We start from the raw sequence: 55,905 nt of genomic DNA on the forward strand, positions 1-55,905 counted from the left end.
GGTCCGCCAAGACCATCCTGTACTCGGGCGGCGTCCGCACGGCGTGCGGCGCGGCGGACTCGTCGGTCGGCCCCTTCTACTGCCCCGGCGACCAGCGGGTCTACCTCGACCTGAGCTTCTTCGACGACCTGCACAGCCGGTTCGGCGCCAAGGGCGGCCCGTTCGCCCAGGCGTACGTGATCGCCCACGAGTACGGGCACCACGTGCAGAACCTGACCGGCGCGCTGGAGGGCGGCGGCTCGGTGGCCACGGAGTTGCAGGCCGACTGCTACGCGGGCGTGTGGGCCAAGAACGCCATCGACACCGGCTTCTACGACAAGCCGTTCACCGACACGGACATCGCCGAGGCGCTGGACGCGGCGGCCGCGGTGGGCGACGATCGGATCCAGCAGCGCACGCAGGGCCGGGTCGATCCCGACTCGTTCACGCACGGCTCCTCGGAGCAGCGCGTCAACGCCTTCAAGCAGGGGTACGGCACGGGTCAGCCGAAGTCGTGCGCCGCTGGTCAGCTCGGCTGAGCGGAGGTCCCGGCCCGGGTCGTCGCGGGCCCGCCGGCACCGATAATTCTCGCAAACAGCACAACGAGGCTGAATCTCTCCTAAAATCGGGGGGGTGATCTTCAAGCTGGTCGGCGACGGACGCCCCTATCCCGAACATGGTCTGACCCACCGAGAGTGGGCCCAGATCCCGCCGCGCCAGGTCCGGCTCGACTCCCTGATCACCACGAAGGCGATGCTGGACCTGCACTCCCTGCTCGCCGCCGACTCCACTTTCTACGGCGACCTGTTCCCGCACGTGGTGCAGTGGCAGGGCGAGCTCTACCTGGAGGACGGCCTGCACCGGGCGCTGCGGGCCGCGCTGCACCAGCGCTCCATCCTGCACGCCAGAGTGCTGGACCTGCCCGCCTGACCTCCGAAGCCGGAAAAACGCGTCGGGCCCCTGAACTGGTCAGGGGCCCGATCGGCGGCGGTGGTGGTGGGATTTGAACCCACGGATGAGTTGCCCCATCACACGCTTTCGAGGCGTGCGCCCTCGGCCACTAGGCGACACCACCGCGGACGAGCTTACCGGATCCGCCGAGTGGCGAAGAACTCGGAAAGGACGGCGGCGCACTCCTCGGCCATCACACCCATGACGACCTCCGGCCGGTGGTTGAGACGGCGGTCCCGGACGACGTCCCAGAGGGAGCCCACGGCGCCGCCCTTCTCGTCCACCGCGCCGTAGACGATCCGGTCGACCCGGGCGAGCACCGCGGCGCCCGCGCACATCGTGCAGGGCTCCAGGGTGACCACGAGGGTGCAGCCGTCCAGCCGCCACCCGCCGCGGACCCGCGCGGCCTCGCGCAGCGCGAGGATCTCCGCGTGCGCGGTGGGGTCGGCCCCGGACTCGCGGTCGTTCCCGGCGGCGGCCAGCACCGCGCCACCCGGCCCGCCCAAGCCGCCCGACGCGCCCAAGTCACCCGGCCCGCCCGAGCCACCCGGCCCGGCTGAGCCGCCAGGGACTTCGCGACCGGCGGGACCGAGGACGACCGCGCCCACGGGGACCTCGCCGCGCGCGCCGGCGCTCGCGGCCTCGGCCAGCGCCAGCCGCATCGCCCCGTCGTACCCGGACGTCACCGCGCCCCGCGCGGGGTCACCGCAGCCGGTCGAGCTCGTCGGCGAACGACAGCCGCTCGGCGATCACGGACAGGATGTCGGCCGGCAGCACGCCCTCCTCCATGCTGAGCTCCAGCAGCTCCTCCGAGCTCAGGCCGAGGTCTCTCAGCAGCTCGAGGTCGCCCGCCGGCCGTACGCCCAGCGCGTTGCTCTCCTTGTCGACGCTCACGCCCGCGAACTCGGCGAACAGCTCGCCGAGGCTGCCCGGCGCGATCGCGTGGGCGTCGGAGAGGAACACCCGCGGCTCCTCGTCGCCGAGGTAGCGCACGATGGCGAACCACTCGTCCTCGACCTCGACGCAGAGCAGCGCCATCTCGTCACCGGACAGGCTGAGCGCCTCGGTCACGGCGTCGCCGAAGTCGTCGACGATCTCGGCCTCGCTCAGGTCGACCTCGGCCCCGCTCCAGCCGTCCGGGGTCCTGACGAAAGCCGCGGCGAACGTGTTGGCCATGTGTGCAAGCTCCAGGGGTCAGCCGAAGACGGATTCGATGGCGCGCTCGAACGGCTCGGAGAAGCCGAGCCGCGCGGCGATGCTCGACAGCACGTCCTCGGGCAGCAGGTCAATGTCACCCGACAGGATGCCCAGCTCCATCTCGTCCAGACCCAGATCGGCGAAGATCGACAAATCTCCCGCGGGGAGCGCGACCTCCTCGTCCTGGAGGATCTCGTCCAGCTCGTCCTCGTCGGGGACCGGCACGTCGAGGTACTCCAGCACCTGGCGGGCCAGGGGGAAGTCCCAGGAGGCGGCGATGTCGGAGAGGAACACGTCGACACGCTCCCCCAGCACCCGCAACGCCACGAAGAACTCGTCACCCACCGCGACCAGGCCGATGGTGCCGCTCTCGCTCGGCTGCTGGCGAATGGCCTTGATCAGACCGTGCAGGTCCGACGTGAGCGCCACCGGCAGCATCTCGGCGTCCCAGCATTCGTCCTCGCGATAGACCACGATGGCGAAGTCGAACGCGTCCTCGTCTGTCATCGTCCACCCCACCCGATGCGGCCCGTACGGGCTCCCAATCGTTCCAGACGCCACCGGCACCCGTGTGCCGCTCCGACCAAATCGTGGTCAAACCGAGGCACGACGTGCCGGTACGTCCCACACAAGATAGCGTTATCCGTTATGGAAACCCTCGTCGTCGACCATCCGCTCGTGGCCCACAAGCTCACCACGTTGCGCGATGTCCGCACTGACTCTCCCACGTTCCGCAGGCTCGCGGACGAGTTGGTCACACTTCTGGCGTACGAGGCGACCCGCGACGTCCGCGTGGCGGACGTGACGGTGCGGACTCCCGTGGCCGAGGCCCACGGCGTCCGGATGGCGAAGCCCTACCCCCTGGTGGTCCCGATCCTGCGGGCCGGGCTGGGCATGCTCGACGGCATGACGCGGCTGCTGCCCACGGCCGAGGTGGGCTTCCTCGGCATGATCCGCAACGAGTCGACTCTGCAGGCCGAGACGTACGCCACGAGGCTGCCCGACGACCTGTCCGGCCGGCAGTGCTACGTGGTGGACCCGATGCTGGCCACCGGCGGCACGCTGGCGGCGGCCGTGCAGTTCCTGTTCGACCGCGGCGCGGAGGACGTCACGGCGATCTGCCTGCTGGCGGCGCCGGAGGGGCTGGCGCACATGGACAAGGTGTTCGCCGGCTCGGGCAAGCCGATCCGGGTGGTCACCGCGGCGCTGGACGAGCGGCTCAACGAGAACGGCTACATCGTGCCGGGCCTGGGCGACGCGGGCGACCGGCTGTACGGCGTCGTCTGACCTGATCACTCCGGGACCGGCCGAGTCACTCGGGCCGGACCGAGAAATCACCCTTCCGTCACGCGGAGTGGTCTCTTCGTTACATACTGTGGTTGCATGGGTACGTAGCGAGAAGAAGGCAACTTCCGCATGGGCGCGAGGGGGCGCGATGAACGAGTTGGCAGGGGTGCTCTCGTGAGCGAGCACACCGAGGCGGATCCGAGTCCGTACGCGGACGTCCCGACTCCGTACGCGGATGTCGAGATCACGCTGCGTGACGAATTCGCCGGCGTCCACTCGGCGACCACCGTAACGCGTTGCGTGGAAGCGGCGCACTACGGCGCGCTGGAAGTCACCGGCTACGCGCATCCGAGCCTCGTGGAGCGGATCGCGCGCAAGCATCTTCACGTCCTCGCGCTCGTGGCGAGCGAGCGCGGCTAAGCAAGATCTCAGCTAAGCCGTGAACCTACCTTTACCCGGGCTGCCGGGTGGGTAATGTATACGGCGGGTGCAGTGGGTAAGGGTACGGAGGCCACAGTGCAGGTCAAAAAAGTCCTCTCATACGGCGGGATAGGTTTTGCGGCGTACTACCTGTTGGCACGACCGACCGACGCGGCGACGGCGGTCAAAGGTGCCTTCGACTCGGTGGTCAACGCGGCTGACTCCCTGGCGCAATTCGTGAACAACCTGGCATGAGACTTGTGACCCACGGGGACTCGGCCCCGTCGTCGGTCAACCGTTACCTGCTCCCCGACGAACAACAGGTCATCATGGTGCGGCGTCACCCGGCCGTGCTGCTCCGCCCCGTCGCCGAGGTCTTCGGCGGCCTGATCATCGCCGGACTGCTCAGCAAGTTCTTCGGCGACTCGGGGGGCGGCACGGCTCTCGTGGTCGTCTGGTGGCTCTGGCTGTTGCTACTGATCCGTTTTGTATGGAAAGTCGCGGAGTGGTCAGTCGATTACTTTGTGGTGACTTCCAAGCGGATGTTGTCGACCACCGGCCTGGTCACGCGCAAGGTCGCGATGATGCCCCTGTCCAAGGTCACCGACATGAGCTTCAAGCGATCACTGCTGGGGCGCATGCTCGGCTACGGCGAGTTCATCCTTGAGTCGGCCGGCCAGGATCAGGCACTGTCCACCGTCGAGTACATTCCTTACCCCGAGACGCTGTACCTCGAGGTGTGCCAGATGCTTTTCCCGAGCAAGGACGGCGGGGACGATTAAATCCCGGGGCAGGGATTTCTTCACCTGGGGATACCAGATTCGGCTACTTCATGCAATCATTGCGTGTTGTTGACCCTTCCCCGCCTTGAGAGATGAGATGCCGAGTCAGGGAACCATCGGTGACCGCGTCCGTGGACTGCGGCTGAACAGGCGGATGTCCCAGGCCCAGCTGGCCGGGCCCGACCTGTCTGACAGTTATGTCTCCCTCATCGAGTCGGGTAAGCGCACTCCGACTCCGGTGGTGGCCCGGCTCCTGGCGGAGCGGCTGGGATGTACCACCGAGTTCTTGTTGCACGGCATCGAGCCCCGTCAGCGCATCGACACCGAGCTTGGGCTGCGCCACGCCGAGCTGGAGTTGCAGCACGGCGACGCGGCCCTCGCGGCGGAGCGCTTCACGGAGATCGTGAAGGCCGCCGACGAGGAGAACGCCATGCTCACGGCGCACGCCCGCTTCGGCCGGGCGCGTGCGCTGGAGGCGCAGGGCCGGCTGGGTCAGGCCGTCGAGGCGTTCGAGCGGCTGCGCAGGGAGGCCTCGGCCCACCCGGAGCGGCTGGCCGACCTGCCGCTGGCCGTGGCGCTGAGCCGCTGCTACCAGCACGCCGGTGACCGGCTGCGGGCCCGCGATCTCGCCGCCCACGCGCTGCAGCAGGCGGAGCGGCTGGAGATCACACAGGGTGAGATCGCCATCGACCTCGCCGCGGCGATCGTCGAGGCGCGCGAGGAGATGGAGAGCGGCTCCGCCGAGCTCGCCTACGTGCGCCGGGTGCTCGACGTCAACGGCGTTCCTGACGTGGTGGACCGTTCCGCTGAGATCGACGCTCTGTGGCAGGCGAGTGTCTCCGCCGCGGCGGGCGACGACTCGGCGCTGGCGGTGCGGCTGGCCGACGACGCCATCACGGCGGGCCGTTCGGCGCGGCTCGCGCTCCAGCTCGCCCGGGTGGCCGTGCACTGGTCCCGGCTCGCCGGTACGCCGGTCGCCGAGGCCGAGCGGCTGGTGGAGGCCGCGGCCAAGGCGTTCGCGGCGGCACCGGGCACCGGCCGGGAGCGCGGCGAGGCGCTGATCGCGCACGCCCGGGTCCGGCTGCGCGCCGGCGACCTGGCACGTGCCGGTGAGCTGGCGACCGCTGCGCTGGAGGCGGCGCCCGACGCGTCGCGCACCACTCCGGCCGAGGCGCGGCTGGTGCTCGCGACCGTGGCGCTCGACCTGGACGGCGACGCCATGGGGCACCTCGGCACGGCTCGGGACCTGCTGCAGTCGCTCAGCGGGCCCATGTTCGGCTCCGACCGTCAGGCGGCCCGTTGCTGGCGCGAGCTGGGCGACCTGTACGGCCGGGCCGGTGGCCGGGCGCAGCAGACCGCCGCGTATCGTAAGGCGCTGGAAGCAGCCGGGGTTCGCTCCGCGCTGGCGGGTCTGCCGGTTAACGCCGCGGTCTCCGGCTGATCGGAAAACGCCTCCCGGGAGTTCCAGATTTGTGTTCTTGGGTCTGGAATAATTAGGGTCTACCAGTCATTGACTCATAGGATGATTGGTTTCCCCGGAGGAGGCGGACTGTGAGTCTGCGTACGGCGCAGCGGGCTTCGCTCGTGGACCAGGTGATCGATCAGCTCAAGGAGCAGATCACATCAGGGTCGTGGCGGATGAACGGCAAGATCCCGACCGAGACGGTGCTCGCCGAGCAACTCGGGGTAGGACGCAACACCGTTCGCGAGGCCGTACGCGCGCTGACTCACGCGGGACTCCTGGAGTGCCGTCAGGGGGACGGCACCTACGTCCGCGCGACGAGCGAGCTCTCCGGCGCCATGCTCCGCCGCCTCCGGCAGGCGGAGCAGCTGGAGATCCTGGAGGTGCGGCGCGCCCTGGAGGTCGAGTCGGCGCGGTTGGCCGCCACCAGGCGCACCGACGAGGACATCCTGCGCATCGAGGCCGCTCTGGCCGAGCGGGAGCGGGCCTGGGACCTCGACGACCCCGACTTCTTCGTGGAGGCCGACCTGGCCTTCCACATGGCCGTCGCGCACGCCACGCACAACCTCGTGCTGATCGACCTGTTCGAGGACTTCTCGGCCGCGCTGCGGGCCAGCATCACCGCCGCGGGCACGTCGCTCAACAAGAGCTACATCCCGCACGACGCGATCGCCCGCGCCATCGCGGCCGGCGACGCGACCGCCGCCGAGCGCGCCAGCCACGCCTGCATGGAGCACATCCTCATCGCCCTGACGGACGCGTAACCCCTTTTTTTCCTGCTGTTACGGCACAGCCTGGCAGGCCCCAGTCGCCGTACGGGGCTGGGGGCCTCCAGGGATACGCCCGCTGACCCCGCACGGGGCCGGTCGCCGACACGCGCGTCATGTGGGCCATGGCTTCCGTCCACGCCTTGCCCGTTGCTCCTCCGGTGTCATTCCTGGCCGGACAGAAGCCGGTCCGCGTGAGCCCTGGCGAAGTCCGTGAAGGTGTGGGCGTCCTTGCCCGTCACCTCGCGGTAGTCCGGGGTCGTGTAGTCGCCCCACCCGCCCGCGTAGGCGCGCATGTACTCGGTGTTGACCGCGGCGTTCCAGGCGGGCAGCCCCGCTTCCAGCATGGCGGCGTGGGCCTGCTCCGGCGCCACCGGCTGGTAGGCGATCGGACGGCCGTACACCTCGCCGAGCGCCTCCGCCGCCTCGGCCAGGGAGATGCTGGCCGGGCCGGTGAGGGTGTAGACCTTGCCTGTGTGCGGTCGGGGGTCGGTCAGCAGGGTGGCGGCGAACTCGCCGATGTCCCGCACGTCGATGAGGCCGAACCGGCCGTGCCCGGTGGCGCCGTACAGAGTGTCCCCGGTGACGGAGCCGAACAGGTTCTGCATGAAGAAGGCCGGGCGGATGATGGTCCAGCCGAGGCCGGATGCCTGGAGCTCGACGTCGGACAGGACGTGCAGGCGGCCGTTGCGTGTGGGCGCGTCGTGCGCGGCGCCGATCGCCGACATGCGGACCACGTGCCGCACCCCCGCCCGGCGGGCCGCCCAGAGCGCGTTCATGCTGGCGTGCGGCGCCTGCGGGCCCATCGCGGTGAGCAGCCAGAGCGTCTCCACGCCGTCGAACGCGTCGCCGAGCGTCGCCGGGTCGTCGAGGTCGCCGACGGCCACCTCGTACCCGGCCGGCGCCTTGGCCGGGTCTCGCACCAGCACCCGCACCCCGTCCTTGCCGGGCAGCGCGTCGAGCACGGCGCCGGAGACGGTGCCGGTGGCTCCGGTGATGAGGATCGTCATGGTCAGCCCTCGCTTCCTTCCGTGGTGCCGTCTTCGGCGGACACCAGCTCGTCGATCAACTCGAAGAAGGCCCGGATGCCGGGCAGGTTGCCGCCCTTGGCGGCGGAGGCGGCCCGGTCCTCGGGCGAGCGCCACTCGACGATGTCGAGCCACTCGTCACGGGGCAGGCGCACCAGGCGTGCGCCGAGGAAGCCCGCGCGGTCGGCGCGGAAGTCCGCGAGCATTCTGGGACGGGCGGCGAGGAGCCGCTCGGCATTGTCCGGAGCCACGCGGAACCGGGTGAGTTCCATCGTTGTGGTCATGAGGACGACCATATAGTAAAATTAAGTGACTATCAAGATTAGTGACCAAATGGAGGCGTGGCGGTGCGTAGGAGCCAGCGCAAGCAGGACAACCCGGACCTCGGCGTCCTGGCCGGGCGGACGCTGTTCTCGGTGCAGCGGGAGCTGTTCGGGGCGGTGGCCGAGCAGGGACATCGGGAGCTCCGGCCGCGTCACGGCGCGGTGCTGGCCTACCTCGACGAGGAGGGCAGCCGGGCCACCGACCTGGCCACGCAGTCGGGGCAGCACAAGCAGGTCATCGGCACGCTGGTGGACGAACTGGTCGAGCTGGGTTACGTCGAGCGGCAGCCGGACCCGGCCGACCGCCGGGCCAAGCTGATCGTGCCCACGGCCAAGGGGCTGGACGAGATGGCCAAGTCGGACGCCGCCATGGCCGCCATCGAGGCCGAGCTGGCCTCGACCGTGGGCGAGGAGGCGTACGCGGAGTTCAAGCGCGTCTTCAAGCTGGTCGCCGACCGGCAGTCGGCCCGCAGGCCGCAGTGACGCCCCGCTCCCCGGCGGAGCCGGGGAGCGGGATCAGGCGCCGAGGCGCAGGGACATCACGAGGTAGCGGAAGGCGGGGTCGGCGTCTCCGGGCACGTCCTGGATCAGCGCCGGCCGCGTCGGGGACTCCATGTTGAGGCGGGCCAGCTCCGTCTCGATGCCGGTCAGGCCGTCGAGGAGGAACTGCGACTGGAAGGCGATCTCGATGTCGTCGCCCCGCAGCTCGCACTCCAGCACCTCGATGCCGCGCCCGATGTCGCCGCCGCCCGCCTGGAGCGTCACCTGCCCCTGGGTGAACGACAGCCGGATCGCGGTGTTGCGCTCGGCCACCAGGGCGACCCGCTTGATGGCGTCGACGAACGGGCCCACCCGCACGTCGGCCCGGATCGACCAGTCGGAGGCGAGCCGGGTGCGGTAGTCGATGAACTGCTCGTCGAGCAGCCGCACCGTGGTGCTGCGCCCGACGCTCTCGAAGCCGGCCACCCCGTCGCCCATCGCGATCTGCACCTCGCCGCCGCGCAGCGACCTGGCCACCTCGACCAGCACCCGCGCGGGCACCATGGCTGAGACGGCGATGTCGGGCCGCACGGGCCGCCAGCCGAACTCGCGGGCCGCGATCCGGTAGCGGTCGGTGGCGGCCATCGTGACCGTCTCGCCGTCGATGTCGACCCGGATGCCGGTGAGCATCGGCAGGGTGTCGTCACGGCTGGAGGCGGGCGCGGCCTGGCCGACGGCCGAGGCGAACACCCCGCCGCCGACGGCCCCGATGGCGGGCGGCATCGTCGGCATGGTCGGGAAGTCCTCGACCGGCATCGTGATCAGGCCGAACTCGGCACTGCCGCAGGTCAGAACCGCCTCGGCGCCCTCGGTGACGATCTGCACCTCGTCGCCGGGCAGGCTGCGAGTGATCTCGGCCAGCAGACGGCCGGGAATGAGCACGCCGCCAGCCTCGGCCACATCGGCGTCGATCCGCGCCTGTGCGGAGACGTCGTAGTCGAACGCGGACAGGCTCAGCTCCTCGCCGGCCACCAGCAGCAAGCCGGAGAGCACGGGCATCACGGGCCGGTTGGGGAGGACCCGGGCGGCCCATGCCACGGCATCCGCCAGAAGATCGCGGTTAACCCGGATTTTCACCTGATTCGGCCCTTTCGCTCGCCTGCCTCCTATGAAGGTAGCCGGTCCCACCGACAATCCCGTGCAGCTTGTCGACCAGGCGGGAGTCAGCGGCTGTTGAGGTGGGCGAGCACTGCGAGCACCCTGCGATTGTCGTCGTCGGACGGGGCCAGACCCAGCTTGGCGAAGATGCTCGCGGTGTGTTTGGCCACCGCGCTCTCGCTCAGGTAGAGCCGCTGCGAGATGGCGGCGTTGGAGCGGCCCTCGGCCATGGCCTCCAGCACCTGCCGCTCGCGCGGCGTCAGCGCGGCCAGCGGCTCGTTCCGGGCGTTGCTGGCCAGCAGCTTGGCGATGACCTCGGGGTCCATGGCCGTGCCACCACCGGCCACCCGGCGCACGGCGTCGACGAACTGCCCGGCGTTCAGCACCCGGTCCTTCAGCAGGTAGCCGATCGCGCCGGAGCCGTCGGCCAGCAGCTCGCGGGCGTAGAGCTGCTCGACATGCTGCGACAGCACGAGGATCGGCAGGCCGGGCACCTGCCGGCGGGCCTCCAGCGCCGCCTGGAGCCCCTCGTCCGTGAACGTCGGCGGCAGCCGCACGTCCACGACCGACACGTCGGGCCGCAGCTCGACCAGCCCCTTCAGCAGCTCGGGACCGCTCTCCACGGCGGCCACGACGGTGAACCCGTGGGCCTGGAGCAGGTGGACCAGCCCGTCCCTGAGCAGGTAGAGGTCCTCGGCGATCAGCACCCGGTCGCCCATCAGCACATCCCCAGCCGGCGCGGCGCCTCGGCCATCCAGCGGTCCCGGTTGTGCTTGGCGGGGATCGCGATGGCGGTCGCGTACATGCCGAGGCCCAGAGCGATCATGAAGAGGATGACCGGCCACTGGAGGGGTTCGGGGGCGTACAGGGCGAGGAACCACGACTTCTCGGGGAACGCGAAGGTCTTGAACACGGCGGCGACCATCCCCTGCGGGAACAGCGGGCACCAGGCCAGCGACCAGCACAGCGCCACCACGGCGGTCTTCCAGCGCGGCAGCTTGTTGCCCTCCGCCCAGTGGACCGGGAGCACCTTGGGCAGCACCATCATGACGCCCGTCGGGCCGCCCGGCGGGCTGTTGATCGCCATCACGCCGTCGAAGGCGGCCAGCCGCCGCTCGATCCCGCGCAGGCCGCTGCCCTTGGCCGGGTCCGCGCCGCCCAGGCCGTCGTCCGTGACCGTGATGCGCAGGGCCGACCCGTCGGAGCTGATGTCCACGCTCGCCGAGCGGGCGTCGCCGTGCCGGGCGGCGTTGGCCAGCAGCTCGCTGACCGCGAAGTAGGCCGCGGCCTCCACCGGAGGCTCCGGCCGGTGCGGCAGGTCCACCTCGACCTCCACCCGCAGCGCGGTGTCCATCGCGAGGGCGCGCACGGCGTCGGCGAGCCCCCGCTCCGCCAGCACCGGGGGGTGGATGCCGCGGATGAGCCGCCGCAGCTCGGTCAGCGTGTCGGCGGAGGCGTCGCGGGCCTTGGTCATCAGCGCCTTCGCCGCGGCCGGGTCCGAGTCCATCAGCTCCTCGGCCGCGCCCAGGGTCATGCCGATCGCGATGAGCCTGGCCTGGGTGCCGTCGTGCAGGTCGCGCTCGATGCGCCGCATCTCGGCCGCCTGGGAGTCCGCGGCGATGCTGCGTGACTGGTGGAGGTGGGTGAGCTGGCCGCGCAGCAGGCTCGTGCGGGTGGGGGACAGCAGCAGGGCGCACCACTGGCCGTACACCCGCAGGCCCCTGGCGGGCGCCACGAGCAGCATCGGCAGCAGGGCGATCTTGATCAGCGGGTCCAGGCCCAGCCACAGCAGGTCGCGCCAGCTCGCCGGGTCGGTGGTCAGCCACTTCCACCGGGCGTTCCAGGCGGGGACGCGGGGCGACTTGTACAGCGTCCGCTCGTGGCGGTACATCCCGTCCGTCAGAGGCTGCGGCGGCGGCGGTTCCGGGAGGTACGGCGAGGCGATCCGGACCCCGGACCAGGCGCCGATCCGGCGCCGGGTCTCCTCCGCCGTCCCCCGCACCATGCGCACGGCCGGCGGGTAGAGGAAGACCAGCCCCAGCGTGAACGTCAGGATCACCGCCGGCAACGCGAACAGCAGGATGCCGATCTGGACGATGATCATTCCGAGCAGCGCGGACACCCGGGCCGTCCCGGTCAGTCGTCGGAGCATGTCACCAGTGTGCGCGAACAACGACAGCACTCGCACTGTACCTAGGTACACCGTTACCGGGCACCCAACCCGATTCCCGCCACCGGCCCTGATTCCTACCGTCGAGACCATGAAGGTCATCGAGGTGAGAAACCTCCGCAAGAGCTACCCCCGTCACGTGGCGGTGGAGGACGTGTCGTTCGAGGTGGCCGAGGGAGAGATCTTCGGCATCCTCGGACCCAACGGCGCCGGCAAGACGACCACCGTCGAGTGCGTCGCCGGTCTGCGGGTGCCCGACTCCGGCACCGTACGGGTGGCCGGGCTCGACCCGCACCACGACCGCGACGAGCTGCGCCGCGTGCTGGGAGTGCAGCTCCAGAGCGCCGCGCTGCCGGAGAAGATCAAGGTCTGGGAGGCCCTGGACCTGTACGCCTCCTTCTACCCGCACCCCGCCGACTGGGAGGAGCTGATGCGGCGGGTCGGGCTCCACGACAAGCGCGACACCACGTTCGGCAAGCTCTCCGGCGGCCAGCGCCAGCGGCTGTCGGTCGCCCTGGCCCTGGTCGGCCGGCCGCGCGTGGCCGTGCTCGACGAGCTCACCACCGGTCTCGACCCGCAGGCCCGCCGCGACACGTGGGAGCTGGTGGAGCAGGTGCGCGACTCGGGCGTCACGATCGTGCTGGTCACCCACTTCATGGAAGAGGCCGAACGGCTCTGCGACCGGCTCACCCTCATCGACCGGGGCCGCGTCGTGGCCACCGGCACCCCGGCCGCGCTCGTCGCCCAGGCGGGCGGGGAGCAGCGGCTCAGGTTCCGGCCGTCGGCGCCCGTGGACCACGCGCTGCTGCTGGCGCTGCCCGAGGTGCGTTCGGTCACCGGCAGCGGCGATCACCTGGAGGTCACCGGCGTCGGCGACCTGGCGCCCGCTGTCACGCTCGCGCTCGCCGAGCACCGGATCGTGCCCACCGACCTGCGCATCGAGCAGTCCACGCTCGACGACGCGTTCCTCGCCCTCACCGGAAGGACACTGTCATGAGGAAGATCCTCGCCGTCGAGACGAAGCTCTACCTGCGCGAGTGGCCGGCCATGCTGTTCTCCATCGGGCTGCCGGTCGGGCTGCTGCTGGTGCTGGGCAGCATCCCCGACATGGGCAAGGCCGACCCCGCGCTCGGCGGGCAGCGGATCACCGACACCCACTTGCCGGCCATGATGACGCTGCTGGCGATGCTCACGCTGGCGTTCACGGTGCTGCCCACCGTGCTGACCACGTATCGCGAGCGGGGCGTGCTGCGGCGGATGTCGACCACGCCCGTCCACCCCGCGCGGATGCTGGCCGGCCAGCTCCTCATCAACGTGGCCGTCGGCGCCGTGTCCACCGCCCTGGTCGTCGTGCTCGGCCGGCTCGTGCTGGGGACGGCCATGCCCCGGCAGCCGGTCGGGTTCGTGCTGGTCTTCCTGCTGGGCACGGCCGCGCTGATGGCCATGGGGCTGGTGATCGCCGCGCTGGCGCGCACCGGGAAGGCCGCTTCCGGGATCGGGTCGGTGGTGATGTTCCCGCTGATGTTCGTGGCGGGCATGTGGATCCCGCGCGAGTTCATGCCGGGCGCGCTGCGCGTCTTCAGCGACTTCTCGGTGGCCGGCCCGTTCGCCCAGGCCATGCGCGCCACCTGGGCGGGCGACTGGCCGCAGCCGCTGCACCTGGCGGTGATGGCGGCCGGCGTGCTGGTCTTCGGCTGGCTGGCCGTGCGCCTGTTCCGCTGGGAGTGAGCGCCCGGCCGGTCGTGGTGCTGGAGACCTTCTTCGAGCGGCCGAGCGATCCTGAACTATAGTCCAGGTATGACCAAGGCCCCGTGGAACACCAAGGAGCTGACCGTCGGGCAGCTCGCCGAGCGCAGCGGAGTCGCCGTGTCGGCACTGCACTTCTACGAGACCAAGGGGCTCATCACCAGCCGCCGCACCGCCGGCAACCAGCGCCGCTACACCCGCGACACGCTCCGCCGGGTGGCCTTCATCCGGCTGGCCCAGCGCATCGGCATCCCGCTCAAGACGATCAGGGACGCGCTCGGCGAGCTGCCGGAGGAGCGCACCCCCACGCGCGGCGACTGGGCCCGGCTGTCGGCCGCCTGGCGCGGCGAGCTGGAGGACCGCATCGAGCAGCTCCAGCGGCTGCGCGACGACCTGACCGACTGCATCGGCTGCGGCTGCCTGTCGCTCGACCGGTGCGCCCTGGCCAACCCGCACGACCGGCTGGGTGAGGAGGGCCCGGGCGCCAGGCGCATCGACACCCACCTGATCCATGCCGGGCCCGCCGCGGCCAAGACGTCCCCCGCGGGAGAGTGCTGTATCTGACCGTCCTCCCGCGGGAGGCGGGACGCCTTCGTGCTGCCCGATCGAGCATCGAGACTATCCTCAGTCAGTGATCGAATGCCCTGAGTATCGAGACGGGATGGGTATCAGCGGCCGGACCGGTCGTCCGGCCAGGCTTGCGTGACAGGCCGACTAGCGGGCGCCGTCCTTCGCGGGCGGCGGGACGATCAGCGTCGGCCGGCGCGCGTGGTGCAGCACGTGGTTGGAGACGCTGCCCAGCAGCACCGACCGGGTCTCCGACAGGCCGCGCGAGCCGGTGACGATCAGCGAGGCGTCCAGCTCGTCGGCCACGTCCACGATCGTCTTCCAGATCGACTCCCGATCGGCCACGGCCCGGTGCGTCACCTCGGTGATCCCGGAGGCCCGCGCCAGGTCGGCGCCCTCCTCGGCGTGCCGCTCGGCCAGCTCGCGCCACTCGTCGGTGCCGTCCGTGACCGCCGCGAGGTCCGCCAGCGGATACCTCCTGAGCTGCACCAGCAACGGCTCCCATACGGTCACGACGACGACGGGCTCGGGGGCCAGATGCTTGGCCGCGAACTCGATCGCGGAACGCGAGTCGGCCGAACCGTCATAGGCGATCAGAATGGACATGGCCTGCTCCCTTCGAACTGCTCTCCTCCTGTGCAGCACCGCGTTGATCAGCCAGGATTCCTGTCCGGCCTGTCTGGTGCGTCACAGCGGTCAGGACAGGTCGAGGCCGGCGAGCTGGGCGCGGCTGGCCACGTTGAGCTTGGGGAAGGCCCGGTAGAGGTGGTAGCTGACCGTCTTGGGGCTGAGGAAGAGCTGCGCCCCGATCTCCCGGTTCGTCAGCCCGGCCGCCGCCAGCCGGACGATCTGCAGCTCCTGCGGTGACAGCGCCGAGACGGCCTCGTCATGCCCGGCCGGAGCGCTGGTGTCTCCCGCGGCCCGCAGCTCCGTCCGGGCGCGCTCGGCCCACGGCCGGGCTCCCAGCCGTTCGAACGTCTCCAGCGCCGCACGCAGGTGCGGCCGGGCGCTGCCCTTGTGCCGCTCCCTGCGCAGCCGCTCCCCGAAGGCCAGGCGGGTCCGCGCGGCCTCCCACGGGCGGCCGCTGTCGGCGTGCAGCCGTACCGCGGCGCGGAAGTGCTCGTGCGCCGTGCCCCAGTCGGGTTCGAGCAGGGCGCGGCAGCGGTGGAGCACGCCGCCGGCCCAGTCATGGCCCGCGGCGTCCGCCCACTCCTCGAACCGCCGCAACGGCTCGCCCGCCGGGACGCCCAGCCGTACGGCCGCCTCGATCTGGTCGGGCGCGAAGTACACCGCCTGGATCTGATGGCGCACCGGCCCCTCCAGGGCGGCGTCGAGCCGGTCCAGCGCCTCGGCGAAACGGCCCCGGCCGAGCTCCAGCACGGCCAGCGCCCATTCGGCCCAGGCGGGCCCGTTGGCGATCCGGTTGGCCTCGAACCGGTCGAGGCACCGGGTCGCCAGCCTGGAGCACTCGGCGTCCTCGCCCCGTACGGCGGCGATCCAGGCGAGCATGCCTTCGAGGTAGCCGGCCCGGTTCGGCTGGCCGGTGTCGGCCGCCAGCCGCAGCCCTTCGGCAGCGCCGGCCACGGCGTCGTTGAACCGGCCGAGGTAGAGGTCGCAGGCCGTGAGCGTCAGGAGGGCCAGCGGGAGCTTGCCGATGTCGCCGCGCGCCCGGCACTCGGCGGCGACGGCCGCGGAGATGTCACGGCCTGCCTGGAAGTCGCCGACCAGGCCGGCGACGAAGGCGGCGTTGACGCGCAACGCGTGCGCTCCCTCACGGATCCGGCCGCCGTCGGCGACCAGGCCGCGCATGGTGGCCAGGGCCCCGGCCGGTCCCTTGGCCAGGAACTCGGCCGCGCCCGTGACGGCGTCCACGGCGGGGCCGAGACCGTCCTCCGGCTGCAGGCCGAGCGCGTGCAACCGGCCGGCCGCCTCCGCGACCCGGCCGGGGTCGCTGAGCTGCCAGGCGTTGCGGGCGGCGTCGATGAGCATCAGCCCGGCCATGACCCGATCGGCCGCGGCGATCCCGCCTCCGGCGGCCATCTCTCCGGCGGCCATGTCTCCATCGGCCATGTCTCCATCGGCCGCGTCTCCGGCAGCCGCGTCTCCGGCAGCCGGGTCTCCCGTCACCGTGTCCCCGGCGGCCCTCCGCCCGGCCACCCTCTGCCCGGCGATCAGGTCCGCGCCCGACAGGAGCAGGTCGTGGGCCAGGTGGGGCGCCCCCTCGTCGAAGGCGACGCGGGCCCGCAGCTCGGACAGCCGGGCGAGCGACCGCGGATCCGTCAGCAGGTGGCCGGCCCGTTCGATCAGGTCCTTCGCCCGGCCCGGCTGGCCGGCGTCCGCCGCCGCGACCGCCGCGGAGGTCAACCGGCGTGCCCGTAGGGCCGTCTCCTCCGTCAGCTCGGCGGCGCGCTCCAGCGCGGCGGACGCGCCCGCATTGCCGCTGCGCTGCCTGGCCCGCTCCGCGGCCTGCTCCAGCGCCAGCGCGGCCGTCTCGTCCGGGCCCGTCGCCGCCGCGGCCAGGTGCCACGCCTGCCGGTCCGGCCGGCCGCCGAGGAGCCGTGCGAGGACGCGGTGCATCTCCAGCCGCGCGGCGTACGTGCCGTGCCGGAACGCGGCGGCGCGCATGAGCGGGTGGGCGAACGCCACCTGGGCCCCGTCGATCCTGATCAGCCCGGACCGCTCCGCCGTGTCGAGGGCCGCCGGGGCGACGCCGAGCTCCGCGGCGGCCCGCACGATGACGGGCAGCTCCCCGCCGTCCTCGACCGCGGCCAGCACAAGCACGGTCGCGGCGTCCGCAGGGAGCCGGGCGATGCGCGCGGCGTACGCCTCCTGGATGCGGCGCGGCAGCGGAAGGGGACCCTGGGCGGGCGCGCTCTCCTGGAGTTCGAGCAGGGCGAGAGGGTTGCCGCCGCTCTCCTCGATGATCCGCTCGCGCATGGGAGCGGCGAGTCCCGGCGCACGCCCTGTCAGCAGCCGCTCGGAGCTCTCCCTGTCCAGCCCGCCGAGCACATGCTCGGGCAGCCCCGCGGCGTCGAAGCCGTCACGGGCGCCGAACAGCAGTACGACCCCCTCCGCGTGCAGGCGGTGAGCCGCGAACCGCAGCGCCGCCGCCGAGGCCCTGTCCAGCCAGTGCGCGTCGTCCACGAGACACAGCAGGGGGCCGTCGTCGGCCAGGTCCGACAGCAGGGACAGCACGGCCAGGCCGACCAGGAACTCGTCGTCCCGGCCGGCGGGCCCGATGCCGAGTGCGCCGCTCAGCGCCGCCGCCTGCCGCTCCGGCAGCGTGTCCACGCGGGCGAGGACGGGGCGCAGCAGCAGGTGCAGCGAGGAGAACGGGATCTCCGCCTCGGTCTCGATGCCGGTGCCGCGCAGTACGGCCATGTCCCCGGCCCGCTCGCCCGCGTAGGCGAGGAGCGAGGTCTTGCCGATGCCCGGCTCCCCGCGGATCACCAGCACGGCGCTGCGGCCCTCACGGGCCCCGCTGAGCAGCGTGTCCAGCCTCGCCTGGTCGTGGGCGCGTCCCTCAAGCACCTGCGGAATCCTAGTCACTCGTCCGGTACCCCGCCTCGTGGGGCGCCCATAGCGTTCGCATCGTGGATCTCATGCAAGGGGTCGATCTGACCTCGGTCACCAAGCAGTACGCGCACGGCGTCACCGCGCTCGACGACGTGACGATCGGCTTCAGGACCGGTACGTTCACGGCCGTGATGGGGCCGTCCGGCTCGGGCAAGTCGACGATGCTGCAGTGCGCCGCCGGGTTGGACCGGCCCACGTCCGGACAGGTGACGGTCGACGGCCGTGACCTGGCCCGGCTCACCGACAAGCAGCTCACGCTGCTGCGGCGCGACCGGATCGGGTTCGTCTTCCAGGCGTTCAACCTGCTGCCGTCGCTCACCGCCGAGCAGAACGTCGGCCTCCCCCTGCGCCTGGCCGGCCGCCGCCCCGACCCCGAGCTGGTACGGCAGAGCCTGGCGGCCGTCGGCCTGGCCGGGCGCGCCGGGCACCGGCCCGCCGAGATGTCGGGCGGCCAGCAGCAGCGCGTCGCGATCGCGCGGGCCCTGGTCACCAGGCCCGCCGTGCTGTTCGCCGACGAGCCGACCGGCGCCCTCGACGCCAACACCAGCCGGGAGGTGCTCCAGCTCCTGCGCACGCTGGTGGACCGGCACGCGCAGACCATCGTGATGGTCACGCACGACCCCGTCGCCGCCTCGTACGCCGACCGGGTGGTGTTCCTGACCGACGGGCGCGTGTACGGCGAGCTGGCCGATCCCACGGCCGAACTCGTCGCCACCCGCATGCTGCAGCTGGAGGCGTCGTGCTGAGGATCGCCCTGGCCACCCTGCGGACGCGGTGGGTCTCGTTCGCCGGCACCTTCGCCGCGCTGGCCCTCGGCGCCGCCCTGATCGCCGCGCTCGGCCAGGTCCTCGCGACCACCAGCGGCTCCCCCGACCGGGGCCCGCAGCGCTACGCCGCCGCTCCCGTCGTCGTCGTGCCGGACGACCGGCTCACCGTGCCCACCTGGCAGGGCGGCAGCAGCGCGCCCCTCGCCGAGCCGCGCGGTGTACCCGCCGAGCTGGCCGCGCGCCTGCCCGGAGCGGTCGTGGACCGGGCCTTCCCCGCGCAGCTCGCCGGCGGACCCCCGGCGGTGGGGCGCCCGTGGGCAGCCGCCAGGACGGCGCCGCACCAGCTGCTGACCGGCCGGGCACCCGCCTCGGCGCGTGAGGTCGCGGTGACCGGCGGCGCCCGGGTCGGCGACCGGGTGTCCGTCGTCACGGCCTCCGGCGCCGGCGCGTACACGGTCGTGGGCGTCACCTCCCCCGGTCCCGAGGCGACGGTCTTCTTCTCCGACGCGCAGGCCGCCCGGCTCTCCCCGCGCGTCACCGCTCTCGCCCTGTGGAAGCCCGCCGCCGAGGTGGAGGCCGTGGTCGGCGGGAAGGCGCGCGTTCTGGCCGGTCAGGCCAGAGCGTTCGCGGACCCCTCCCGCGCGGCCGACGAGAACGCGCGCGACAACGCCAACACCATCGTCGGCATCGCCGCCGGGTTCGCCGGCTTCATCGCCGTGTTCGTGGTCTCGTCCACGTTCGCGTTCGCGGTGGGGCAACGGCGGCGGGAGTTCGCCCTGCTGCGGACGATCGGCGCGACCGTCCCGCAGGTCAGGCGCATGGTGTACGGCGAGGCGCTGCTGGTCGCGGTGACTGCCTCCGCGGTCGGCGCGCTGCTCGGCCCCTTCGGCGCCCGTCCGATCCTGGACTGGCTGGCCGGGCTGGGGATGGCTCCGGGCTGGCTGGTGCCGAGCGTCTCCCGGGTGCCGTCGTGGATCGCCTTCGGCACCGGTGTGGTCGTCGCGCTGCTCGGCGTCGCCGTGTCGGCGCGGCGGGCGGGCCGGGTGCCCGCGGCCGAGGCCCTGCGCGAGTCGAGCGTCGAGCAGGGCGCCATGACGCCCGGCCGGTGGGTCGCGGGCCTGGCGATTCTCGCCACGGCGCTGGTCAGCATGACCGTGACGGCCGTGGGCGATCCGTCGGCCGCGACCGGCAACAAGTCGTACATGCCGGTTCTGATGCTGCTCATCGCGGCCGTCGGCATGCTCGCGCCCGTCGTGGTGCGGCCCGTCACCCGCCTGCTCACCTGGCCTGTCGAGCGGCTGCGCGGCGCCGGCGGCACGGTCGTCGCCGCCGGAGCCGCCGCCTCCGCCCGGCAGACCGCCGCGACGGCCGCTCCCGTGCTGGTCACGGTGGGCCTGGCCGCCTCGCTGCTCGGCGCGGCCGCCATGAGCGACGCGGCCAGGACCGTGCTGGAGGCGCAGCCGGTACGAGCCGACTATGTCGTGATCCCCACCGGCTCGGCCGGGCTCGACCGGCAGCTCGTCCGGCGCCTGCGCGCCATCCCGGGAGCGGACGTCACCACGACCACGCCGACCAGCGTCTACACCCTCGAAGGCAGGACCGCGCTGATCCGGCGACCGGCCGAGGCCGTCGATCCGGAAGCGCTGCTCCGGAGCATCGACGTGCCGGTCGTCGCCGGCTCGCTGGCCGGGCTCCGCGACGACACGATCGCGGTGTCCCGGACATGGGAGCTGAACGTCGGCCAGTCCGTCACCATGTGGCGCGCCGACGGCAGCGAGACGTCCCTCACGGTCACGGCCGTGCTCGGCGACCGCTCCGCCGCCGACTCCTACGTCACCCCGGCGCACGCCTTCTCCGCCCTGCCGTCCAGGGCGTACGTCAAGCTGCGGCCCGGTGCGACGCCGGAGCAGGTCGGGGCGGCGCTCCGGCAGGCCACCCGGGGCCACAACGCCGACGCCCTCACCAAGGCCGCGTGGGAGCGGCAGATCGGCACGCGCCGCGCCTCGGCCAGCCGGCTGGGCCTGCTGGTGGTGCTGTGCATCATGCTGGCGTACACCTCGATCGCCCTGGTCAACACCCTGCTGATGGCCGCTTCGGACCGCGAGGCGGAGCGCGGGTCGCTGCGCCTGCTGGGGGCGACGCGGGCGCAGGTCCTGAGGTACGTGATGGGCGAGGCGCTGCTGGTGGTGGCGGTCGGGACCGTTCTGGCCGCGCTGGCCACGGCACTCAGCCTCTTCGGCCTGTGGACGGCGCTGGTCCAGCTCACCGGGCCGATCGCGGGCACGCTGCCGTGGGTGACGATGCCGTGGGGGACGGTCGTCGCGGTGACGGCGGGCTGCGCGCTGCTGGCCGTGCTCGCGGCGGTGGTCCCGGCCCTGTCGTCCAAGGGCCTCAGGTCCCCGGCGACGTGACCGGGACCGCGTACGGGGGCGGTCCGTCGGGCCGGGACCGCGTACCGGGCGGTCCGTCGGGCCGGGTCGGGCGGCGAGGCCGGTCCGAGGAGCGCCCGCGGATCAGCGGCTCACCAGTCCCGTCCGGTAGGCGATGACGACCAGTTGGGCGCGGTCGCGCGCGCCCAGCTTCGCCATGGCGCGGCTGACATGGGTGCGCGCGGTCGCCGGGCTGAGAAACAGCTCGGCGCCGATCTCGTGGTTGCTGAGGCCCTGCCCCACCAGAGCCAGCACCTCGCGCTCGCGCTCGGTCAGCACCGCAAGCCGGTCCTCCGCGGCCCGGGCAGCTGTTCGCCGCGCGGTGAACTGGCCGATGAGGCGCCGGGTGATCCGCGGCGCGAGCAGCGCCTCTCCGGCGGCGACCACCCGGATGGCATGCAGCAGCTCGGCCGGTCCGGCGTCTTTGAGCAGGAAGCCGCTGGCGCCGGCCTGCAACGCGTCGAAGACGTTCTCGTCGGTGTCGTAGGTGGTGAGGATCAGGACTCGGACCCGCTCCAACCCGGGCGTCCCGGCGATCTGCGCGGTGGCTTGGATCCCGTCCAGTTTCGGCATGCGGATGTCCATGAGGACGACGTCGGGGCGAGTGGCGCGGGCCCGCTCGACGGCTTCGGCGCCGTTGGTGGCTTCGCCCACCACCGTGATGTCGTCCTCGAGGTCGAGCAGGACCTTGAACCCGGAGCGTACGAGACCCTCGTCGTCGGCGACCAGCACCTTGATCGGAGCGTCGGCCGGCGGTGACGCGGCGGCCGCGTTCACAGGCGCGACCCGGTCGGCGCGAGGGGCAGTCGTGCCCTGACCTCGAACCCGCCGCCCGGCAGCGGCCTGGCGTCGAGCTCCCCGCCCAGCAGCTGACAGCGCTCGCGCATACCGAGGATGCCCCGGCCGGCCCTGGCCGAGCCGCCGGTGCCGGCCGGATGCCGGGCCGGCGGATGCGGGTCCGCGAGGTCATCAGGCGGGACGGCGAGGCGGCCCTCATCGGTCACGCGGATCTCCAGCGCCTCGATCCCGGGGTTCAGCGCCACCGTCACCCGGGTCGGGCCGACATGGCGGATCACGTTGGTGATCGACTCCTGGAGGATTCGGTAGGCGGCGCTTCCCACCGCGCTCGGCAACGGCGCCGCGGGCGAGGTCTCCTCGAGCTTGATGTCGAGTCCCGCTTCGCGGGCCTTGGCGGTCAGCTCCTCGATCTGCCCCAGCCCGGGGTACGGCGCGCGCCCGCCGTCGTCACCGTCGTCGTCGCGAAGCACCCCGAGGATGGCCCGCATCTCCCGCAGCGCCCGGGAGCTGGTCTGCTCGATGGCTCGCAGCGCCTCGCGCGCCACTTCCGGCCTCTTGTCGAGCACGTGCGCGGTGACACCGGACTGGACGTTGATGATCGCTATGGCGTGCGCGACGGTGTCGTGGACCTCGCGCGCGATGCGGAGCCGTTCCAGGTCGACACGGGCCCGCGCCTCCTCCTCGCGAGTCCGTTCGGCCAACTCGGCGCGCTCCTGGGCTTCGGCCGCGATGACCCGCCGGGACCGGACGGACTCGCCGAGGGCCGCGCTCATGACCGACGCCCCGATCCGGAAGAACACCCAGCCGATGGCGGCGCGTGGCTCGATGTCGGCCGCGGCGACCAGCCAGCCGATGGCGAGCACCGTGATACCCACACCGGCTGTGACCAGCGACCGGCGCCCGTCACCGTACGCGGCGAGGGTGTAGAGGGCGACGAAGAGCCCGAGCCAGCCCGGCCCGTCCGGGAAGCCCAAGCCGTAGTAGAGCAAGCTGGCGAGCGCGGCGGTGACGAACACCGGCACCGGCCACCTGCGGCGGCCGGCGACGACCACACCGCTCACGACCAGCAGGACGTATCCCAGGTTGCCGAGGTCGGTGAGGGGACGTTGCACCACCTCGCCGGCATTGCGCACCATCGTGCCCTGAACCTGCATCACGGTGATGAAGACCGTGAGCAACACGTCCTGCGCCGGCACAGGCAGGCGCAACGGCGCGAGGCGGTCTTCCATGCCGCGATCCTACGGTTCCCGCGCGCGAGAACACTTCCCCCCGGACGCGCGACCGTCTACGACGACGGGCGTACCGGGGCACGAGTCGGCTACGCAGAACTGCGTAGCCGCTGCCATGCACGCCGTCCGCGTCGTGGACAGCCTGCCTGCCGGCGTCGTGGACGACCCTAGTGCTGAGCCATGTCGACGAAGCGGGAGTAATGCCCTTGGAAGGCGACGGTGACGGTGGCGGTCGGTCCGTTTCGGTGTTTGGCGACGATCAGGTCCGCCTCGCCGGCCCGTGGCGACTCCCGCTCGTACGCGTCCTCCCGGTGCAGCAGGATGACCATGTCGGCGTCCTGCTCGATCGAGTTGTGCAGGCTGATCCCGTTGGCGATGAAGTTGTGCGTCCCCATGACCGTGGCATCGAAGACGGGCTGCTCGCCCAGATCCTCGACGGAGGCGATCTCGTCCCAGAAGATGTCGTTGGTCGCCAGCAGTTCGAGGTCGGCCTCGCCGAGGACGGCCGCCATCCTGCCCAGCCGTTCGCGACTCGGTGACGTTTTCCACAGGCCGGTGCCGCCGGGTCCGGTCGTCACCGCCGCGGCGTACTCCCGCTGGCTCACGCGCTTCTCGAGCAGCACCGATCGCACCTTGGTCCAGACGTCCTCCGGCACGGTGTCGAGGTCGGTGCCGGCGGTCACACCGCGCAGACGGCGTACGCACTCCGCCGCCCGGGTCGCGCCGGCCCCGTCGATCCCGATCTCGTCCAGGAAGCGGAGCTGGTTCTCGGCTCCGTGGACCAGCAGTTGGTACGAGGGACGGTGCCCGCCCTCGCGCACCTCCTCGACCGTCGTCATCACGTTGAACCGGAGCAGCAGGCGAGCCACGTCGTCGATCAACCGCCTGCTGGCCGACGTGTAGGAGACCCGGGCCTCGCGGTGCGGGTCGTCCCACCGGACGCGACCGTCCGTGGCCCACAGGTGCCTCAGGAAGAGGGCGGCCTGCGCCTTCGGCAGCGAGAACAGGCCGGCGGGCAGATACTTCTCGTGACTCCTCAACCCGAGGAGTCCCAGCCCGTCGAGCCACTCGGCGACAGCGGATGGGCCGGCCCCGTCGACGCTGCCGTGACGGATCGGCTGCCGCTCGACGAACGAGCCGTCGCCGATGAGCCGCGCGAGAAGGATCAGCTCGTCCTCGTCCCACGGTGTGATGTCGAGCGGGGGCGGGACGTGTCTCGGGACGGCCACCCTCGTACCGGGCGTCAGCTCTTCGAGGGCACGCCATCCGTCGTAGGAAAGGAACGGGTGGTTCGCGGTCGCCTCGACCTCCCGCCCGGAGCGCAGCCGCACGCGGTACACCCGCTTCACCCCGCTGGGGAACACGTGCGTCATCGTCCGTGGGACCAGCTTCAGGCGCTCGTCCAGGGACCACACCGGAATGTCCCGGGCTCCCGACGCCAGCAGCTCACCCAGGGAGACCTCCGCTCCGGTGTCGGCCCGCATGATCCGCGTGGCGGCGGTCAGGCATCCGGACTCGCGAAGGTCGCTCACCGCCGGGCGCTTGTCGGTGCGCTGCTCGGGGCCACGGTTGAGCTGGGAGATCGCGATGACCGGGACCTCCAGCTCCTTGGCCAGCAGCTTGATGGCACGCGAGATCTCCGAGACCTCGTTCTGGCGGCTCTCGGTCTTCTTCGGCGAGCTCATCAGCTGGAGGTAGTCGATGACCACGAACCGCAGGTCGTTGCGCTGCTTGAGGCGGCGGCACTTGGCCCGGATCTCCATCATGGACATGTTGGGCGAGTCGTCGATGAACAGCGGCGCCTCGGCCACCTCGCTCATCCGGCGCGCCAGCCGCGTCCAGTCGTCGTCGCCCATCATGCCGGAGCGCATCGCGTGCAGCGCCACCCGCGCCTCGGCCGAGAGCAGACGCATGGTGATCTCGTTGCGCGACATCTCCAGGGAGAAGATGACGGTGGTCATCCCATGCTTGATCGCCGCCGACCTGGCGAAATCGAGCCCGAGCGTGGAGTTGTGGGTGGGAATCCAGGCACGGCTGGCGAGGTACAGATGGTCGGGGTTGTCCACTTCGACGCATCTCACGGGCACGGAGTCGATCCGGCGGACGGCCGTGATGTGCCGGTGGCCGATCTCGTGCGTCTGCGTGGGACTCTGCCCGGCGAGCTTGCGGGAGAACTTGAACACCTTGTCCGCCGGGGTGAAGCAGATCTGGTGGCACGAGCGGCCCTGGACCGTCTTCGTGGTCATGGTCGCCGTGTATCCCAGGCTGAGGACCAGCTCGTGCACGTCGTGGGCGAGCCGCTGGTCGGTGACCGCGAGAACGACCGTGCCGCCGGGATCGGCGTGCCCGCCGGTGTCCAGCAGGCCGGCGAGGAGCTCGCGACGCTGCCGCTCGCCGGCGCGCAGGTAGGCGGCCGGGACGTGCTTGTTCCCGAGCACGTCCAGGCTTCGGAGGATCGCCTGCGCGACCCCGGGCGGCTCCGGAAGCGTGAAGGAGTACAGCGGTCCGGGGCCGACCTTGTCGACGCGGACGCCGTCCTGCTCCATGTGGCCGACGATCTCGGGGTCCGTCGTGGTGAACCGCGCGCTGTCGCTGTGCCCGCCGACGAGCCACACTCCCAGCGTGTACGGCGGGAGCGGGAGGTCGCGCTCGGGCAGGTCGGCCGCCCGGGTCACCGGCACACTGTGGTTGGATCGCCGATCCGCGGTGTCGCAGCGAAGCGCGGCGGCGATCTCCTCGGTCGTCCTGACCGACGCGGCCTGCCGGGTGGAGCCGCCCGAGGCTCGCGTTTCGGTGAGCCACTGGTGGGAGCCGTCGGCGACGACCACGGTGCCGTCGGCGAACTCCACCTCGTAGCACGGCCTGCCGTGCATCACCTCGGTGGCGGCCACCACACGGGTCGGCCTGCCGTCCGCCCCGATCAGGTGGTCGCCGACCGCGACCTCCCCCATCGTCGTCCAGCCCGTCGGCGTGGGCAGCGGCGTGTCCAGGGCCAGGGCCTTGCCGATCGCGGGACGGGCGGCCACGACGATCATCTGGCCCGGGTGGAGGCCGTTGGTGAGCTGGTCGAGGTCCTGGAAGCCGGTGGGGACGCCGACCATCTGGCCGCCGCGGCTGCCGATGGCCTCCAGCTCGTCCAGGGCGCCCGGCATGATGTCGGCCAGCGGCGCGTAGTCCTCGGAGGTGCGGCGCTCCGTGACCTTGTAGATCTCGGCCTGGGCGCGGTCGACGAGGTCGTCGACCTCTTCGTTCTGGCCGCCGTAGCCGAAGGAGACGATGCGGGTGCCGGCCTCGATGAGGCGGCGCAGGATGGCCTGCTCGCGGACGATCTTGGCGTAGTAGCCGGCGTTGGCGGCCGTGGGGACGACGGCGGTCAGCGTGTGGAGGTAGGCGGCGCCGCCGACCCTGGCCATCTCGCCGCGCTTCTGCAGCTCGTCGAAGACGGTGACCGCGTCGGCGGGCTCGCCCCGGCCGTACAGGTCGGTGATGACGTCGTAGATCATCTGGTGGGCCGGCCGGTAGAAGTCGTCGGAGCGGATGATCTCGACGACGTCGGCGATGGCGTCCTTGGACAGCAGCATGCCGCCCAGGACCGACTGCTCGGCCTCGATGTTGCTGGGCGGTGTGCGTTCGAACCCCGGGCCGGCGCCCGTCTCCTCGTCGATGCTCACGGCGCCCCCTCAACAGCTTCCGTCGGTCGCACCACCCCCACTTGTAGTCGACCGGTCTGACAGTTTGGCCGCTTCCCGGGCGGACAGCAACGCGGCCTGTGGATAACTCTGTGGACAAGCTGTGGATTATCGCGCCGAACATGTGAAAGCTCTGTGGACGAGCCTGGGGATAACTTGTTCACTTCTCAACGACCATGGCGCTGACCAGCGAAAACACTATCCACCGACTGTGGAGGAAAGAAAGTTGGCCCGACATGCCAGGTAAGGGCCATAATAGGCAAATGCCCATTACACGCCAGGACAAGGAGATCCTCCGCCTTGCCGTGCCGGCGTTCGGCGCGCTGGTGGCCGAGCCGCTGTTTCTGCTGGCCGACTACGCGATCGTGGGACACGGGCTGGGCACCGTCGCCGTGGGCGCGCTCGGCGTGGCGGGCACCGTCCTCGCGACGATGGTGAACCTGTGCGTCTTCCTCGCGTACGGCACCACGGCGTCCGTGGCGCGCAGCACCGGGGCGGGCGAGCACGGGCGGGCCATGCGCGACGGTGTGGACGGCGTCTGGCTGGCGCTCGGTATCGGCCTCGGGCTCGTCGCGCTCGGCTGGCCGCTCGCCCCGGCCGTCGTGAGCCTGTTCGGCGCGAGCCCGGAGCAGGCCGCCGAGGCGGTCACGTACCTGCGCATCAGCCTGCTCGGCGCGCCCGGCATGCTCGTCGTGCTGGCCGGCACCGGCGTGCTGCGCGGGCTCCAGGACACGGTCACCCCGCTCGTGGTCGCAATCGGGTCGTTCGCGCTCAACGCGGCCCTGAACGCGTGGTTCGTGCTCGTGCTCGGGTGGGGCATCGCCGGCTCGGCCTGGGGCACCGTGCTCGCGCAGACGCTCGGCGCCGTCGTCTACGTGGCAGTGGTCGTCAGGGGCGCCCGGCGGCGCGGCACGCCGCTGGCCCCCGACGTGGCGGGCGTCAGGCGGGCGGGTACGGCCGGACTGGCGCTGTTCGTCCGTACGGTGTGCCTGCGGATCGTGCTCGTCGTGGGGACCGTGATCGCCACCCGCATGGGCGAGTCGCAGCTCGCCGCGTACGCGATCGCCACGCAGCTGTGGACGCTGCTGGCCTTCGCGCTCGACGCCATCGCCATCGCGGGCCAGGCGATCACCGGCCGCACCCTCGGGGCCGGCGACGCGGACGCGACCAGGGCGGCGACCGCGCGCATGGTGCGCTGGGGACTGTGGTCGGGCGTGCTGCTCGGCCTGCTGGTGGTCGCGGCCAGGCCGCTGCTGCCCGGGCTGTTCGACGCCGATCCGGACGTCACCGAGCAGCTCCTCGCCGTGCTGTGGCCCGTGGCGCTCTTCCAGCCCATCTGCGGCGTGGTGTTCGTGCTCGACGGGGTGCTGATCGGCGCGGGCGACCAGCGCTACCTCGCGTGGGCGGGGGTGTGGACGACGCTCGCGTACCTGCCGGCGGCCCTGATCGCGGGGGCCTTCGGCATCGTCGCCCTCTGGTGCGCGCTCGGGGTCTGGATGGTGGCACGCTGGATCACGCTGGGCCGGCGGGCCGCGGGCGGCGCATGGCTGGTGACCGGGGCGTGACCGTCCCGTGCTCGCTGTCGCGCAAGTCCTGGGGCCCGCCCGCTACAGGCGTCGCGCTTCGAGCACGCTGCGCAGGAAGTCGCGGGTACGTGGCTGGTCCGGCTCGCTGAAGATCTTCTCCGGCGGCCCCTTCTCCAGCAGCACACCCCCGTCGAGGAAGCACACCGTGTCGGAGATGTCGCGGCAGAACCCCATCTCGTGCGTGGTGAGGATCATCGTCATCCCCGACTGCTTGAGCTCGCGGACGACCTCCAGCACCTCCACCACCAGCACCGGGTCGAGCGCCGAGGTGACCTCGTCGAGCAGCATCAGCCGCGGCTGCGTCGCCAGCGCCCGGATGATGGCCACCCGTTGCTGCTGCCCGCCGGAGAGCTGGTCCGGGTACGCCGTGGCCTTGTGCGCCAGCCCGAACCTGGTGAGCAGCGCGTGGGCCTCCTCCTCGGCCCGCGCCCTGGGCACCTTGTGGACCTGGCGCGGCGCCAGCGTGACGTTGTCCAGCACGGTCATGTGCGGGAACAGGTTGAACGCCTGGAACACGATGCCCAGCTTCCTGCGCACCTGGTCGGCGTCCACCCGTGGGTCGGTGACGTCCTGGCCCTCCAGCAGGATCGCGCCGTCGTCCACGGTCTCCAGCAGGTTGACGCAGCGCAGCAGCGTGGACTTGCCCGATCCGGAGGCGCCGATCAGGCTCACCACCTCGTGCGGGCGCACCTCCAGGTCGATGCCGCGCAGGACGCTGTGGCCGTGGAAGTTCTTCCACACGCCGTCGATGGTCAGCAGGCTCATGCGCCGCGCCTCCTCCTGGTGCGCTCGGCCAGGTAGTCGGTGAACCTGGCCATCGGGATCGTCAGCAGGATGAACAGCAGGGCGGCCGCCAGGTAGGCCGTGTAGTTGAACTTGCTGGAAGCGTAGATCTGCGCCTGCCGCAGCGCCTCCAGCACGCCCAGCGTGGCCACCAGCGCGGTGTCCTTCTGCAGCGAGATGAAGTCGTTCAGCAGCGGCGGCACGACCCGCCGGGTGGCCTGCGGCAGCACCACGAAGCGCATGGTCCTGCCGTGGCTGAGGCCGAGCGAGCGGGCCGCGGCCACCTGACTGGGGTGGACCGACTCGATGCCCGAGCGGAACACCTCGGCCACGTACGCGCCGTACGAGAGCGTCAGCGCGATGACGCCCAGGGTGGTGTAGTCGTTCGGGATGCCCTGCAGGCGCAGCGCCGGCAGGCCGAAGCCGACCAGGTAGATCACGAGCAGCGTCGGCACGCCGCGGAAGACGTCGACGTACAGCGTCGCGAGCGCCCGGATCGGGAACAGGGCGGCGGTCCTGGTCGTCCGCAGCAGCGCGACGAGCAGGCCGACCACCAGGATGATCGGCTCCGCGATCAGGAAGATCTTGATGTTCAGCCAGAACCCGGTGAGCACGTCGGGCAGCGACCTGACGAAGTGCTCGGGGTTGAAGAACGTCTCCTGCACGCGCGGCCAGCCCGGCGAGGTCGTGACGAGCCAGCCCACCAGGACGACGAAGACGAAGGTGGAGGCGGTGGCGATGGACGCGGAGCGGCGGGTCCGCGCCCTGCGGACCCGCTCCCGCTCCACCTGCCGGTCGCTCTTGACCCAGACCGGGCCGGCCGGCATGTCGGTCATCGGCGTGTGCGGCGTCGTCACGTCAGCTCGGGCGCGCCCGCCGCCGAGCCGAGCCACTGCTGCTCGATCTTGGCCAGCTCCCCCTTGGACTTCAGCGCGTCCACGGCCTTGTCCACGCAGGTCTTGATCGGGTTGCCCTTCTCCATGACCAGGCCGAACTCCTCGGGCGTGCCGCCCGTCGAGCTGAACTGGCCGACGATCTTGGAGCCCTCGACCTGCGCGGCCGTGACGTAGAACGCCGTCGGCAGGTCCACGACGATGGCGTCGACCTGCTTGTTCTTCAGCGCGTTGACGGCGTCGACCTGGTCGTTGAAGACGTTGGGGTCGCCGGCGGGCTTGACGACGTTCTTCACCGCGTCGAGCGAGGTGGTGCCGACCTGCACGCCGATCTTGGCGTCCTTGAGGTCGGCCAGCGTCTTGGCCGCGGCGAACTTGCCGTCGCCCAGCGCCACTACGGCCTGCTTGACCGTGTAGTAGCCGTGGCTGAAGTCGACCACCTTGGCCCGGTCGGGGGTGATGGAGACCTGGTTGACGTCGAAGTCGAACGGCTTGGCGCCCGGGGCGAAGGCCGAGTCGAACTTGACCGTGCTCCACTGCACCTCGTCGCGGTCGAAGCCGAGCTCCCCGGCGACCGCGAACGCCATCGCGCTCTCGAACCCCTGCCCGTTGGCCGGGTCGTCGTCCTTGAACCACGGCTCGTAGGCGGGCTTGTCGGTGCCGATGGTCAGCTTGCCCGCGTTGACGAGCTTGAGCTGGTCCTTGGTGCACGCCGTGGACGCTCCGGACGCCGTCGTCCCCGAGGGGCCGGCGCTGGTCGCCGTGTTGTCGACGGGTGCGCACGCGACGGCCGCGGCGAGGGCGCCCAGCGCGAGCAGCGTCGAGGGACGGACCATGGGTGGTGCCTCCAGGAGGGGAACGCGGGGAAGAACGAGCCGATTCTACGCTGCCCCGCTAGGAAATACGCCGCCACCTGGGCTCATACCAGCCCACACCGGACGTGCCGTCGCGGCCGGGCCCGGAGACGCGCACGGCCCCCGCTCCCGGGAAGGGAGCGAGGGCCGTGGGCAGGCGTGCCGACGTCAGCCGGCGACGACCTCGACGTCGACCGAGGCCGACACCTCAGGGTGCAGCTTGACGCTGATCTTGTGGCTGCCGACGCTCTTGATCGGGTTGATGATCTCGATGCGACGGCGGTCGAGGATCGGGCCGCCGGCGGCCTTGACGGCGTCGGCGATGTCGCCCGTGGTGATCGAGCCGAACAGGCGACCGGAGTCGCCCGCGCGGGTGGTCAGGCGCACGCGCAGGGCGCCGAGCTGGCCGGCGACCTCCTTGGCGGTGCCCAGGTCGCGGATCTCGCGCGCGTCACGAGCCTTCTTGATGGACTCGATCTGCTTCTCCGCGCCACGCGTCCAACGCATGGCGTAGCCGCGCGGGATGAGGTAGTTGCGGCCGTAGCCGTCCTTGACCTCGACGACGTCACCAGGGGTGCCGAGGCCGGAGACCTCGTTGGTGAGGATGAGCTTCATATCGACAGGCCTCCTTAGCGCGCGGTGCTCGTGTAAGGCAGCAGAGCCACCTCACGGGCGTTCTTGATCGCGGTCGCCACGTCGCGCTGGTGCTGGGTGCAGTTGCCCGTCACCCGGCGCGCACGGATCTTGCCGCGGTCGGAGATGAACTTCCGCAGCAGCGCCGTGTCCTTGTAGTCGACGTAGGAGATCTTGTCGTGGCAGAACAGGCAAACCTTCTTCTTGGGCTTGCGCAGTGCCGGCTTGGCCATCGTGGTGCTCCTTTCAGAGCCCCGCCGTTGAAGCGGGAATGGTCTCGGGCTTGTGGACTGGGTCTAGAAAGGCGGTTCGTCGCTGAAGTCGCCGCCGCCGCTGAAGCCGCCGCTCTGCTGGCCGCCGCCCTGGAAGCCGCCGCCACCGCCACCGCCGAAGCCGCCGCCGCCCTGGGGCGGAGCGGGCGACGCGGAGGCCCACGGGTCGTCGGCCGGGCCGCCGCCGAAGCCGCCGCCACCGCCGCCGCCACCCTGACGGGTGGTGCGGTTGACCTTGGCGGTGGCGTTGCGCAGAGACGGGCCGACCTCGTCGACCTCGACCTCGTAAACGGTGCGCTTCTCGCCTTCCTTGGTCTCGTAGGACCGCTGCTTGAGCCGCCCCTGCACGATGACCCGCATGCCGCGCTGGAGGCTCTCGGCGGCGTTCTCCGCCGCCTGCCGCCACACGTTGCAGGTCAGGAAGAGGCTCTCGCCGTCCTTCCACTCGTTGGTCTGACGATCCATGAACCGCGGAGTGGACGCGATGCGGAACCGGGCCACCGCTTGCCCCGTCGGGGTGAAGCGCAGCTCGGGGTCGTCGACAAGATTGCCGACGATGGTGATTACGGTGTCGCCTGCTGCCATGGCCAGCGCTCGCCTTCCTGCACGCCTTCGCTTTGGGTTACGGCTCAGAGTACGGCCGACGCCCGACAAAAAGCCGGGCGACGAGCTGCTTAGTGCACGTCGGGGCGGAGAACCTTGGTGCGCAGGATGCCCTCGTTGAGGTTCATCTGGCGGTCGAGCTCCTTGACCGTCGCGGGCTGCGCGGACAGGTCGATGACGGCGTAGATGCCTTCCGACTTCTTGTCGATGTCGTAGGCGAGACGGCGACGGCCCCAGACGTCGACCTTCTCCACGGTGCCGCCGTCGTTGCGGACCACGGTGAGGAACTGGTCGAGGGACGGCGCGACGGTGCGCTCATCGAGCGAAGGGTCCAGAATGACCATTACTTCGTAACGACGCATGCGGGACTCCAACCTCCTCTGGACTCTTGCGGTCACGACACTCTGCCGTGACAGGAGGACGCTGACGTCTAGGCCCCGGCGCCCCTTTCGGCACCAGGGTGTGACGGTTCACCCGTCACAACGCAGCCTGACCAGGTTACCAGCCGAGTCCATATGGGAAGGCCTGTAGGAAACCAGGGGGTGATAGTTGTGCCACACATCCTCCAACCTTCCAGAAACCAGCGGTTCAGGCTCACGCTCAACAGCGACGGGCGGGCCCATCCGGTGGAGAACACCCTGGCGATCGTCACCGTGATCTGCGGTCTGACGGCCTTCGTCGCGGCGTTCGTCCCCGGCGGTCACGTCGTGGCTTCCTGGGCGGGCGCGCTGGGGTTCGGGACGGGCCTCTACTCCCAGTACGTCTCCGCCACGACTCCCCAGCGGGCCCTCAACATCGTCGGCGTGGTGGCGTCGTTCGTGGGCGTGGCCCTCGGCATCGCCCACGGTGGTTTCCTGCCCTGACCCCGGGCACCGCCCCGTACGAACGAAAGACCCCGTACGAACGCAAGACCCCGTACGAACGCAAGAAAGGACGGCCCCGGCGCGGCCGGGGCCGTCCGCGATATGGGGTCATCCTCCGATGTGCAGGTCCACGCCGAGCAGGACGAGGAACCAGAGGAAGACCGCGAGCAACGCCTCGGCGATGTCCTTGAGGATCCCCGGAGTGATGTAGTGGTACACCCAGGCCACGTAGAGGCCAATCACGACGTAGATCAGGATGACTAACGAGCGCCATCGCCATCGGGCCATATGCGTCTCTCCTCGCGTAGGGGGTGTCTGGCGACTTCCCCGGGGCAGGTACGGCAAACGGATAGGCTCGATGACATGGTGCGCATCGGAGCTCACGTCGGCCAGGACGATCCCGCCGCTCACGCCGCAGAGGTCGGGGCCGAGGTGGTGCAGTTCTTCCTCGGCGATCCGCAGGGCTACGACAAGCCCGTGCTGCCCGCCAAACCCGTGGAGGGCGTCGACGTCTACATCCACGCCCCTTACCTGGTCAACGTGGCGACGACCAACAACCGGATCAGGATCCCCAGCCGCAAGCTGCTCGCCCAGCACCTGGAGGCGGCGGCCGGGCTGGGCGCCAAGGGCCTGATCGTCCACGGCGGCCACGTCAACAAGAACGACGACCCGCAGACGGGCTTCGACAACTGGCGCAAGGTGTTCGAGCGGCTGGAGTGCCCGATCCCGGTGCTGATCGAGAACACCGCGGGCGGCGGCAACGCGATGGCGCGCAAGCTGGAGCGCATCGCGCGGCTGTGGGACGCGCTCGACGGGTTCGACGTGGGCTTCTGCCTCGACACGTGTCACGCGCACGCGGGCGGCGAGGAGCTGGTCGACCTGGTGGACCGGGTCAAGGCCATCACCGGGCGGATCGACCTGGTGCACTGCAACGACTCGCGTGACGCGTTCGACTCGGGCGCCGACCGGCACGCCAACCTGGGCAAGGGGCAGATCGATCCGGAGCTGATCCTCGCGGTGTGCCGGGCGGCCGGCGCGCCGATCGTGGTGGAGACGCCGGGCGAGGGCCAGGCGGCCGACATCGCGTTCCTGAGGGAGAACCTGTAGGACGTGGGAGTCCACAGATCGGATACACACAGGCTGTGGATAACTTCCCTGGATTACCGGGCCGCGAAAGTGGGTACAGACGTCAGCCTGCCCACGCGCCGGTGAGGAACCGGATCGTGTTCAGCACCATCAGCGGCCCGGCGACCAGCCCGTACAGGGCCAGCGTCCACGGCCGCCGGGCGCCCAGCCCCGCGACGGCCGTCCACAGGGGGAACCACAGCAGCAGCGAGCGCGGGACCGACAGGTAGTAGGCCGAGGTCATGAGCGCCGCCGCCTGCAGCCCGGTGTAGACGAGCTCGCTCCACCGCCGCCGTACGGCCAGCCAGACCAGCACCGCCACCGCCAGCACGGCCCCGGCGATCTCCATCCGGAAGGCCACCGCGAAGTCGTCGTTGCCCGTCGCCGCGTGCCAGGTCGTGGTCCACGACTCCCACGGCCACACCGTCTCGCGGCCCCACCCGGCCTCCTGCGCGTGCTTCCAGGCGAGCCAGTCGCCCGAGCGGCGGTAGTGGTAGAACGAGTAGAACACCAGCGGCAGGAACGGCACGGCGAGCAGCGGCCACGGCGCCGGCCGTCCCGGCAGCTCGCGGGAGCGCCGCCGGAGGACGTACTCGACGACCAGGGCCACCGCCAGGAACAGCCCCGTGATCCGCACGCACGACGCCCCGGCGGCCAGGATGACGGCCGCCGGCCACTGCCCGCGCCGGGCGGCCAGCCACGCCGGGATCGCGAACGCGAGGAACAGCGACTCGCTGTATCCCGCGGCCAGGAACACGGCCGTCGGGAAGAGCAGCAGCGCCAGCACCGCCATCCAGCCGGGGGCGCCCTCCAGCTCGGCCAGCCGCGCCAGCGCGACCATCGCCACCGCCCCGGCCACCAGTGACACGATCAGCCCGCACGCCGTCCAGTCCGGCACCACCAGGTGCACGATGCGCAGCATCGCGGGCAGCCCGGGGAAGAACGCGGGCAGCCCCGCGTCGGGCGGAGCGGCCGGGTCGCCGTCGTAGCCGTACCGGGCGATGACGACGAACAGCCCGGCGTCCCACTGCTTCCAGCGCTCCACGTAGGCGTTCAGAGCCGAGCCGAGCAGAGTGGCCACCAGCAGCCCGGCCCGCGAGCCTGACCAGACCAGCAGCGCGTCGCGCGCGGCCGAGCGGGTGATCACCGGTACGAGGAGGCCAGCGTGAACCGGTCAGGGGCGTCGTCGAACACGCCGCCGCCCTGGTCGTCGACGCCCGCCTGCCGTACGACGTCCTTGTGCGGGCGGAGGATGTCACGCACGACGAACGCCATCATCACCGCGATCGTGATCACCCGGCCCCAGACGGCGGTGAAGTACGTGTCGTCGCCGATGCCCAGGTCGTCGCGCCCGAGCGGCTGCTGGGAGAGCAGGTAGAGCCAGATGGCGAAGAAGTACCAGATCTCGGCGAGCTGCCAGAGGGCCAGCGCCTTCCAGTTGGGCCGGGCCAGCACCGCGAACGGCACCAGCCAGAGCACGAACTGCGGCGACCACACCTTGTTCGTCATCATGAAGGCGGCCAGCGCGAGGAAGCAGATCTGCGCGAGCCGGGGCCGGCGTGGCGCGGCCAGGGTCAGGACCGCGATGCCCAGGCACAGCACGGCGAGCGAGGCCATGCCGAGCGTGCTGACGTCGGCCTCGCCGAGGACGGGCCAGCCCTTGCTCTGGAAGAACAGCCACGGCGAGCCCCAGTCGACCCCGCGCTCCTGGGAGAAGACGTAGAACCGGCGCCAGCCGTCCCAGGCGAACACCATGAACGGCACGTTGACGACCAGCCACGCCCCCGCGGCCGCGGCCATCGTCACCAGGAACGGCCGCCAGCGCGCGGTGCGCAGCGTCAGCAGGAACAGCGCCCCGGCGAACATCAGCGGGTAGAACTTCGTCGCGATCGCCAGCCCGAGCAGCACGCCGGCCAGGACCTGCCGCTTCCGTGCCCAGGCCAGCAGCATGCCCATGGACAGTGCGCCGGCGACCAGGTCCCAGTTGATGTACGCGGCCAGGACGACCGACGGCGCGAGCGCGTACCACAGGGCGTCCCAGCGGCGGGTCGGCCCGGCCACGGCGGCCATCAGCACCACGCCGGCGACCAGGCAGACGCCGAGGAAGATCACCGTGCCGTCGTAGAAGCGGACGGCCTGCTGGACGGGGTCGGACTCCAGCCCGCGGGCGATCCAGGCGAAGAACTGCATGACCTCGCCGAGCACCACGGGGTACTCGACGTGCTTGTCGAACGGCACGTCGGCGAAGTACGGGTTCTGCGTGGCGAGCTGCCGGTCGAACCACAGCGGGTAGATGTCGGTGTAGCAGAAGTTGGTGTAGGTGCTGACCTGGTCGTTCCAGCCGCCGGTACGGCACGGCAGCCGGAACACGTACGCCAGGCTCGCCCCCAGCGCCGCGAACAGCGCCAGGGGCAGGTACGGCACGGCACGCGCGGCCAGCGGCGGGCGGACGACCGGGTCGTCGTCCACCGCGTCCCCCGCCGGGTCCGTCGTCACCACTGCTCTCGCCCGGTGGGCATCGGCTCGGGCTCGTAGAACGGCGGCATGCCCGGGTCCTGACCGCCACCCAGCAGCCCGTTGTCGTCGTCGAACCCGTTGTTCTGGTTCGGGTCGATGGTGATGATGCGGCCGCTGTCGTCGTCGCACGGGTCGATGACGCAGGTCACGTCGTCCGGCTGCTCCTCGGCCGGGTCCTTGGTGGCCGTCGGCGTGGGCACGGGCTTGGGCGCGAGGTTCTCCGAGACGCCGGTGTCCACGCGGGCCGGGAACTGCTCGACCTTCTGGCCCTTCATGGCCTCGGTCATGAACGCCTTCCAGATGGCCGACGGGTACGTGGCGCCCTGGAAGTTCGCGCCCAGCGGCACCTCGTACGCCGTGGTGTACGGCTTCTGCGGCGTGTACTTCTTCTCCTTGGCCGAGTCCTTGCCCCGCCACCACGGGCAGTTGTCGTTGACCGGCTGGATGACCTTGCCGCCCTTGGTGCGGCACTCCTGGCGGAACATGCCGACCGCGGTGGACAGCTGCGGGGTGAAGCCGACGAACCAGGCTTCCTTGTTCTCGTTGTTGGTGCCGGTCTTGCCGGCCACGGGCCGGTCGTAGAGGGCGGCGTTGCGGCCGGTGCCCTGCTTGACCACGGCCTGGAGGGCGACGGTGGCGTCCGCCGCGGCCTCGGGGGAGATCACCTGGGCCGGGGTCTTCTTCTCCTGGTACTTGACCCGGTTCGACCGGTCCTTGACGGTGATGATGACGTGGTTCCTGAAGTGCTTGCCGCCGTTGGCGAAGATCGAGTAGCCGCCGGCCTGCTCGACGGCGGTGACCTGGCCGGAGCCGATGGTGATCAGGTAGTGGTGGCGGTTCTTGGCGTCCTCCAGCCGGTCCTTGCTGAGGCCGGCGCGGCTGGCGATCTCGATGACCTTCTCGAGGGTGACCTTCTCCCCCATCTTGGCGAACGCGGTGTTGACCGAGTGGGCCGTGGCGTCGACGACGTCGATCGAGGAGGCGCCGGAGGCGTGGTCGTTGTTGATCGGGGTGGTGCCCTCGAGCTTGAGCGGGCCCTTGGCCGGCAGGTAGCTCCTGAGGCTGTAGCCGGAGTCGAGCCAGGCCGCCAGCACGTAGGGCTTGAACGCCGAGGCGGCCTGCTTCTGCGACAGGAAGGCGTCGTTCCAGGCGTCCTTCTCGTAGTCGTCGCCGCCGTAGAAGGCGCGGATCCGGCCGTTGGTCGGGTCGACGGCCGCCAGCGTGGCGTTGATCTCGCCGGTCAGGCCGGCGGTGTGCTTGTTGACGGCGTCCCTGGCGGCCAGCATCAGCTTCTTGTCGAACGTCGAGGTGATCTTGTAACCACCCGTCTCGACGTCCTCCTTGGAGATGTTGTAGTCGGCCTTCAGCTCGTTCAGCACGGCCTCGACCATGTAGCCGGTCAGGCCCTTGAAGTAGTCCTTGTTCTTGACCTTGACGCGCTTGGGCGAGGTCGGCGCCTTGGCCGGCAGGGTGCCGTAGGCGGCGGGGTCGAGCTTGGCCATCTGCCCGACCACGTAGACGTAGCGCTCCTCGGTGGGCTTCATGTTGCCCGCGATCTCGGCCCGGTCGAACGCGTCGGGGTTCTGGATGCGGCCGGCCAGGTAGGCGCCCTGCTGGGGCGTCAGCTCCTTCACCGGCTTGCCGAAGAACTGCTGGGCCGCGGCGCCGATGCCGTACGCGCCGCGTCCGAAGTAGATGGTGTTGAGGTACTGCAGGAGGATCTGGTCTTTGGTGAGCGACTTGTTCAGCTTGACCGCGACGAAGATCTCCTTGATCTTGCGCTCGACGCTGCGCTCCTGGGAGAGGCCGTCGTAGTAGTTGCGGGCCATCTGCTGGGTGATGGTGGAGGCGCCCTGCACCTGCTGGCCGGAGACCGTGCTGAAGACGGAGCGCACCATGCCGGAGAAGGAGATGCCGGCGTCCTCGCGGAAGCCGCTGTTCTCGGCGGCGATGACCGCGTCCTGCACGTGCCGCGGGATCTGGTTGATGTCCTTGACCGGGACGCGCTTGGTGCCGAGCTTGGCCAGGACCTCGCCGTTGGCGTAGTACATGGTGCTGCCCTGGTCGTCGACCGTGTCCTGGACCTGGTCCTCGGAGGGCATGGGCATGTTGGCGTAGGCGACCGCGATCATGCCGAAGACGCCGGCGGTGACGACCGCGAAGCCGGCCAGCACGATCTTCCAGCTCGGCAGGAACCTGAGCCACGCCGGGCGCTTCCTGCCGGAGTCGCCCGGCGGCTCGCCGGGACCCTGCGGCCCGCCAGGACCCCCGGGGCCGCCCGACCCGCCGGGCCCACCGGGCCCACCCGGCCCGCCGTTGCCGCCGTTGCCGCGACCGCGGGCGCGGCGCGGCGCCTCGCTGATCATCGTCTCCTGTTCGCCGCGCCGCCTTCCCTCGCGCCGCCCGGGCACGCGCGGCGCCGGCTCGCCGGACATCCCCATCCCGACGGTCTCCTGTGCGGGACCGGCGGGAGCGCGCCGCCCGGACTCACGCCGCCCGGACGGCTCGCGCCGCTCGGGCTCACGCCGCTGTGGTTCCCGGCCCTGCGGCTCACGGCGGGGCGGCTCGTACGGCTGTTCGTACGGCTGTTCGTACGACTGCGCGGCCATGGCGCCGGTCTGCTCGTAGGCCGCCTCCGCACGACGGGAAGGCTGCCCCGTGTCCCAGCCGGGATCCCCGGTTTGCGGTGCCTGAGCCTGGGGAACGGAACGGGATGAGCTGGAGCGACGGCGCCTCCCCGGGCGGGCCGTCCCCTCGTCGTGGCTGAAACTCAACACGTCCTCGCATCGTCGTCGGATAGCACGGCGGATCGGGCGTGCTGCTGCCTGCCGCCTTCGGTCTCTAATCTCGGCCGACGAGATCCGGCGGTCCGTTGCCGAGGACGAACGAGACCGTCAAGTGGTTCCAGGAGCAACCCTGGCAGACCTCGACCACGTGCACACGGAACTCGTCGTAATCATGGGCCATTTCGACGAGATCTGACGTCGCCTTTGCCTGACCCGCATGCCGGCCCAGGGAATCCCCGTAGACATAGGTCACGTTGGTGACGTTCTGCCTTTCGCACATCGGGCATAGGCGTTCGGTCGGTTCGCCGAAGTGCCGGGCCGCGCGAAGGAGGTACGGCTGTGCGTCACACACGTCGCCGGGCGTGCCGTGCCCGGTACGCAGGTCGCGGACCACTGCTCGCTTGGCGAGGCCGTAATCCACCACCCTTCGCTGTGACCACATGAGCGCCAGACTACGGCTTTTTGGTGATTGCTCCCAACGACTTGGCAAAGTCAGTGATTGCAGCGATATAGCGAACTGACGTATCCTCGGGATGTATCGACTTGATACATCGACGCGAGAGGGGGCGGTTCCCGTGGCCAGCGGACAGGGCAGAGTGCTGGAACTGGCCGTGCTCGGGTCGCTGCACGAAACCCCGCTCCACGGCTATGAGCTGCGCAAACGGCTCAACGCTCTGCTGGGGATGTTCCGTGCGTTCTCCTACGGGTCGCTCTACCCCTGCCTGCGATCGCTGCTCTCCCAGGGCCTCATCGCCGAGGAGCAGCCGGCTCCGGCCACGATCGTGGGCGGCCGATCGAAGATCGTCTACAAGCTGACGGCCGAGGGGAAGGAGCGGCTCCAGGAACTGCTCACCCAGGCCGGCCCGTCGGCCTGGGAGGACGAGAGCTTCGGCGTCCACTTCGCGTTCTTCAGGCACACGGAGGCCGAGGTGCGCCTGCGCATCCTCGAAGGCCGCCGCAGCCGCCTGGAGGAGCGCCTGGACAGCGTGCGCACCGCTCTGGCCCGCACCAGGGAGCGCCTCGACAGCTACACGCTGGAGCTGCAGCGTCACGGTCTCGAATCGGTCGAACGCGAGGTGCGTTGGCTGAACGAGCTGATCGCGACGGAGAGACGGGCATCACAGGAGCCCGAGAGAGATACCACGTCAACTGATGAGTAAGGGAGCGAGTGCGATGGGTTCGGTTCGCGTGGCCATTGTCGGTGTCGGCAACTGCGCGGCGTCACTGGTCCAGGGCGTCCACTACTACAAGGACGCCGACCCGGCGGTCCGGGTGCCTGGCCTGATGCACGTGAAGTTCGGCGACTACCACGTGGGCGACGTCGAGTTCGTCGCCGCCTTCGACGTGGACGCCAAGAAGGTCGGCCGTGACCTCTCCGAGGCGATCGTCGCCAGCGAGAACAACACGATCAAGATCGCGGACGTCCCGCCGACGGGGGTGGTCGTGCAGCGCGGCCACACCTTCGACGGTCTGGGCGAGTACTACCGGGAGATCGTCGACGAGTCCGACGAGGAGCCGGTCGACGTCGTCAAGGTGCTGCGCGACAACCAGGTGGACGTCCTCGTCTCCTACCTGCCGGTGGGCTCCGAGGAGGCCGACCGGTTCTACGCGCAGTGCGCGATCGACGCCAAGGTCGCCTTCGTCAACGCGCTGCCCGTCTTCATCGCCTCCGACCCCGAGTGGGCCGAGAAGTTCACGCAGGCGGGTGTGCCGATCGTCGGCGACGACATCAAGTCGCAGGTCGGCGCCACCATCACGCATCGCGTCATGGCCAAGCTGTTCGAGGACCGCGGGGTCGAGCTGCTGCGCACGTACCAGCTCAACTTCGGCGGCAACATGGACTTCATGAACATGCTGGAGCGCAAGCGGCTCCAGTCGAAGAAGATCTCCAAGACGCAGTCGGTCACCTCGCAGATCCCGCACGAGATGCGCAAGGCCGACGTGCACATCGGCCCGTCGGACCACGTGCCGTGGCTCGACGACCGCAAGTGGGCCTACGTCCGCCTGGAGGGCCGCTCGTTCGGCGACACCCCGCTCAACCTGGAGTACAAGCTCGAGGTCTGGGACTCGCCGAACTCGGCCGGCATCATCATCGACGCGGTGCGCGCCGCCAAGATCGCCCTGGACCGGGGCATCGGCGGCCCGATCCTCAGCGCGTCGTCCTACTTCATGAAGTCGCCGCCCGTGCAGTACTCCGACGACGAGGCGCGCGACTACGTCGAGAAGTACATCCGCGGCGAGGTCGAAAGATAGGCATCCGCCACGGCACAGCCGAGGAGGGCCCGGTCGCCGCACGCGGCTGAGGGCCTCCAGGGAGACGGCGGCTGACCCGCACAGGGTCGGCCGCCGTCACGGCGCCTGGTGGGCCGTCGCCGGGGTCGAGGCGTCAGCCGGTGGTGACCCGGGCCGCGGGGGGCAGCTCGGCCTCGGCGGCCGTGGGCCAGGCCATCGGGTCGGGGCCCAGGCCGACCAGGAGCGGCACCTGTTCGGCGCACCACGGCGAGATGGCCAGCTCGCCCGTCAGCACGCGCGCGGCGAACTCCTGCCACGGCATCCACTGGGTCTCTCCCACCTCCTCCGGGTTGAGCACCGCCGGGGTCTCGGCCGTGACGCGGTAGACGGGGCACAGCTCGTGCTCGACGATGCCGTTGCCCATGACCGCCCGATAGGCGAACGTGGGCAGCATCAGGTCGGCGCGCTCCACGGCCAGGCCCAGCTCGTAGGAGAGCCTGCGGGTGACGGCGTGGTCGAGCGGCTCGCCCGGCAGCGGGTGGCCGCAGCAGCTGTTGGTCCACACGCCGGGCCAGGTCAGCTTGTGGTCGGCGCGCCTGGTCAGCAGCACGCGACCGTCGCGGTCGAAGACGTAGCTGGAGAAGGCCAGATGGAGCGGCGTCTCCCGGCCGTGCACCGACATCTTGGGCGCGGTGCCGACCGCGCGGCCCTCGCCGTCGACCAGCACCACCAGTTCATCAGTCGTCACGCTACGAAGCGTACGTGATCATGTCGGCGGGCAGAACCTGGTTCGCGCACCTGCTGCGCCAACTCTCGCGCCTGAGACGTCCTGGGCGGGACTAGGCTGACTGCGTGTCGTTCGTCGCCGATCTCCGGATAGTCCTGCAGGGCCGTGACTTCCGCCGGCTCTTCGGCACGCGGCTGGTCTCGCAGTTCTCCGACGGGATCTTCCAGTTCGGCGTGGCCGGGTTCGCCTTCTTCAGCCCGGAGAAGCAGACCACCGCGCTGGCCGTGGCCGCCGGACTCGCCGTGCTGTTGCTGCCGTACAGCGTGCTGGGGCCGTTCGTCGGCGTCTTCATCGACCGGTGGTCGCGGCGGCAGATCCTGGTGATCGCGCCCCTCGTGCGCGGCGGGCTGCTGCTGGCCGCGGCGGCGCTCGTCGCGGCCGGCGCGCCGGAGCCGGTGTTCTACGCCGCGGCGCTCGGCGTCCTGGCGGTCAACCGGTTCTTCCTGGCCGCGCTGGGCGCGTCCCTGCCGCACGTGGTGCCGGTGGAGCGGCTGATGGCCGCCAACGCCGTCACGCCCACCTCCGGCACCGTCGTGACGTTCGTGGGCGCCGGGGTGGGGTTCGTGCTGCGCGAGGCGCTCGGCGGCGGCGCGTTCGGCACGGCGGTGCTGCTCCTCGTCTCGGGCGTCGTGTTCGGGCTGAGCGCCCTGATCGCGCGCACGATGGAGCGCTCGCTGCTCGGCCCCTCCTACGCCCCCGACCGGCCGCAGGCGAGCCAGGCGGTCAGGAACGTGGTCGCCGGCCTCGTGGACGGCGCCCGTCACCTGGCGCGCCACCGCAGGGCCGCCGCCACGATGGGCGCGATGGCCGCGCACCGGTTCCTGTACGGCATGGCGACCGCGCTCGGCATCATCCTGTACCGCTACTACTTCACCGACGGCGACCCCGACGCGGCCCTGCGCGGCATCAGCGTGGTGGTGGCCACCTCCGGCGTGGGCTACTTCCTCGCCGTCCTCATCACGCCGTGGGCCACGGAGCGCTTCACGATGGAGCGGTGGGTGCCGATGGCGCTGGCCGCGGCCGGCGTGCTCACGGCGCCGGTCATCATGCCGTTCCAGGAGTGGGGGCTCCCGGTGGCCGGGTTCGTGCTCGGCATCGCCGGCCAGAGCGTCAAGATCTGCGCCGACACCGCCGTGCAGCGCGACGTCGAGGACGCCTACCTGGGCCGCGCCTTCTCGATCTACGACATGCTCTTCAACGGCATGTACGTGCTGGCCGCGGCGCTGTCGGCGGCCATCCTGCCGGCCGACGGCAAGTCCTACCTCACCGCGGCGATCATCTCGGCGGGCTATCCGGTGGCCGCGCTGGCCTACCGCCTGATCGTGCGGCCCCCGGTGCCCACGCCCTCGCCCTGACCGGCCGTCAGGAGCCGATCAGGTCGTTGTCGCGGGCCCACTCCAGCAGCGCCTCGGTGGCCGCCTCGGTGCCGATGACGCCCTTGTCCAGGCGCAGCTCCAGCAGGAATTTGTAAGCCTGGCCCACCACCGGTCCCGGGCCGACGCCGAGGATCCGCTGGATGTCGTTGCCGTCGAGCTCCGGCCGGATCTTGGCCAGCTCCTCCTCGTCGGCCAGCCGGGCGATGCGCTCCTCCAGCTGGTCGTAGGTGCGCGACAGCGCCGCCGCCTTGCGCTTGTTGCGGGTCGTGCAGTCGGCCCGGGTGAGCTTGTGCAGACGGGTGAGCAGGTGGCCGGCGTCGCGCACGTAGCGGCGCACGGCGCTGTCGGTCCACTCGCCCGTGCCGTAGCCGTGGAAGCGCAGGTGGAGCTCCACCAGCCGCGACACGTCGGCCACGACGTCCTTGGGGAAGCGCAGCTCGGCCATGCGCTTCTTGGTCAGCTGGGCGCCGACCACCTCGTGGTGGTGGAAGGAGACCCGGCCGCCGGGCTCGTGGCGGCGTGTCTTGGGCTTGCCGATGTCGTGCAGGAGCGCCGCCCAGCGCAGGATGCGGTCGGCCCGGCCGTCCTCCTCCTGGGCGATCGCCTGGTCGAGCACGGTCAGGGTGTGCTCGTAGACGTCCTTGTGCCGGTGGTGCTCGTCGATCTCCAGGCGCAGCCGGGGCAGCTCGGGCAGGACGTGGTCGGCGAGCCCGGTGTCGACCAGCAGGCGCAGGCCCTCGCGGGGCCGGGCGCCGCAGATCAGCTTGTCCAGCTCGTCGCGGATCCGCTCGGCCGAGACGATCTCGATGCGCCCGGCCATGGAGGTCATCGCCTCCACGGCGGCGTCGTCCACGGCGAAGCCGAGCTGGGAGGCGAACCGCGCGGCGCGCAGCATGCGCAGCGGGTCGTCGCCGAAGGACCGCTCCGGGGGGCCCGGCGTGCGCATCCTCCTGGCCGCCAGGTCGGTCAGGCCACCGTACGGGTCGACGAACTCGTGGCCGGGCAGGCGCACGGCCATCGCGTTGACCGCGAAGTCGCGCCGCTCCAGGTCGGCCTCCAGCGTCTCGCCGTACATGACCTCGGGCTTGCGCGACTTGGGGTCGTAGGACTCGCTCCGGTACGTCGTGATCTCGATCAGCCAGCCGCCCTTGCGCACTCCGACGGTGCCGAAGTCGATGCCGATGGTCCACACCGAGTCGGCCCAGTCGCGTACGAGGGACAGCACGCGCTCGGGGTGGGCGTCGGTGGTGAGGTCGAGGTCGTTGCCGGTGCGGCCGAGCAGCATGTCGCGCACCGGGCCGCCCACGAGGGCCAGCTCGTGCCCCTGGTCGGCGAACAGGCGGCCGAGCTCGTCGGCGACGGGGGCGATCTTGCGGAACAGGTCGCTCATGGCCCGCTGCTGGTTGTCGGTCAGATTTGAGTCGGACAAGCTGGGTAGGTCCTTCGATTCCGGAACATATCCCCCGGGCCACATGAGGTCCGGGTTACCGTCGGTCAAGAGGACCGTCGGGGGCCAAGGAACGAAGGAGCGTGTTCATGAAGGACGCCCTCGCGATCCACCGCTGGCTCCTCGCACACCAGGTCCATCATGAGATCGTACGCCTTCCGCGTCCCATCACCACCGCGGACGAGCTGCCCGAGACGATCTCCGCCGCGCCCGAGAGGTGTGTCGCGGTCACGGTGTTCGAGGCCACGACGAGGCTCGGGCACGAGGTCGTCGCCGTCGTCTCCTCGGTCGCCGCGCCGCCGCGGCCCGGGGCGGTCGGCGGCCTGCTGGGGGCGCGTGACGTGCGACACGCCCCCGCGTTCCTGGTCAACTCCGCCACCGACTACGCCGCCGGCCTGGTGTGCCCGCTGCTGCTGCCGCGCCGGCTCCCGCTGCTCATCGACGACCGGCTCAGCTCCGACGGGGAGCCGATCTTCATGGCCAGCGGCGAACGACACACCGCGGTGCGCATGCGCGCCCTTGACCTGCAGTCCCTCCTGTCCGGCAAGACCGTGGACCTCAGGATTCCCATGCCCAGGGGACCACGTGAGGCGATCGCGTTGCGGCACTGAGCCCGTACCATTGCGGGCGTGCGCCGTACTCCAGCCCGGGCGGACGCGTGATCCGTAAGGCCACGCTGCTCGCCGTCGTCTCCGCCGCGTTGCTCGCGCCCCTGGGCGTGGTGACGCCGGGCGCTGCTGCCGCGAGGACGACGACCGCCTCGGCGCCCGCCCAGGCATCCGCCCAGGCCGCCCGCCAGGGGCTGGCCCTCATCGTGTCCTCCATCACACCCGACTGGGCCAAGGGCGCCGCCGACGAGATCAAGATTTCCGGCACCCTGCGCAACGACACCGGCACCGCCCTGACCGGCCTGCTCGTACGGCTGCGCTACTCGCCGCAGCCGCTCGCCGACCGGGCGGCCGTCGAGGCCTACCAGGCCGACCTGAGCGACCCGCAGACCCCGGGCAACGTCTCCGGGAGGTCCGCCATGACGATCGCGTCGCTGGCGGCGGGCGCCTCGACCCCGTGGGAGATCACGCTGACCCCGGCGCAGCTCGCCGCTCCGGGCACGCCCCGCTTCGGCGTCTACCCGATCGCGATCGAGGTCCAGCAGCTCGGCTGGCGGCAGCTCGCCGTCCAGCGCACGTTCATCACGTACGCGCCCCCGCAGCCCAAGCCGGTGCGCAACAAGCTGGCCGTCGCCCTCCCGCTGATCGACCAGCCGCACCGCGCCGACGACCCGAACTTCGCCGACGACAAGCTGGGCCCGGCGCTGACCGGCAAGGGCCGGCTCGCCGACCTCCTCCGCATCGCCAAGGCCGCGCCCGAGAGCGTCACCTGGTTCCTCGACCCCGCCCTGCTCGACGACGTGACCGCCATGTCCAAGCCATACACGGTCAGCACCAAGGACGGCCCGGTCAAGAAGCCCGCCGACAGCGCCGCCGCGCAGTGGCTCACCGACCTGCGCGAGGCCCTGGCCGACTCCCCCGTCGTGGCCACCCCGTACGCCGACCCCGACGTGGCCGCGCTGGCTCACAAGGGGTTCGACACGCAGGTCGGCCGGGCGATCGAGCTGGGCGGGCAGAAGGCCACCCAGCTCCTCAGGCCCGAGGTGTCGACCTCGATCAACTGGCCGGCCTCCGGACTGCTCGACGCCGACGCGCTGGACCTGCTGGCCGTCGGCAAGCCCGGCGTCGCCCAGGTGCGCAAGGTCCTGCTCAACTCCACCAACCTGCCGCCGCAGGGTCAGCAGCAGCCGGGAACGGAGACGACGCAGCAGGCGGCCTTCGCGCCCGGAGCCGTCACTCCCGACGCCGCGGCCACGCTGTACAGCGTCGCCGGGCCCGTCACGGCGCTCGTCGCCGACCCCGCGCTCAGCCGGCTCTTCGAGCCCGGCGGCGGCGCCGGCTCGGTGCTGCTGAGCCGCCAGCGCTTCATCGCCGAGACCGCGATGATCTCCGCCGAGCCCGGGCAGACGACCCCTCGCTCGCTGGTCGTCGCGCCCTCCCGCCGCTGGGACCCCAACCCCACGCTGGTCTCCGCCCTGCTCAAGACCGCGAAGAGCCTGCCGTGGCTGACGCTCACCCCGCTCGACTCGGTCAAGCCGGCCAAGGCCAAGACGGTCCAGACCGGCCAGTCGGCACAGCCGGCGCGCGCCGGCCTCACCTACACCGATCAGGACCGCAAGGAAGAGCTCGGCGCCAAGTACCTCACGCCGATCAAGGACATCGCCCGCAAGGCCGACCTCACCTCGCTCATCACCACCGACAAGCCGCCGTCGGCGTTCGACGCGGCCGTGCTGCGGCTGACGTCCTCCGCCTGGCGCAACCAGACGCGGGCCGGGCGCGCGGCGGCCGAGCTGGTCGCCGACGCCGTGGACGACCGGATGGACATGATCACGATCACCGGCGCCGACCCCGACCGGCCGCGCACCCTCGCCGGGTCCGACGGCGTCGTGCCGATCAGCGTCAAGAACTCCCTGCCGGTCGAGGTGACGGTCGACGTCCGCGTCGTCTCCAACAACCACAAGCTGCTGAAGGTCGTCGACGTCCAGGAGCCCCGGCGGCTGGTGATCGGCGGCAACGGCCAGAGCGGCACCCTCCCCGTCGCGATGCAGGCGACGCCCGGCGTCAGCGGCGACTCCGCCGTGACCGTCCAGCTCCTCACCTCCGACGGGAAGCCGTACGGCAAGCCGGTGAAGCTCATCATCCGCACCACCGGCTACACCGGCATCGCCCTGGTGATCGTCGGCGCGGCGCTGACGGTCATGCTCGCCGCGGTCGTGACGCGGGTCCTCAGGCGCAGATCGCAGCGACGGCTCGAACGGGCCGCCAAGAGTCGGGAAAGTGAGACCGTATGAGCCGCATGCTCCGGGCCAGCGCCGTCATGGCCGCGGGGACCATGGTGTCGAGGGTCACGGGCTTCGTGCGCACCATGGTGCTGGCCATCGCGATCGGCACCGCCGGCATGGGCGACGCCTACAACGCGGCCTACTCCATCCCGTACAGCATCCTCGACCTGCTGCTGCTCGGCGTCCTGAGCAGCGTCGTCGTGCCGATGATCGTCCGGGCGCAGAAGCAGGACCCCGACGGCGGTCGCGCCTACGAGCAGCGCCTGCTGAGCCTGTCCGCGGTCGCGCTGGCCGTCGTCGCGGTGATCGCCGTGCTGGCCGCGCCGCTGCTCATCGACCTCTACACCACGGGCTGGAGCGGGCGTAAGTTCGACGTCGCGGTGACGCTGGCCCGCTTCATCCTGCCGCAGCTCGCCTTCTTCGGCGTCGGCGCGGTGGCGGGCGCCATCCTCAACACCCGCGACCGCTTCGCGGCCCCCATGTGGGCGCCCGTGCTCAACAACGTCGTGGTCATCTGCGTGCTGCTCGCCTACGTGGTCGTGGTGGGCGACGCGGGCGACGACATCGGCCGCGTCACCGACGGGCAGCTCGCCCTGCTGGGCCTCGGCACCACCGCGGGCATCGTGGCCCAGGCGGTCGTCCTGATCGTGGCGCTGCGGCGGGCCGGGTTCGAGTTCGTGCCCCGCTTCGACCTGCGCAACGCCCGGCTCGGCGAGATGGGCCGGGCGGGCGCGTGGACCATCGGCTACGTGGTGGTCACCCAGCTCGGCTTCATGCTGACCACCAACCTGGCCAGCTCCGCGGGCGACTCCGTCTCCGGCCACGGCATCAGCCCCTACACCTACGCCTTCCAGCTCTTCCAGCTCCCGTACGGCATCATCGGGGTCTCGGTGATCACGGCGATGCTGCCGCGCATGAGCCGCGCGGTGAGCGAGGGCCGGTTCGGCGACGTGCGCAGCGAGTTCGCCTCCAGCGTGCGGCTCATCGGCTCCATCATGGTCCCGGTGTCGCTGCTGCTCATGGTGCTCGGCCCGGCCATCACCGTGCCGATCTACGCGCACGGGTCCGTGCCGCTCCAGGACGCCGTCTACATCGGCAACGTCCTGCAGGTGTACGGCCTGGCCCTGGTGCCGTTCGCGATCTTCCAGCTCCTGCTGCGCGTCTTCTACAGCTTCGGCGACACCCGGACCCCGGTGTACGTGGGTGCGGCCACGACCGTGGTCAACGCGCTGCTCATGTGGATCATGTATCAGGTGCTCCCGTATGCCTACACGGTGATGGGGCTGGCCTTCGCCTACGCCGTCGCGTACGCTCTCGGGGCGGTGGCCGCCTGGTGGCTGGCCTCCCGGCGGGTGCACGGGCTGGGCGGCTGGCAGATCGGCATGGCCATGACCCGGATGTACCTCGCCGCTCTGCCCACGGCCGTGCTGGCGCTGGCCGTGGTGTGGCTGGTCCAGCTCGCGTTCGGCGGGCTGAGCTTCCTCACCTCGGTGATCATCCTGGTGGTCGGCGGGGGCGTGGGCATGCTGCTGTACCTCGCCGTGGCCCACCGTATGCGCATCCCCGAGGTCAACTCGATCGTGGGGATGGTTGCCGGGCGGTTGGGCCGGTAAGGAAGCCGGCAAGGAATCACGGGCGGAACCGGCGCGGCACTACCATGGTGCCCACACGCGCGAATGGAAGCAGGAGGGGCGTGGGCGGATCCACCCGGCATAGCGTGCCTACGTGGGACACGACCACGCAGGCCACCCGAGTCATGAGCACGCCCGATCAGCCGAGCGGAGTGAGTCAGTGAGCACGTCGGCGGTCGAACCCGGCACTCGTCTCGCCCAACGCTTCCGTCTCGAGGACCGGGTCACCGAGTCCGACGGCGCCACTCTGTGGAAGGCCATCGACGAGATCCTCGCCCGCCCCGTCGCCGTCCACACCTTCTCCGCCGACTTCCCCCGCGTCCACGAGGTCGTCACCGCCGCCCGGGCCGCCAGCCGGCTGACCGACCCGCGGCTGACGCAGGTGTTCGACGCGGCCGAGGAGGAGGACTACTCCTACGTCGTGAGCGAGTGGGTCACCGGTGAGACCCTGTCCGACCTGGTCGCGGCCGGCCCGATGGACCCGGAGCGGGCAGCGGGGCTGGTGGCCGAGGCTGCCGAGGCCCTCGCGCACGCCCACGAGGCCGGCCTGTACCACCTGTGCCTGCGCCCGTCCCACCTGGTGTGGACGACCGGCAACACCGTCAAGGTGCTGGGCGTCGCCGTCGACGCGGCCCTGTCGGGGCTCACCACCGACCAGCCCGCCCTGGACGACGCCGAGGGCCTGGGCCGGCTGCTGTACGCGGGTCTGACCGGCCACTGGCCGGGCGACGAGGAGGAGGGCGGCCTGCCGCCCGCCCCCATGACCGACGGCCACGTCTGCACGCCACGCCAGGTCACCGCCGGAGTGCCGAGCTACCTCGACACCGTCACGGTCAAGGCGTGCCTGCCCGAGTCGCGCAAGGGCCACGGCGCCCTGAACAGCCCGGCGGCCGTGGCCGAGGCGCTGGCGGGCGTCGCGCGGCCGATGCCGATCCCCATCGACTACAACGCCGCTCCGCCCTCGGTGACGGTCACCTCGCCGTCGGAGGGCCTCGACACCGACGTGCGGCCCCCGCGGCCCCAGCCGCCGATCCAGCACCTGACCGTCCCGCAGCGCGGGAGCTCCCAGCGCGGCGGGATGGTCAACCGCGTGCTCATGACGGTCGTGGTGCTGCTCGTCATCGCCGCGGTCGGCGTCGGCGCGTGGACGATCGGCCGCAGCCTGGGCAGCGGCAAGGGCGGCTCGGAGGCGCAGGGCACGCCCTCGGCGACCTCGGCGTCCGTCACCGCGGCCCCGCAGGCGGTCAAGCCGAAGAGGGCGATCGCGTTCGACCCCCTGGGCGACAAGGAGGAGAACACCGGCGCCGAGCTGGCGATCGACGGCAAGCCCAGCACGTTCTGGAAGACCGACAACTACAACACCGCCGAGCTGGGCAACCTCAAGGAGGGCGTCGGCCTGCTGCTCGACATGGGCAAGCCGGTGCAGATCAGCGACGTGGTGGCCACGCTGTCCGGCGCGAGCGGGGCGAGCGTGGAGCTCAAGGTGGGCGACGCGGCCGATCTCTCGGCGCTGAAGACCGTCACCAAGCAGAAGGGCGCCTCGGGGAAGGTCACGCTGAAGCCCGATCAAGCGACCACCGGGCAGTACGTTCTGATCTGGTTTACGCGGCTTCCGGCAGATGCGGGCGGCTTTCATGGCACCATCTATGAGGTAATGGTCCACTCCTCCGGATCGGCATAAACCAGGAATCCCTCTTGTGAACTCCCCACCCGAGACACCCTCATCAGCGGAGCGGCCGGCGATCACTGACGCCGCGCTGCTGACCGCGCACATCGACGGGGATCCACACGCGTTCAGCGAGATCGTCAAGAGGCACCGAGACCGCATGTGGGCGGTCGCCCTGCGCACGCTCGGCGACCCCGACGAAGCGGCCGACGCCGTGCAGGACGCGTTCGTGTCCGCCTATCGCAAGGCGGGCTCGTTCCGCGGCGAGGCGGCCGTCACCACCTGGCTCCACCGCATCGTCGTCAACGCCTGCCTCGACCGGATGCGCCGCAAGTCCATCCGGCCGGTCGCGGACGACGAGCTCATCGAGGCCGCCGAGCGCGAGACGCCCCTGCCCGACCACACGGTCGAGCGGGAGGTCTCGATGGAGGTCTCTGCCGCGCTGAAACGGCTCCCGGCCGACCAGCGGGCGGCTCTCGTGCTCGTCGACATGATGGGTTATTCGGTCGAAGACGCAGCTCAGGTGCTCGGCGTGCCCAGCGGCACCGTCAAGAGCCGATGCGCCCGAGGCCGGGCGAAGCTTGCCCCGATTCTTTCGCATCTGCGGAACCGTTCGGACCTCGGTCGCGTCTCATCCGGGAAGGGAGCAGAACTTCGTGACGGGTGATACGCACTACGATCTGGAGATCCTCGCCGAGTTGGCAGAGGGCCTCCTGGACGCCGGCACGGCCCGCCAGGTCCGCGACCATCTCGCGGTATGCGACCCATGTGGGGAGCTCCTGGCAGACCTGGCAGCGGTTCGCGAGGTGCTCGCGGCTACCCCTACACCGGCCATGCCGATGGGAGTCGCACTGCGCATCGACAAGGCGCTCGCCGCCGAGGCGCTCGCCGCCGAGGCCGAGCAGCGGCGCGGGGGCGTGGACCTCGCCGAGGCACCGGACTGGGACAAGCTCATGCGGGACGCTCCATGGGAGCAGCCCGCCGAGGTCAGCGAGCCGGTCCGCCTCAGGCCCGCAGCGCGCCTGGCGCCGGAGCCGGTCCACACGGTCCCCTCCTACGAGGAGCCGGCCCACGCGGCGGAGGCCGAGGAGACCGTACGGCTCGGAGTGGTCGCCGACGACGGGACCATCGTCCCGGCGCGGCGGGTGGCCCGACGCCGCCGGTGGGCCATGCCGGCGGTCGCGGCCGCTGCCGCGGCGGCCGTCGTGGGCGGCGTCGTCGTCTCCGGCAACCTGCTCGTGGCCAGTGGCGGCGGTTCGGGCTCCAGCCGGCAGGTGGCGGCCCAGCCGGCCCCCGCCCCGACCAAGGAGGTGGCGAAGGCCAGGCCGTACGCGCTGACCGACAGCGGCCACAACTACAGCGACGGCGAGCTGCGGCAGCGCCTGGGGGGCTTCCTGGCCCCCGCTCCGATCGTGGCAGGCGTCACGGCCGACACCAACAAGGTGGCGACGTGCGTCAATCAGGTCGCCGGCCGTACCAAGCTGAAGATCTTCGCGGTCGACCAGGGTCAGTACAACGGCCAGGAGGCCGTGATCGTGGTGTCCCGGCGGGACGAGACGGCCAAGCGCATCCGCGTCGACGTCGTCGATCCGTTCCACTGCAAGAACCTGCGCAAGCCGAAGATCGGCCGCTGGTGACCTGTCGATCGTGAGCACACGTCAGAGCCCGCTTCGGCGGGCTCTTTCGTTTGATCCGGGCGTCGCGGGCAGGGGTGGGAATCTCCGCGGCCTAGGATCTGTTGACGCCACTGGCAAAAACAGACGAGGAAGGCGTGGGAGCGTTGAGCGACGTTCGTAACGTGATCATCATCGGGTCCGGGCCCGCTGGCTACACCGCGGCCGTCTACTCCGCGCGCGCCGAGCTCAACCCGCTGGTCTTCGAGGGCTCCGTCACCGCCGGTGGCGCCCTGATGAACACCACCGACGTGGAGAACTTCCCGGGGTTCCCCGACGGCATCATGGGCCCCGACCTGATGGACAACCTGCGCAAGCAGGCCGAGCGGTTCGGCGCCGAGCTGATGGCCGACGACGTGGTCGAGGTCGACCTCGAAGCCAACCCCAAGGTCATCAAGACCTACACCGACACCTACTACGCGAAGTCGGTCATCCTGGCGATGGGTTCGCGCTACCGCGAGCTGGGCCTGGAGAACGAGAAGCGGCTGTCCGGCCGGGGCGTCTCCTGGTGTGCCACCTGTGACGGCTTCTTCTTCCGCAACAAGGACATCGTGGTGGTCGGCGGTGGTGACACCGCGATGGAGGAGGCCACGTTCCTGACGCGGTTCGGCCGCATGGTGACGGTCGTCCACCGCCGTGACCAGCTCCGCGCCAGCAAGATCATGCAGGAGCGGGCGCTCGCCAACGACAAGATCCGCTTCGTCTGGGACAGCGAGGTCGTGGACGTCCTCGGCGAGTCCAGGGTCGAGGCCGTCAAGCTGCGCAACGTGAAGACCGGTGAGGAGAGCGAGCTCGCCACCGACGCCCTCTTCCTCGCGATCGGCCACGACCCGCGCACCGAGCTGGTCAAGGGCCAGATCGACCTCGACGACGAGGGCTACGTCAAGGTCGCCTCCCCCAGCACCCAGACGAACATCGACGGCGTGTTCGCCGCCGGCGACGTCGTCGACCACACCTACCGTCAGGCCATCACCGCGGCCGGCACCGGCTGCTCGGCGTCGCTCGACTCCGAGCGCTGGCTCGCCGCACACGAAAGTTAAGGAGCGCACACCGTGAAGGCAGTAACCGACGCCACGTTCGATGCCGACGTCCTGAAGAGCGACAAGCCCGTTCTGGTCGACTTCTGGGCCGAGTGGTGCGGCCCGTGCCGTCAGGTCGCGCCCATCCTCGAAGAGATCGCCAAGGAGCACGGCGACAAGCTGGAGATCGTCAAGCTCAACATCGACGAGAACCCCAACGTGCCGCGCGACTACGGCGTGCTGCAGATCCCGACCATGAACGTCTTCAAGAACGGCGAGGTGGTCAAGCAGATCATCGGCGCCAAGCCGAAGGCCATGCTGCTGCGCGAGCTCGACGGCATCATCTGAGGCTCCGCGACCCGCTGTACCGATGACGAAGGCCCTCCGCTCACGCGGGGGGCCTTCCGGTTGTACGGGGCCAGAAGTGGCTCAGACGGGGCGAAGGGCCCGTTCCGGGCTCATGGAGCCGAGGAGCCGCTCCAGCGCCACCTCGACGTCCTCGCGCCACGACACGGCCGTCTTCAGCTCCAGCCGTAGCCGGGGGAACCGCAGATGCGGCCGTACCGTCTTGAACCCGACCGAGAGCAGGTAGTCGGCCGGCACCACGCAGCTCGGCTCCTCCCACTTCAGGTCGCCGAACGCCTCGATGGCCTTGACGCCCCGCCGGGTCAGGTCCTTGGCCATGCCCTGGATCAGCATCCGCCCCAGGCCGCCGCCCGAGAACTCGGGGATGATGTGCGCCGTCATCAGCAGCACCGCGTCCGCGCTGACCGGCGAGGTGGGGAAGGCGAGGGAGCGCGGGGTGTAGAGCGGCGGGCTGTACAGGACGAACCCGGCGGGCACCCCGTCGACGTACACGATCTTCCCGCAGCTGCCCCACTCCAGCAGGGTGGCGGAGATCCACGCCTCTTTCTCCAGCGCGGGGTCTCCCGAGTCGACCGCGCGCTCGCCGCCGAGAGGGTCGAGCTCCCAGAACACGCACCGCCTGCAACGGCGCGGCAGATCGTCAAGATTGTCCAGGGTGATGTTGACCAGCCGGCGCGACAACTACGGCCCCAATCGTTGACCCGGAAAAGCCCGCGAAAACCGCGTCCCCAGCTGGCATCGTAGCTCAGTGGGACGCCGTCAGCGGGTACCACGGCGTCCAGCCCGGTCACGGGCGACATGCCCGACTGGCGTAATCTGTTGTTCCAGGTCTATCTGACACCGAGGAGGTGGACCGTGACAGAAGAGCTCAATCACGGTCAGACACCCGCGATCCATGGATCGCGCATCGACGCCTACGTCGACCGGTACGCCGCGCGAGCTACCGGGATGGTCGCCTCCGAGATCCGAGCTCTCTTCGCCGTCGCGTCGAGACCAGAGGTGGTCTCGCTCGCCGGCGGCATGCCGTACGTCACGGCCCTCCCCCTCGACATGGTCGGCGAGCTCGTCTCCGACCTGGTCACCAGGCGTGGCCCGGTG

The 55,905-nt window shown here is 71.0% G+C and carries 57 protein-coding genes and 1 tRNA gene (2 of these 58 running past the window's edge); 29 read left to right on the forward strand and 29 right to left on the reverse strand.

The window, feature by feature from the left end:
* A protein-coding gene (locus ACIBG4_RS10665) for a neutral zinc metallopeptidase (RefSeq protein ID WP_397201601.1) crosses the window boundary here: on the forward strand, positions 1-518 show its 3' portion. It extends 328 nt beyond the left edge of the window; only the last 518 of its 846 coding nucleotides appear in the window; its start codon lies beyond the left edge, outside the window; the stop codon is at positions 516-518.
* A gap of 94 nt (positions 519-612) precedes the next feature.
* On the forward strand, positions 613-909 hold the full coding sequence (locus tag ACIBG4_RS10670) for a type II toxin-antitoxin system VapB family antitoxin (protein WP_310707822.1): 297 nt from the start codon (positions 613-615) through the stop codon (positions 907-909).
* Positions 910-967: 58 nt separating this feature from the next.
* On the opposite strand, the gene ACIBG4_RS10675 is transcribed toward ACIBG4_RS10670, so the two are convergent.
* From ACIBG4_RS10675 to ACIBG4_RS10690, 4 genes are all read right to left on the reverse strand, one after another.
* Positions 968-1,054, reverse strand: a tRNA-Ser gene (locus ACIBG4_RS10675).
* A 10-nt stretch (positions 1,055-1,064) separates the two neighbouring features.
* On the reverse strand, positions 1,065-1,592 hold the full coding sequence (locus ACIBG4_RS10680) for a nucleoside deaminase (protein WP_397201722.1): 528 nt from the start codon (positions 1,590-1,592) through the stop codon (positions 1,065-1,067).
* 40 nt (positions 1,593-1,632) lie between these two features.
* The gene (locus tag ACIBG4_RS10685) at positions 1,633-2,106 is read right to left on the reverse strand and encodes a tRNA adenosine deaminase-associated protein (protein WP_397201603.1); all 474 of its coding nucleotides are present in this window, start codon (positions 2,104-2,106) and stop codon (positions 1,633-1,635) included.
* A gap of 18 nt (positions 2,107-2,124) precedes the next feature.
* Positions 2,125-2,634 (reverse strand): tRNA adenosine deaminase-associated protein, encoded by a 510-nt coding sequence (locus tag ACIBG4_RS10690; protein WP_310707820.1) that lies wholly within the window; start codon positions 2,632-2,634, stop codon positions 2,125-2,127.
* Between the two features lie 141 nt (positions 2,635-2,775).
* On the opposite strand from ACIBG4_RS10690, the gene upp reads away from it, so the two are divergent.
* The 6 genes from upp to ACIBG4_RS10720 all read left to right on the forward strand — a co-directional run bounded on the left by upp (position 2,776) and on the right by ACIBG4_RS10720 (position 6,842).
* On the forward strand, positions 2,776-3,414 hold the full coding sequence (gene upp, locus ACIBG4_RS10695) for a uracil phosphoribosyltransferase (RefSeq protein ID WP_355447845.1): 639 nt from the start codon (positions 2,776-2,778) through the stop codon (positions 3,412-3,414).
* 174 nt (positions 3,415-3,588) lie between these two features.
* Positions 3,589-3,834, forward strand: a complete 246-nt coding sequence (locus ACIBG4_RS10700) for a hypothetical protein (protein ID WP_310707818.1) — start codon at positions 3,589-3,591, stop codon at positions 3,832-3,834.
* Positions 3,835-3,930: 96 nt separating this feature from the next.
* Positions 3,931-4,089, forward strand: a complete 159-nt coding sequence (locus tag ACIBG4_RS10705; RefSeq protein WP_310707817.1) for a hypothetical protein — start codon at positions 3,931-3,933, stop codon at positions 4,087-4,089.
* On the forward strand, positions 4,086-4,616 hold the full coding sequence (locus ACIBG4_RS10710; protein ID WP_310707816.1) for a PH domain-containing protein: 531 nt from the start codon (positions 4,086-4,088) through the stop codon (positions 4,614-4,616). Before ACIBG4_RS10705 ends, ACIBG4_RS10710 begins: the two co-directional genes overlap by 4 nt.
* Positions 4,617-4,713: 97 nt before the next feature.
* Complete coding sequence (locus tag ACIBG4_RS10715) at positions 4,714-6,057, forward strand: helix-turn-helix domain-containing protein (RefSeq protein ID WP_397201604.1); 1,344 nt, start codon at positions 4,714-4,716, stop codon at positions 6,055-6,057.
* A gap of 110 nt (positions 6,058-6,167) precedes the next feature.
* Positions 6,168-6,842, forward strand: a complete 675-nt coding sequence (locus tag ACIBG4_RS10720; RefSeq protein WP_310707814.1) for a FadR/GntR family transcriptional regulator — start codon at positions 6,168-6,170, stop codon at positions 6,840-6,842.
* 167 nt (positions 6,843-7,009) lie between these two features.
* Here the strand turns inward: ACIBG4_RS10720 and ACIBG4_RS10725 are convergent, their stop codons facing one another.
* Entirely contained in the window at positions 7,010-7,855 is an 846-nt protein-coding gene (locus ACIBG4_RS10725) for an SDR family oxidoreductase (protein ID WP_397201605.1), read from the reverse strand.
* A 2-nt stretch (positions 7,856-7,857) separates the two neighbouring features.
* Complete coding sequence (locus tag ACIBG4_RS10730) at positions 7,858-8,157, reverse strand: antibiotic biosynthesis monooxygenase (RefSeq protein ID WP_397201606.1); 300 nt, start codon at positions 8,155-8,157, stop codon at positions 7,858-7,860.
* 57 nt (positions 8,158-8,214) lie between these two features.
* Between ACIBG4_RS10730 and ACIBG4_RS10735 the strand changes: the two genes are divergently transcribed.
* Positions 8,215-8,679: a MarR family winged helix-turn-helix transcriptional regulator gene (locus tag ACIBG4_RS10735; protein WP_397201607.1), complete on the forward strand. Its 465-nt coding sequence runs from the start codon at positions 8,215-8,217 to the stop codon at positions 8,677-8,679.
* A gap of 33 nt (positions 8,680-8,712) precedes the next feature.
* On the opposite strand, the gene dnaN is transcribed toward ACIBG4_RS10735, so the two are convergent.
* The 3 genes from dnaN to ACIBG4_RS10750 form a co-directional block, all read right to left on the reverse strand.
* The gene (gene dnaN / locus ACIBG4_RS10740; protein WP_310707810.1) at positions 8,713-9,813 is read right to left on the reverse strand and encodes a DNA polymerase III subunit beta; all 1,101 of its coding nucleotides are present in this window, start codon (positions 9,811-9,813) and stop codon (positions 8,713-8,715) included.
* Between the two features lie 86 nt (positions 9,814-9,899).
* Complete coding sequence (locus ACIBG4_RS10745) at positions 9,900-10,553, reverse strand: response regulator transcription factor (protein WP_355453218.1); 654 nt, start codon at positions 10,551-10,553, stop codon at positions 9,900-9,902.
* Positions 10,553-11,986, reverse strand: coding sequence for a sensor histidine kinase (locus ACIBG4_RS10750; RefSeq protein ID WP_397201608.1), 1,434 nt, complete (start codon positions 11,984-11,986; stop codon positions 10,553-10,555). The genes ACIBG4_RS10745 and ACIBG4_RS10750 overlap by 1 nt, the downstream gene beginning before the upstream one ends.
* 109 nt (positions 11,987-12,095) lie before the next feature.
* Between ACIBG4_RS10750 and ACIBG4_RS10755 the strand changes: the two genes are divergently transcribed.
* The 3 genes from ACIBG4_RS10755 (at position 12,096) to soxR (ending at position 14,314) form a co-directional block, all read left to right on the forward strand.
* A complete protein-coding gene (locus ACIBG4_RS10755) occupies positions 12,096-13,001 on the forward strand; it encodes an ABC transporter ATP-binding protein (RefSeq protein ID WP_397201609.1) in 906 nt (301 codons plus the stop codon).
* Positions 12,998-13,732 (forward strand): ABC transporter permease, encoded by a 735-nt coding sequence (locus ACIBG4_RS10760; RefSeq protein WP_397201610.1) that lies wholly within the window; start codon positions 12,998-13,000, stop codon positions 13,730-13,732. The genes ACIBG4_RS10755 and ACIBG4_RS10760 overlap by 4 nt, the downstream gene beginning before the upstream one ends.
* A gap of 69 nt (positions 13,733-13,801) precedes the next feature.
* Positions 13,802-14,314, forward strand: a complete 513-nt coding sequence (soxR, locus tag ACIBG4_RS10765; RefSeq protein ID WP_397201611.1) for a redox-sensitive transcriptional activator SoxR — start codon at positions 13,802-13,804, stop codon at positions 14,312-14,314.
* A 150-nt stretch (positions 14,315-14,464) separates the two neighbouring features.
* On the opposite strand, the gene ACIBG4_RS10770 is transcribed toward soxR, so the two are convergent.
* Both ACIBG4_RS10770 and ACIBG4_RS10775 read right to left on the reverse strand, forming a co-directional pair.
* Positions 14,465-14,923, reverse strand: coding sequence for a universal stress protein (locus ACIBG4_RS10770; RefSeq protein WP_397201613.1), 459 nt, complete (start codon positions 14,921-14,923; stop codon positions 14,465-14,467).
* A 90-nt stretch (positions 14,924-15,013) separates the two neighbouring features.
* Positions 15,014-17,848 carry a LuxR C-terminal-related transcriptional regulator gene (locus ACIBG4_RS10775; protein ID WP_397201614.1) on the reverse strand — a complete coding sequence of 945 codons (2,835 nt, stop codon included), beginning with the start codon at positions 17,846-17,848 and terminating at the stop codon, positions 15,014-15,016.
* A 71-nt stretch (positions 17,849-17,919) separates the two neighbouring features.
* Here ACIBG4_RS10775 and ACIBG4_RS10780 point away from each other — a divergent pair, with 71 nt between their 5' ends.
* Positions 17,920-18,639: an ABC transporter ATP-binding protein gene (locus ACIBG4_RS10780; protein WP_310708160.1), complete on the forward strand. Its 720-nt coding sequence runs from the start codon at positions 17,920-17,922 to the stop codon at positions 18,637-18,639.
* The gene (locus ACIBG4_RS10785; protein ID WP_397201615.1) at positions 18,633-21,071 is read left to right on the forward strand and encodes an ABC transporter permease; all 2,439 of its coding nucleotides are present in this window, start codon (positions 18,633-18,635) and stop codon (positions 21,069-21,071) included. Before ACIBG4_RS10780 ends, ACIBG4_RS10785 begins: the two co-directional genes overlap by 7 nt.
* 102 nt (positions 21,072-21,173) lie before the next feature.
* Here ACIBG4_RS10785 and ACIBG4_RS10790 read toward each other — a convergent pair whose 3' ends face one another.
* From ACIBG4_RS10790 to dnaB, 3 genes are all read right to left on the reverse strand, one after another.
* Positions 21,174-21,866, reverse strand: coding sequence for a response regulator (locus ACIBG4_RS10790; RefSeq protein ID WP_397201616.1), 693 nt, complete (start codon positions 21,864-21,866; stop codon positions 21,174-21,176).
* The gene (locus ACIBG4_RS10795) at positions 21,863-23,116 is read right to left on the reverse strand and encodes a sensor histidine kinase (RefSeq protein ID WP_397201617.1); all 1,254 of its coding nucleotides are present in this window, start codon (positions 23,114-23,116) and stop codon (positions 21,863-21,865) included. The genes ACIBG4_RS10790 and ACIBG4_RS10795 overlap by 4 nt, the downstream gene beginning before the upstream one ends.
* Before the next feature lie 167 nt (positions 23,117-23,283).
* Positions 23,284-26,787, reverse strand: coding sequence for a replicative DNA helicase (dnaB, locus tag ACIBG4_RS10800; protein ID WP_397201618.1), 3,504 nt, complete (start codon positions 26,785-26,787; stop codon positions 23,284-23,286).
* 281 nt (positions 26,788-27,068) lie between these two features.
* Between dnaB and ACIBG4_RS10805 the strand changes: the two genes are divergently transcribed.
* Positions 27,069-28,370 carry an MATE family efflux transporter gene (locus ACIBG4_RS10805; RefSeq protein ID WP_397201619.1) on the forward strand — a complete coding sequence of 434 codons (1,302 nt, stop codon included), beginning with the start codon at positions 27,069-27,071 and terminating at the stop codon, positions 28,368-28,370.
* Positions 28,371-28,412: 42 nt separating this feature from the next.
* Here ACIBG4_RS10805 and ACIBG4_RS10810 read toward each other — a convergent pair whose 3' ends face one another.
* The 7 genes from ACIBG4_RS10810 to rpsF form a co-directional block, all read right to left on the reverse strand.
* Entirely contained in the window at positions 28,413-29,156 is a 744-nt protein-coding gene (locus ACIBG4_RS10810) for an amino acid ABC transporter ATP-binding protein (RefSeq protein WP_397201620.1), read from the reverse strand.
* The gene (locus ACIBG4_RS10815; RefSeq protein WP_355441331.1) at positions 29,153-30,031 is read right to left on the reverse strand and encodes an amino acid ABC transporter permease; all 879 of its coding nucleotides are present in this window, start codon (positions 30,029-30,031) and stop codon (positions 29,153-29,155) included. The genes ACIBG4_RS10810 and ACIBG4_RS10815 overlap by 4 nt, the downstream gene beginning before the upstream one ends.
* Positions 30,028-30,903: an ABC transporter substrate-binding protein gene (locus ACIBG4_RS10820; protein ID WP_397201621.1), complete on the reverse strand. Its 876-nt coding sequence runs from the start codon at positions 30,901-30,903 to the stop codon at positions 30,028-30,030. The genes ACIBG4_RS10815 and ACIBG4_RS10820 overlap by 4 nt, the downstream gene beginning before the upstream one ends.
* Before the next feature lie 186 nt (positions 30,904-31,089).
* Complete coding sequence (rplI, locus tag ACIBG4_RS10825) at positions 31,090-31,536, reverse strand: 50S ribosomal protein L9 (RefSeq protein ID WP_310707794.1); 447 nt, start codon at positions 31,534-31,536, stop codon at positions 31,090-31,092.
* Positions 31,537-31,550: 14 nt separating this feature from the next.
* Complete coding sequence (gene rpsR, locus ACIBG4_RS10830; RefSeq protein WP_020543048.1) at positions 31,551-31,787, reverse strand: 30S ribosomal protein S18; 237 nt, start codon at positions 31,785-31,787, stop codon at positions 31,551-31,553.
* A gap of 63 nt (positions 31,788-31,850) precedes the next feature.
* Positions 31,851-32,411 carry a single-stranded DNA-binding protein gene (locus ACIBG4_RS10835; protein ID WP_310707793.1) on the reverse strand — a complete coding sequence of 187 codons (561 nt, stop codon included), beginning with the start codon at positions 32,409-32,411 and terminating at the stop codon, positions 31,851-31,853.
* Positions 32,412-32,500: 89 nt separating this feature from the next.
* Positions 32,501-32,791, reverse strand: coding sequence for a 30S ribosomal protein S6 (gene rpsF / locus ACIBG4_RS10840; protein ID WP_106242878.1), 291 nt, complete (start codon positions 32,789-32,791; stop codon positions 32,501-32,503).
* A gap of 189 nt (positions 32,792-32,980) precedes the next feature.
* On the opposite strand from rpsF, the gene ACIBG4_RS10845 reads away from it, so the two are divergent.
* Entirely contained in the window at positions 32,981-33,292 is a 312-nt protein-coding gene (locus tag ACIBG4_RS10845) for a hypothetical protein (protein ID WP_397201622.1), read from the forward strand.
* A gap of 108 nt (positions 33,293-33,400) precedes the next feature.
* Here the strand turns inward: ACIBG4_RS10845 and ACIBG4_RS10850 are convergent, their stop codons facing one another.
* Positions 33,401-33,535 carry a hypothetical protein gene (locus tag ACIBG4_RS10850; protein ID WP_301309528.1) on the reverse strand — a complete coding sequence of 45 codons (135 nt, stop codon included), beginning with the start codon at positions 33,533-33,535 and terminating at the stop codon, positions 33,401-33,403.
* A 120-nt stretch (positions 33,536-33,655) separates the two neighbouring features.
* Between ACIBG4_RS10850 and ACIBG4_RS10855 the strand changes: the two genes are divergently transcribed.
* Positions 33,656-34,399: a deoxyribonuclease IV gene (locus ACIBG4_RS10855; protein WP_397201623.1), complete on the forward strand. Its 744-nt coding sequence runs from the start codon at positions 33,656-33,658 to the stop codon at positions 34,397-34,399.
* Between the two features lie 82 nt (positions 34,400-34,481).
* Here ACIBG4_RS10855 and ACIBG4_RS10860 read toward each other — a convergent pair whose 3' ends face one another.
* The 4 genes from ACIBG4_RS10860 to ACIBG4_RS10875 all read right to left on the reverse strand — a co-directional run bounded on the left by ACIBG4_RS10860 (position 34,482) and on the right by ACIBG4_RS10875 (position 40,162).
* Positions 34,482-35,564 (reverse strand): mannosyltransferase family protein, encoded by a 1,083-nt coding sequence (locus ACIBG4_RS10860; protein WP_397201624.1) that lies wholly within the window; start codon positions 35,562-35,564, stop codon positions 34,482-34,484.
* Positions 35,561-36,913, reverse strand: coding sequence for a glycosyltransferase family 87 protein (locus tag ACIBG4_RS10865; protein ID WP_397201625.1), 1,353 nt, complete (start codon positions 36,911-36,913; stop codon positions 35,561-35,563). The genes ACIBG4_RS10860 and ACIBG4_RS10865 overlap by 4 nt, the downstream gene beginning before the upstream one ends.
* Positions 36,910-39,543 carry a transglycosylase domain-containing protein gene (locus ACIBG4_RS10870; protein ID WP_397201626.1) on the reverse strand — a complete coding sequence of 878 codons (2,634 nt, stop codon included), beginning with the start codon at positions 39,541-39,543 and terminating at the stop codon, positions 36,910-36,912. The genes ACIBG4_RS10865 and ACIBG4_RS10870 overlap by 4 nt, the downstream gene beginning before the upstream one ends.
* A 232-nt stretch (positions 39,544-39,775) precedes the next feature.
* On the reverse strand, positions 39,776-40,162 hold the full coding sequence (locus ACIBG4_RS10875; RefSeq protein ID WP_397201627.1) for a DUF5318 family protein: 387 nt from the start codon (positions 40,160-40,162) through the stop codon (positions 39,776-39,778).
* A gap of 133 nt (positions 40,163-40,295) precedes the next feature.
* On the opposite strand from ACIBG4_RS10875, the gene ACIBG4_RS10880 reads away from it, so the two are divergent.
* Together ACIBG4_RS10880 and ACIBG4_RS10885 are read left to right on the forward strand one after the other, a co-directional pair.
* The gene (locus ACIBG4_RS10880) at positions 40,296-40,880 is read left to right on the forward strand and encodes a PadR family transcriptional regulator (protein ID WP_355441304.1); all 585 of its coding nucleotides are present in this window, start codon (positions 40,296-40,298) and stop codon (positions 40,878-40,880) included.
* Between the two features lie 13 nt (positions 40,881-40,893).
* Positions 40,894-41,973 carry an inositol-3-phosphate synthase gene (locus tag ACIBG4_RS10885; protein ID WP_310707784.1) on the forward strand — a complete coding sequence of 360 codons (1,080 nt, stop codon included), beginning with the start codon at positions 40,894-40,896 and terminating at the stop codon, positions 41,971-41,973.
* A 133-nt stretch (positions 41,974-42,106) separates the two neighbouring features.
* Here the strand turns inward: ACIBG4_RS10885 and idi are convergent, their stop codons facing one another.
* Positions 42,107-42,700, reverse strand: a complete 594-nt coding sequence (gene idi, locus ACIBG4_RS10890; RefSeq protein WP_397201628.1) for an isopentenyl-diphosphate Delta-isomerase — start codon at positions 42,698-42,700, stop codon at positions 42,107-42,109.
* A 104-nt stretch (positions 42,701-42,804) separates the two neighbouring features.
* On the opposite strand from idi, the gene ACIBG4_RS10895 reads away from it, so the two are divergent.
* Positions 42,805-44,094, forward strand: coding sequence for an MFS transporter (locus ACIBG4_RS10895; protein WP_397201629.1), 1,290 nt, complete (start codon positions 42,805-42,807; stop codon positions 44,092-44,094).
* Between the two features lie 7 nt (positions 44,095-44,101).
* Here the strand turns inward: ACIBG4_RS10895 and ACIBG4_RS10900 are convergent, their stop codons facing one another.
* On the reverse strand, positions 44,102-45,505 hold the full coding sequence (locus ACIBG4_RS10900) for a CCA tRNA nucleotidyltransferase (RefSeq protein ID WP_397201723.1): 1,404 nt from the start codon (positions 45,503-45,505) through the stop codon (positions 44,102-44,104).
* A 146-nt stretch (positions 45,506-45,651) separates the two neighbouring features.
* Between ACIBG4_RS10900 and ACIBG4_RS10905 the strand changes: the two genes are divergently transcribed.
* The 8 genes from ACIBG4_RS10905 to trxA all read left to right on the forward strand — a co-directional run bounded on the left by ACIBG4_RS10905 (position 45,652) and on the right by trxA (position 54,789).
* Positions 45,652-46,173: a YbaK/EbsC family protein gene (locus tag ACIBG4_RS10905; protein ID WP_397201630.1), complete on the forward strand. Its 522-nt coding sequence runs from the start codon at positions 45,652-45,654 to the stop codon at positions 46,171-46,173.
* Between the two features lie 47 nt (positions 46,174-46,220).
* Complete coding sequence (locus ACIBG4_RS10910) at positions 46,221-48,461, forward strand: DUF6049 family protein (protein WP_397201631.1); 2,241 nt, start codon at positions 46,221-46,223, stop codon at positions 48,459-48,461.
* Positions 48,458-50,065 (forward strand): murein biosynthesis integral membrane protein MurJ, encoded by a 1,608-nt coding sequence (gene murJ / locus ACIBG4_RS10915; protein WP_310707779.1) that lies wholly within the window; start codon positions 48,458-48,460, stop codon positions 50,063-50,065. Before ACIBG4_RS10910 ends, murJ begins: the two co-directional genes overlap by 4 nt.
* 178 nt (positions 50,066-50,243) lie before the next feature.
* Positions 50,244-51,764: a protein kinase family protein gene (locus ACIBG4_RS10920; RefSeq protein WP_397201632.1), complete on the forward strand. Its 1,521-nt coding sequence runs from the start codon at positions 50,244-50,246 to the stop codon at positions 51,762-51,764.
* 16 nt (positions 51,765-51,780) lie between these two features.
* Positions 51,781-52,416, forward strand: coding sequence for an RNA polymerase sigma factor SigM (sigM, locus tag ACIBG4_RS10925; protein ID WP_355441290.1), 636 nt, complete (start codon positions 51,781-51,783; stop codon positions 52,414-52,416).
* Positions 52,406-53,386 (forward strand): anti-sigma factor family protein, encoded by a 981-nt coding sequence (locus ACIBG4_RS10930; protein WP_397201633.1) that lies wholly within the window; start codon positions 52,406-52,408, stop codon positions 53,384-53,386. Before sigM ends, ACIBG4_RS10930 begins: the two co-directional genes overlap by 11 nt.
* 143 nt (positions 53,387-53,529) lie before the next feature.
* A complete protein-coding gene (trxB, locus tag ACIBG4_RS10935; protein WP_397201634.1) occupies positions 53,530-54,462 on the forward strand; it encodes a thioredoxin-disulfide reductase in 933 nt (310 codons plus the stop codon).
* A gap of 12 nt (positions 54,463-54,474) precedes the next feature.
* A complete protein-coding gene (gene trxA / locus ACIBG4_RS10940) occupies positions 54,475-54,789 on the forward strand; it encodes a thioredoxin (protein WP_397201635.1) in 315 nt (104 codons plus the stop codon).
* Between the two features lie 81 nt (positions 54,790-54,870).
* Here trxA and ACIBG4_RS10945 read toward each other — a convergent pair whose 3' ends face one another.
* Entirely contained in the window at positions 54,871-55,488 is a 618-nt protein-coding gene (locus ACIBG4_RS10945; RefSeq protein WP_310707773.1) for a GNAT family N-acetyltransferase, read from the reverse strand.
* A gap of 267 nt (positions 55,489-55,755) precedes the next feature.
* Between ACIBG4_RS10945 and ACIBG4_RS10950 the strand changes: the two genes are divergently transcribed.
* Positions 55,756-55,905 carry the 5' end (the start) of a PLP-dependent aminotransferase family protein gene (locus tag ACIBG4_RS10950; RefSeq protein ID WP_310708158.1) on the forward strand. 1,083 nt of this gene lie beyond the right edge of the window, so only the first 150 of its 1,233 coding nucleotides appear in the window; the start codon lies at positions 55,756-55,758; its stop codon lies beyond the right edge, outside the window.

Origin of the sequence: Nonomuraea sp. NPDC050383, assembly GCF_044459125.1 — a bacterium.
Classification (GTDB): domain Bacteria; phylum Actinomycetota; class Actinomycetes; order Streptosporangiales; family Streptosporangiaceae; genus Nonomuraea.

Bases quoted from the DNA above. Each gene is read 5' to 3' on its own strand.
- ACIBG4_RS10900 (WP_397201723.1), bottom strand. From the start codon at position 45,505: ATGAGCGACCTGTTCCGCAAGATCGCCCCCGTCGCCGACGAGCTCGGC.
- ACIBG4_RS10885 (WP_310707784.1), top strand. From the start codon at position 40,894: ATGGGTTCGGTTCGCGTGGCCATTGTCGGTGTCGGCAACTGCGCGGCG.
- ACIBG4_RS10685 (WP_397201603.1), bottom strand. From the start codon at position 2,106: ATGGCCAACACGTTCGCCGCGGCTTTCGTCAGGACCCCGGACGGCTGG.
- ACIBG4_RS10805 (WP_397201619.1), top strand. From the start codon at position 27,069: ATGCCCATTACACGCCAGGACAAGGAGATCCTCCGCCTTGCCGTGCCG.
- ACIBG4_RS10760 (WP_397201610.1), top strand. From the start codon at position 12,998: ATGAGGAAGATCCTCGCCGTCGAGACGAAGCTCTACCTGCGCGAGTGG.
- upp (WP_355447845.1), top strand. From the start codon at position 2,776: ATGGAAACCCTCGTCGTCGACCATCCGCTCGTGGCCCACAAGCTCACC.
- ACIBG4_RS10795 (WP_397201617.1), bottom strand. From the start codon at position 23,116: ATGGAAGACCGCCTCGCGCCGTTGCGCCTGCCTGTGCCGGCGCAGGAC.
- ACIBG4_RS10730 (WP_397201606.1), bottom strand. From the start codon at position 8,157: ATGACCACAACGATGGAACTCACCCGGTTCCGCGTGGCTCCGGACAAT.
- ACIBG4_RS10905 (WP_397201630.1), top strand. From the start codon at position 45,652: ATGAAGGACGCCCTCGCGATCCACCGCTGGCTCCTCGCACACCAGGTC.
- ACIBG4_RS10835 (WP_310707793.1), bottom strand. From the start codon at position 32,411: ATGGCAGCAGGCGACACCGTAATCACCATCGTCGGCAATCTTGTCGAC.
- ACIBG4_RS10750 (WP_397201608.1), bottom strand. From the start codon at position 11,986: ATGCTCCGACGACTGACCGGGACGGCCCGGGTGTCCGCGCTGCTCGGA.
- ACIBG4_RS10870 (WP_397201626.1), bottom strand. From the start codon at position 39,543: ATGGCCGCGCAGTCGTACGAACAGCCGTACGAACAGCCGTACGAGCCG.
- ACIBG4_RS10770 (WP_397201613.1), bottom strand. From the start codon at position 14,923: ATGTCCATTCTGATCGCCTATGACGGTTCGGCCGACTCGCGTTCCGCG.
- rpsR (WP_020543048.1), bottom strand. From the start codon at position 31,787: ATGGCCAAGCCGGCACTGCGCAAGCCCAAGAAGAAGGTTTGCCTGTTC.
- ACIBG4_RS10745 (WP_355453218.1), bottom strand. From the start codon at position 10,553: ATGGGCGACCGGGTGCTGATCGCCGAGGACCTCTACCTGCTCAGGGAC.
- ACIBG4_RS10780 (WP_310708160.1), top strand. From the start codon at position 17,920: ATGCAAGGGGTCGATCTGACCTCGGTCACCAAGCAGTACGCGCACGGC.
- ACIBG4_RS10680 (WP_397201722.1), bottom strand. From the start codon at position 1,592: ATGCGGCTGGCGCTGGCCGAGGCCGCGAGCGCCGGCGCGCGCGGCGAG.
- ACIBG4_RS10855 (WP_397201623.1), top strand. From the start codon at position 33,656: ATGGTGCGCATCGGAGCTCACGTCGGCCAGGACGATCCCGCCGCTCAC.
- rplI (WP_310707794.1), bottom strand. From the start codon at position 31,536: ATGAAGCTCATCCTCACCAACGAGGTCTCCGGCCTCGGCACCCCTGGT.
- ACIBG4_RS10690 (WP_310707820.1), bottom strand. From the start codon at position 2,634: ATGACAGACGAGGACGCGTTCGACTTCGCCATCGTGGTCTATCGCGAG.
- rpsF (WP_106242878.1), bottom strand. From the start codon at position 32,791: ATGCGTCGTTACGAAGTAATGGTCATTCTGGACCCTTCGCTCGATGAG.
- ACIBG4_RS10820 (WP_397201621.1), bottom strand. From the start codon at position 30,903: ATGGTCCGTCCCTCGACGCTGCTCGCGCTGGGCGCCCTCGCCGCGGCC.
- ACIBG4_RS10725 (WP_397201605.1), bottom strand. From the start codon at position 7,855: ATGACGATCCTCATCACCGGAGCCACCGGCACCGTCTCCGGCGCCGTG.
- ACIBG4_RS10755 (WP_397201609.1), top strand. From the start codon at position 12,096: ATGAAGGTCATCGAGGTGAGAAACCTCCGCAAGAGCTACCCCCGTCAC.
- ACIBG4_RS10715 (WP_397201604.1), top strand. From the start codon at position 4,714: ATGCCGAGTCAGGGAACCATCGGTGACCGCGTCCGTGGACTGCGGCTG.
- ACIBG4_RS10875 (WP_397201627.1), bottom strand. From the start codon at position 40,162: ATGTGGTCACAGCGAAGGGTGGTGGATTACGGCCTCGCCAAGCGAGCA.
- ACIBG4_RS10710 (WP_310707816.1), top strand. From the start codon at position 4,086: ATGAGACTTGTGACCCACGGGGACTCGGCCCCGTCGTCGGTCAACCGT.
- soxR (WP_397201611.1), top strand. From the start codon at position 13,802: ATGACCAAGGCCCCGTGGAACACCAAGGAGCTGACCGTCGGGCAGCTC.
- ACIBG4_RS10810 (WP_397201620.1), bottom strand. From the start codon at position 29,156: ATGAGCCTGCTGACCATCGACGGCGTGTGGAAGAACTTCCACGGCCAC.
- murJ (WP_310707779.1), top strand. From the start codon at position 48,458: ATGAGCCGCATGCTCCGGGCCAGCGCCGTCATGGCCGCGGGGACCATG.